Consider the following 57,671-nt stretch of genomic DNA (forward strand, 5'->3'; position numbering starts at 1 on the left):
TAGTTTCTTAACCGGACTGAGTTCCCGTCGTTTTTCTTTTCGTACCTGGACATCTTCTTCAAGTTGGATACCATTCGTTTCCTTTTCAACTTTTTCCACTAATGCTTTTTCTATTTGAGTTAGTTTTTCCTCTGCCGTTAATGAGGAGGTTTCATCTTGAGTAGACAGTTCAAGACCCTCTTCATTTGCAATGGTCTGAATCTGTTGGTACGTTTCTTCGATTTTTTCTTGCAGCTTCGCCTCAAATTTGGTCGTCGCCTTTTTCCACACAAATGAATACTTGTTTGCGCTTGCTTCAATCTTTGTTCCGTCTAGAAAATAGTTCTCCATTGTGACGTGCTTTTCTTCTATTAGTTGATGGATCATTTCTTCAAATAGCTTCGGAAGGAGCTTATCCATTTGTTGTGTGCGAAATCGATTAATCGTTCGATAATCCGGTTTTTGCAAGGCAGCCAGCCACATTGTTGGGATATTTTCTTTAACCAGTTTGGCGATTTCACGACAGGAATAGACTTTTTGAGAATAGGCATACAAAATGACTTTCGTCATCATTTTAGGATGGTAAGAGCTACGTCCGCCACCATTATAGTGCTCAAAAAAGACATTATCTTCTACTGATTCAATCATTTGATCAATCACACGCGCCACGTGGTGAACCGGAATGAGATCCTGAATGTCAAAAATAACAGTGGTTTGTTGGTTATCATAGGGAATAAAAGTAGGTGTAGAATTTCGTTTTTGAGGAACGGTAGTTTCCTCTTGAATGGTGAGTGGTAGTATAGTTTGTTCCATGTTATAATTTTCTGTAGTGATCTTTGGATTGCTCATAAAAAATCGTCCTTTCGTAAATGGTGTGTGGTAACTTCATTTTACTAAAAAGGGCGATTTTTTTGTGCATAAATTTCATAAAAAAAGGGTTGCCCTAAAAGTCATTTTCCTGACTTTTGGGACAGCCCCTTCTTTTATTTCCTAATCCTACCATTCATAAAAAATGGGATAAACAAGAAGATAATAATAGAACGTTAAATTAGGATGTGATTCTATGTTCAGAAAACGGAGAATTTTATATGTTAGCTGGATGTCTCTAGCAGTCATTATGCTCCTATTAACTGGCTGCAGCAGTAAAGATGATGGGAAAACAGAAGGATTGGCTTTAATCAAGCGAACGAATCCGGAACCGATGGATATCATTCACGGAGAAGATGAAGAAGATGAAAAAGGACTCATTACGAAAGTTAAGGAGATGGTAAGTGATGAAGACGAAATTTATGATGTGATCGTTGTCAAAAATGGTAAGAAAATCCTCGTGGCTTATAAAGTAAAGCATCTACAGCGTTTTCATATGAAAAAAATCGATAAAAACGTGACAAAAAAATTGGAAGACAAGTATCCAAAGTATAAATTTATCATTTCCAGCGATTATAAAATCTTTTTGGAGTCAGTAAGGTTGGATGAATTGCTTAAGGAAAAAGATGTACCAGAAAAGAAAGCGAAAAAGAAATTCAAAGAAATAGTTGAGCTTCATAAGGAATTAATATAAGAAGGCGAGGTTTCAAAGTATGAGCGGAAAGGAAAAGACGACCCCACAGCAAGATGAATATAAACAGCTTCAAGGCAAGCACGAGATTAAAAGGCCTGTCTTGACCAATTGTCTAAAAGCTTTTTTGGTAGGCGGTATTTTCTGCATAGTGGGACAAGCCATTTCTTATTTCTATATTTACTTCTTTAATTTCACGGAGCAGACGGCCGGGAGCCCAACCACTGCAACCATGGTATTTCTTGCTCTTTTAATGACGGGCTTCGGATTTTATGACCGGATTGGGCAATTTGCTGGAGCTGGTAGTGCCGTACCTGTTACTGGCTTCGGTAACGCGGTCATCTCAGCGGCCATCGAGCATCGTACGGAAGGATTCGTCCTTGGTGTGGGTTCCAATATGTTTAAATTGGCGGGATCGGTCATTCTATTTGGTGTATTTTCCGCTTTCGTCGTGGCTTTAATCAAAACGATTATTCAGATGATAGGGGGTTAATCGATGCTAAAGGGGAGACAAACTTGGACGTTCGCTAATAAACCAATCATTTTAAGTACGGGTGTAACGGGCGGACCTTTTGAAGCAAATGGTGAAATTCCGGGTGACTTTGACATTCTGTACAGCGACCTGTGGATGGAGCAGGATTCGTATGAAAAGGCCCATCGTCATTTGATGGAAAAATCAGTGGAGATTGCCCTGCAAAAAGGGGGAATTGAAAAGGAACAAGTGCAATTTTTTCTGGCAGGGGATTTAATCAACCAGATTACACCCACCAGTCTGACAGCTAGAACCAATGGGATTCCGTACTTCGGTTTGTTCGGTGCTTGTTCTACATCGATGGAAGGTCTTGCCCTGGCAGCCTTCATCACCAATTACGGTGGGGCTAACTATGTGCTGACAGGGGCGTCTAGTCATAATGCAGCCGTCGAAAAACAATTCCGTTATCCAACAGAGTATGGGGGACAGAAACCACCTACTGCTCAGTGGACGATAACCGGTGCGGGGGTAGCTTTGGTGACTCCAAATGGTACGAGGCAGGAGGCATACCCTCATGTTGTTTCCGCTACCATTGGAAGAGTCATTGACATGGGGTTGAAGGATCCTTTCAATATGGGGGGGGCAATGGCACCCGCTGCCGTAGATACGATTATCGCTCATTTCAGAGACACGGGTCTTACCCCTGACCATTATGACTTGATTGTCACTGGTGATTTAGGGCAGATAGGAAGGTCCACGGCGTTGGATCTTTTGAAGGAAAAAGGATGTAGGATCAACCAGGAAAAATTCAAAGACTGTGGATTGATCATTTATAAAAAGGATCAGCCTGTTTTAGCTGGTGGAAGTGGTGCCGGTTGTTCCGCAGCCGTGTTATACGGTCATTTATTAAATGAAATGAGTCAGGGGAAATATAAACGGATATTATTGATTGCAACAGGGGCATTATTGTCACCGTTAACGTATCAGCAAAAAGAATCGATTCCGTGTATTGCCCATGCGGTGGCCATTGAGTATGGGACAAATACATGAAAAAGGAGAGATCAGGATGTTAGCAATGTTTTTTTGGGCCTTTGTCATCGGAGGCTTGATTTGTGTAATCGGCCAGCTTTTATTCGACTTGGCTAAGCTAACCCCGGCACATACACTAAGCTTATTCGTTGTAATAGGAGCCATACTGGGAGGCTTCGAATTATATGAACCGCTTATAGACTTTGCAGGAGCAGGAGCAACCATTCCCATTGTTTCCTTTGGGAATTCCTTGGTGAACGGAGCCATGTTAGAAGCAGAAAAGCATGGGATTGTCGGCGTCCTTACCGGCATGTTTGAAATCACGAGTTCAGGAATCTCTGCAGCTATCATCTTTGGATTTATCGGAGCTTTGGTCTTCAGACCGAAAGGATGATCCATACATAGCGGAAATGGGCATGATGTTTAGGGCATGGCCTATACATATTGTCCCACCCTACATATATTATCAGTGAGCTCAATTTGAGAGCGAGGTGATTGTAATATGTTTGGTTATGGTGGCTACGGATGTGGCGGTTGCAATGAAGGCTATGGCTATGGATATGGAGGCGAAGCATACGGTGGCGGCGGATTTGGCGCTGGATCCACGTTCGTCTTGATCGTAGTATTGTTTATCCTATTAGTTATTGTCGGGGCTTCTTTCTGTTAGTGTAATTGGAATAGGCTGTATTTGCCTATTCCTTTTTTTATTGATTTTTATGGACCTTGCACATATCCCTCATCCTTCCATAAGATAGATACAGAAAAGGAGGGGCTTAGGCATGGATAATAATTTGTTTAAAAACATAGAAGGAAAAACGGGTGTAAACATGAAGGATGTTATGGAATTGGCAAACTCACTACAGGGTGCCAATTTTAAAGATGAAACGACTGTCAGGAATGTAATTAAAAGGGTATCTCAAATAGCCAATAAACCAGTCAACAAGGAAATGGAAGACAAAATCGTACATTCTATCGTTGCTGAGGGAAATAAACTGGATTTCGGGACAATTTCCAATATGATGAATAAAAAATAGTAAGCGAAACAGGAGCCTGCAGTATTGCAGGCTCCTGTCTGTTTCCCTGGATATCTTTAAAGATTCAAGAACCTGGATGGGTGGGCCGTCCTTCCACGTCTCGTTTGCGGGACAGAGATATAAAGATTCTTTTTGGCCCGGGTCGCCGCCACATAAAGCAATCTCCTTTCCTCTTCAAGAGGACCAAGTTCACCCTTACGATACGAATCCAATGCAAAGTCATGGGGAAGGCTGCCATCAACCGCAGCCAGAATATAAACAGATTGATATTCAAGGCCTTTAGAGCGGTGAATCGTCGTGAGCTGAATGGCATCTTTAAAGTGCTTGGATAGCTGTTTCACTTCCTGAACCATGGCAGTCATATGATCGACATGGTCGAGGAAGGAAGCGACTGTGGGAAACCGATTAGCAGCCACTTTCAAATCACGAATATCATCCGAACCTTTTTCCAAGTGGGCTTCATTTCCCCTTTTCTTTACATACTCCTGATAGCCCAAATCCTTCTCGATGACTTCTAAAGCCACGAGCGGGGACATGGTCTTTATAGAACGGATTTGTGCCGGTATTGCTTTTAACTTACGTTCTTGAAAGGCATGTCCCGTTTTTACAAAAGCAAAAGCATCGATAAAGTCACAATCTTGCAAGATCGTCTGGGCTTTTAGCTCCTGTAGGACACTCTGCTTTAAAAACAAGGAAGAAAGGACGTCAGAAGCGGCCTTGCTATCCTGAGGGTGCAGGCTTAAGCGCATGAATGCAAGCATGCCATGGATGACCCGCCGTTGATAAAAAGAATCCGCATCCTTTTCGATCACGAAGGGAAGGTTGGAAGATGCCAGTCTTTCAAAAATGGCACGCGACATCGTATGGGTCCTGTAAAGGATGGCGAAGTCACCAGGATTGGCACCTTTGGATATCTTTTCTTGTATGTCGGTCACGATCATCGTCGCTTCGAGCTCTTCATCATGCGGATAGAATAACACAGCTGGATTCCCTTGATTATGTTGTGCCCGCATCGTTTTATCCATCCGATGCTGATTTCGTTTTATCATTCTATTTGCCGTAGCAACAATCTCATGGGAAGAACGGTAATTTTCGGTCAACTTCACGACTTGGGAACCAGGGAAATCATGGTTGAAATTCAGGATATATTTTGGATCACTCCCACGGAATGAATAGATGGCTTGATCGTCATCACCAACTGCACAAACATTTTTTGTTTCCGCTGAAAGGAGTTTTATCAACTCATATTGAACTTTATTAATATCCTGAAACTCGTCCACTAAAAAATAGCGGAACCGTTGTTGATATTTCAATAACAATTCAGGATGGCTTTTCAAAAATACGTAGCAACCTACCAGCATATCATCGAAATCATATTTACTTGTTTGTTCTTTATACGCTTCATACTTTTTATATAGGAATAGACAGGATTTCTCCCAATCATCATTCGGTTTGACATCGTCAGGAAAAATCAACGAGTTTTTCCAGAGGCCGATTTGCTGAAGTGCCTGATCATAGGCAAATTCCTTTTCATCAAGCTCCAACTCCCGACCGGCCTGCTTCAATATTTTTTCTTTTTCCCAATTCCACTTCAACAGGAAGTCCCGTTGCCATTTTGCAGGCTCATGAAAGATCAAGATTTTATAAAAGATGCTGTGGAAGGTGCCACTAACAATTTGAGAGACGAGGGAAGGGGACATATAAGGGTAGCTGATTAGCCGCTGCTGCATCTCCTTTGCAGATTTCGCTGTAAAGGTTACAAGCATAATGCTTTTAGGATTTATTTTTTCTACAGTTAGCATATAGGCAGTCCTTACCGTCAATACTCTGGTTTTACCGCTTCCAGCCCCGGATAAAACAAGGACGGGACCTTCTATCGTTTTTACTGCTTTTAACTGTTCGGCATCAAGCATGATCCCTTTTTCAGATAGTTCCTGAAAGTAAGGATCCAAAAGTTCAGTGCGGACGGATGGTTTATCCAAATAGGGAGGATTGCCTGTAATGGTCCGACTTTTCAAAAACGGTTCGATAACAGTCTTCGTTTCAGTAATGGTGCGTGATTTAGGAATTCTGAATCCGTTTTGTTCCATGTATTCTAAAGGTTTAGTTTCAGGTTTTGATATAGGATTTGGCATTTCACAAGCAGGTCGTGAAGGGTCACTGTGATAAAAATAAGGTGTTTCATGAATGCCAATGAATAATTTCACTGGCTTATCACATATGACACAAGAGAGCTGATCACGTTTTCCTTTTTCAAAGAGTGTCTGCAGCTCACTAGCCGAAACAGTAAGTAGATGTATGATTTCATTTCCCGATTTTGCTTGATTCATATAAATGGATACCTCAAATCTATTAAAAATATCGGCAATCTCCATTTTACCAGAGAAATAGAAAAAAAGAATCCGGAAAAGATGTTTCGTTTCATTCTGGAGTGGGTATGTAAATGACAAGAGAACCTATATAGTGAGGAGGGTTAATGATGGGATACATAGCGCCAGTAACGCAATTCGAATACATTCAATACGCAAACCGGACAGTAGAAGCGGAGAGAAAGCCAAGAATCGTTGATGGAACGACACCCATTCAGCCAATTCGTTTTGACCAAGTGTTGGAAGACGAAACGAAGCGGTCGGAAAAATTTGACCATGTCACGAATATGAATCAGGACAGATCACCTGGAGCAGGTGCGTATAAGAACCATTTACTAATGAGGGCTCAAGAGGAAATCACGGCTGAAATGACAGGAAAAGGAGGATATGTAAACGAAATGGTTTGAAACTTCGATAGAAATACAAAAGGACACATTTATGTGTCCTTTTTGTGTTCACTCTTAAAGAACGTCTAATTCTACAATTAGAGCTAACAATAATTGTAGTAACAATTGAATGTTAACGGCGATTTGAGCATCGGTTGTAGTGATTTCGATATCACGGCTGTTTTCAACAATTGTTTTTTGACGTGTAATTTGTTTAACATTAGAAGATTGAATCAATTCTTGAGTAATGCGGTCCGCTTGGTCAGTGTCTGCAATGGAAATGCTGACGATGACAGCGATGGCTGCTTGGATTGCCGTCTGTAAAGAAAGGGCCGCTTTAACATCTGTAGAGATTACTCTTACATTACAAGAATCTTTAATGTAAACAAGCTCTTCAGATAGTTGGAGTTGCGAATTATCCTGTTTAGCTTCTTGTTCAATTTCGTTTGCGGATTCTTCACAGAATGATGTTAGGGGATGGTTGGTGTTATTGTCTAGAGCCGACCATGATCTTTCAGAATGTTTTGTTGTATTGCAATTGTTGCTATGATATACATTTTGGTTCATGTCGTTTTTTCCTCCTTAGGGTTTAATTCCCTATTAAAATATGCTATGCATGTAAATTTGGTTGGACGAATAAATCAATTCATTCGTTTATTTTCAAATATTTTTTTGAAGAGTTTGTGCGAACGGATGAAGCATCATGGAATGAAGTGTTCAGAATGAATGGTAAAGAAGCAAGGTCCAGTCTGCGCTTCATACCGAAAAGAGCGTAATTGAATAGGAGGAATGTTAGTTATTTGTCTTTGGTATCGGAATAACTAGTGTGGTGAGAATTTGTGACGGGATTCACATCATTTTCTGTAATGCTTTTCTCTTGATTGATAAGCATTTCAGATTGTTTCTGTAAAAACTGTATGGTCTCTTTTAAGTGACTTCTTTCTTTATCACTCAAATCAACTTTATCCTTTTTGACACCATGCTTTCTCAAAGTCCTTGAAACGAGTAGTTCCATTAACCTTTTTTGAGATTCATCCATGTTGAATCCATTGTTACTCATAAAATTTCCCTCCTTCTTGCTTTCTATATATAGACTATGTTTATTTGTGAATATTGACATAGAATGGGAAGGGATTTTTACGAGAATGGTATATATAAAAAAACGCTGTCCCCTGTGGAAATTCCAAGGGAACAGCGTTTTTATTAGGAAATCTTTTTTTTCATCGTTTTATGGGGAATCCCTGCATCCATAAATTCCTCGGAAATGATTTCATACCCTAATTTCGAGTAAAAGGGGATGGCATGTAATTGAGCATCGAGCTTCAATTGAGAGATGTCATGAGAAATCGCAAATTCTTCAATGGCATTCATGATCAGGGCACCAGCCCCAGTTTTACGGGAGTTAGAGAGTACACAGATGCGCTGGACCTTACCAATCCCGTCAATGATTCGAAATCTCCCCGCACCAATAGGCTGCTCTTCCTCGTTATATAAAACGAAGTGGGTGGAGTCTTCTTCATATTGGTCAATCTCTTCTTCAAGTGGGACATGTTGTTCCTCTACAAACACTCTTTTTCTTATGGTGTAAGCATATCCACGTTCTTGCTCGTTTTCAACAATTTTTACAAACACGAAATTATTCAGCTCCTAAACGAAATGTTTCATATACAGTCCATGTTCCATCTTCCAATTGATACAATAAATGAATTCTTTTGACATCTTCTTCATGGCTTACATCAAGCATGCTTAATTGACCTAAAACATCCGAATGTTCGTTATCAGATAGATCTTGTGCAATCGTTATATGTGGAACGAAAGCATGTTCTGTTTCATTTTTGAAGAAATTCTCATCATGAAGCATTTCGTGTAAGTCTTCAAGTTCCTTTGACAGCTCCACTTTAAAATAAATGGTGTTGCTGACGGGTTGGAAGGATTTCGCTTTCGTCACATTTAAGGAGAAAGGCTGGAACTTCCGTGCAATGTCTTTCAAGCGTTCTGCGATTGCTGAAATTTCCGTTTCAGTCGCTTCAAACGGTTGTTTAAGTGTGAGATGTGGTGGAATGAATGCGTACTTTGTGTCATACCGTTTCCGGTAGGAGTTTGCTAAATCTTGAAGTTTTTTTGAAGGGAAAATTGCAACACCATATTTCATATTGTTACCTCCTAAGATTATAATTTAATTTTTCGAAAACTCTAGTCCAAATGCATTTTTTTACCATTCTAACCGAGGTTAAAACATTTCTAGAAGGGCCCTTTTTAAATCTGCCTGCCAAAACTTCCACGTATGATTCCCTTCAAATTCTTCATAGAAGCAAGGGAATCCTTTTTGTTTTAACAATTGATGCAGTTCCCGGTTGGGTTCTATGAAATTTGCCCGGTTCCCATCTGTAGTGGGAACGTCAGTCTCTTCGGTTCCAATCACATGATACAGTTCGAGGAGATGAGGATTCTCAAAACTACGGACAGCATTCATCACTTCTTCATTGGCAAGCGGAGACTGCATGATGCATTTACCGAATGTATGTGGATATTTAAGTGCAGCGAGCAGGGAAACCGTGCCACCAAGAGAATCCCCCATTAATGCCCGGCCATGTCCCATTTGATAGGTTGGGAATTCCTCATCTAAAAATGGAACAAGTTCATGGGCCAGAAATCGTATGTAGGCTTCGTGCTGTTCACCATCAGGATGATATTTCCGTCTACGGTCAAACCGATCTTTATAGGGAATGCCGACGATTATAATATTCTCAATCTCGCCATTTCCTAAAAGTTCATCAGTCACACGACCTATTCGACCCATTTGAAAATAATCTCGACCATCTTGAGCTATGACAAGCGTATATTTATAAAGTGGTGAAAAATTAGCCGGTAAATATACAAGTAGCTCTAATTCCTCAGATAACGCCTCACTTCTAAACATATATTCTTTTATCGTGCCTTTGCGTAAACTCATTTACCGCACCTCTATGAATTTATAATGAAAATAATGTTCTTAGTTATTTTAGCATAGCCATCCTTCTTTTTCCTGTCTGAAGGATATAGAAAAGTGATTTTTCTTTTATTTTCCAAATATTTAGAATATTTAATGGTATAATGGAAAGATATCAAAAAAAGGGGAGGCAGATAAAATGGCAGATGTACGCGTCCATAGCAGGGAAGTTACAAGAGCGGCTAAACAAACATTACTAGATCGTGGTGTAAGTGTGGAGGCTATTGCAGAGATTGTCTTTGAACTACAATTCCCTTATAAAGCTGATTTGAAATTAGAGGAATGTATTAGAAGTGTTGAAAGGGTGCTTTTAAAGAGAGAAATTCAACATGCCATTTTAGTTGGTGTTGAACTTGATCGACTGGCAGAACAAAAGAAGCTATCGGAACCGCTTCAATCCATTGTCGAATCGGATGAAGGTCTGTTTGGAGTGGATGAAACGATTGCCTTTGGTGCCGTACTTGGTTATGGAAGCATTGCCGTGACAACCTTTGGACATTTGGATAAGAATAAAATAGGCGTCATTCACGAATTGGATAAGAAGCAAGAGGGAGTCGTGCATACCTTCCTCGATGATATTGTTGCAAGCATTGCAGCAAGCGCTGCCTCAAGATTGGCACACCGTCTAAGAGATGATGAAGAATCTTTAACTGAACAAGAAAAGGATATACAGGAAGAAGAGGAATTAATCGGATAAGTTTGGAACAATCAATGATGCGTTAGGTAGTAATCGGGATTATCCTGACCTATCATACCTGGACTTAATAAGGCGGGCAGAGAGGATGTTTTCTATTTTAAACGTTCGTTTTGTCCGCCGAAGAAAGCAAAAGGCACGGATATAACCTGAATATACTTCAAGAACTTCAATTCTGCGCTGTGTAATCTTTCCATTTTCAGATAGGTAAATGATTTCTAAAGGAACCTTTTCATCCATATGTTTCCGAATGATATATTTCATTCCGCTGGCCTCCGTTTCTATCTTTCTTGTTTATATTATATGCGAACATACGTTTGTTATGCAAGGAAATAAAGAACATTTGTTCTTGTCTTGTTCCATATCTTTTATTTAAAGGCAAACGCTAAACTTTTTTTAAATAATTCGTTGACTTTTGTCGAAAAGAACTTATAATAAATTATGTACTTAAGTAACAGAGCAAGCCAACTATTACATACGACTTGTTAGCTCAGTGGGAGAGCACTTCCTTGACAGGGAAGGGGTCGTGGGTTCGAATCCCTCACAGGTCATCCAACGGCGTAAGCATTGTACAATCAATGTTTTCGCCGTTTTTTATTATGGTTTTACTGGATGATCCTGAGAAACATATAGGATTCTTTTTAGAGTTCTACTGGTGGGGATGAGCTCCTCTTTCCTTCATTAATGGTGAACCGGGGAATGTAGCCATAACTAAATATTGAAAAGTGTGGTTATTGGAATAAATGGCAGGTTATAAATAAGTGTAAATCGTTGTTTTTCGCTTATATGAAGCATAGAATGAAATATCTAACGATTAATGTGTACAAAAAGAAATGAAATGTTTGTTCTTTTTTCTAAAATTTTTAATGGGAGTTTGTATAAATGAGTAAACAAATTTTTTTAGATCTTCAGGGAATTGTACATCCAAGTAATGTGAGAATGAATGAACCGCTACATCAATATACGTTTACAAAAACAGGTGGCAAGGCAGATTTCTTCGTAATGCCTACAAACTATCAAGAAGTCCAAGCGATATATGTTTATGCGCTTAACAACCATTTACCCTTAACCATCGTGGGGAATGGTTCTAATATGATTATTAAAGATGGGGGCATACGAGGTATCGTCATGACCCTTATTGATATAGCAAGCATGGAATTGGAGGGTAATAAGCTCACCGTTCAAAGTGGTGCTGCTATCATTCAAGCCTCTCGATACGCGTTACAAAATAGTCTAACTGGTTTAGAGTTTGCTTGCGGGATCCCCGGTTCTGTTGGAGGGGCTTTATATATGAATGCAGGGGCATATGGTGGAGAAGTTTCAGATGTACTACAGGAAGCCCTGGTCATCACCCGTTCTGGAGATTTGCAGACTTTGAAAAAGGATGAATTAGAACTGGGCTATCGTTCTAGCCGCTTTTCAAAAGAAAAACTACTGGTATTAGAAGCTACCTTCTTATTAAGAAAGGGAGAATACGAAGACATTAAAAGTAAAATGGATGATTTTACTTTCCAGAGGGAATCTAAACAACCGCTTGAATTTCCGTCTTGTGGAAGTGTCTTCAAACGTCCGCCTGGACACTTTGCAGGTAAATTAATCCAGGATAGCGGTTTGCAAGGAAAGCAAATCGGTGGAGCTCAAGTTTCCACTAAACATGCTGGATTTATCGTAAATGTTGGTTCCGCAACAGCCACCGATTATTTGGAACTCATTCAATATGTTCAAGACACCGTTAAAAGGAAATTCGACGTGGAGCTTGAAACCGAAGTGAAAATAATTGGAGAAGACTAATATCCTAAAAAAGACTTTCGTTCATTAGAAAGTCTTTTTTTCTTTTTATCAGATCCCAGGATGAAATTTAAAAAGGCACTTAAAGATAAAAGTGTACGAGTTACCAAAAGGGGGAAGTATACCTTTAAGTTAAGGGGAACAAGTTATAGAAGGAGAGGGATATATGCGCTTAGAAGGAAAGAAAGTAATCAGTCTTGTGCATCATGATTTCGAGGATTTGGAGCTTTGGTATCCGATTTTAAGATTGAGGGAAGAAGGGGCCATCGTCCATCTTGCCAGAGAAAAGGCAAATGAGACGTATATTGGTAAATATGGTGTGCCAGCCGATTCAGATTTTGATTATGGCAGCATCAAAGCGGAAGACTATGATGCGATTCTTGTTCCAGGAGGCTGGGCACCTGATAAGATTCGTCGGTTTCCTGAAGTAATTTCTCTGATTCAGAGTATGGAAGAAAGCAAGAAGCCGATTGGCCAAATATGCCATGCGGGTTGGGTCTTGGTTTCGGCAGGAATTTTGCAAGGGAAGAAGGTGACAAGTACGCCCGGAATCAAAGATGATATGGAGAATGCCGGGGCACATTGGATGGACGAACCTGTTGTGGTGGACGGAAACCTGGTATCGAGCAGACGTCCACCGGATCTTCCCGATTATTTACGGGAATTGATTCGGGTAATTGAAGAGAAATGAAACAAAAAAGTGGTTTTTCCTGAGGGAGAAATCACTTTTTGTTTCATATAAACTTATTAATTTATGTGATTCAAATTTGTTTTCAAGAAATTTTCGATTACATGGGCCGATACCCCTAATGAAGGGGAATAGGAAGATAAATCAGAAAAGCTGATATGCAATTTTTCTTGATTGAACTGGAGGGCATGGCTTTCAACTACCTTCACTATGGAATCCCTTAACCAGTCCTTGGCCATAGCTAGGCGGTTTCCGATAATAATCTGCTGAGGGTTGAAGGTATTGGAAATATTGCTAATGCCAATCCCAAGATATTGTCCAATTTCTTTGAAAAGGTCACGGATTCCTTCATTATGGCTTGCCTGATCAACCAATGATTCAAGCGTGGTTTCTTCCAACTGGAAAAGTGATGATGCCCGTTCAATCAATGCTTTTTCGGATGCGTATAATTCCCAGCAACCCTTGCTTCCACATTTGCAGGGCTTTCCATGAACGTCAATGATCATGTGGCCCATTTCTCCGGAAAATCCATTCGCTCCGCGGTACAGTTCATTTTGGAGGATAATGCCGACCCCAATGCCCATACCCGCGCTTACGTAAACAAGATGTTCATGGCCTTTGCCGGCGCCAAATTTCTTTTCTCCATAGGCCCCGGCATTTGCTTCGTTTTCTATGATGACAGGGAGACCAAACTCTTCTTCCATGTCTTTTTTTAGGTCAACATTCTTCCAACCTAAGTTCGGAGCAAGTAAAATTTCCCCTTTGTTATTAACGATTCCAGGAATACCAATTCCGATTCCTACCACTCCGTAATAGCTTTCGGGGGCAGTTTTTATTAAAGATTGAATCATTTCTTTCATACGATCAAAAGTTTCTTGGTAGTTTGCATTATTCGTATTCCTACTAATTTCCCCTATAATGTCACCATTGAGATCAGTAAGTATACCTAACATATAATTTACTCCAAGATCTATTCCAATCGAGTAGCCGGCCTTTTCTTGAAACAACAACAGGACTGGACGTCTTCCACCGCTAGACTCTCCTGGCCCTGATTCAATGCAAAGATTAGCTTCCAATAATTCATTGACGAGAGAAGAAACAGTCCCCTTCGTGAGTCCGAGATGCTGAGAGATATCTGCCCGAGATATCGGTGCACGTTTCAGGATAGTTTCTAAAATGGCCTGCTTGTTATTCACTTTCATTAGTTGTTGGCTCCAGGTCATCTTTCTACCTCCTCTAATAATAATTCATTTTAGGTAAGTTTTATTATAACAAAAAAAAGTCAAAACACTTAGTATATTCATTAGACAAACTAAGTTATTGCTGGTATTATATTTTTATAAATAATGGAAGCGATTCCAATTCGATTCTATTTAAGGAGGAAATACAACTATGGGTTATTTTGAAACAATCAGTCAAGTAAAGTTCGAAGGTTCAGAATCTTCAAATCAATTTGCCTTTAAATATTACAACCCGGAAGAAATGATTAACGGAAAGACGATGGAAGAGTTTTTACGCTTTGCCGTTTCGTACTGGCATACATTCACTGCAGATGGTACAGATCCATTTGGACAACCAACAATGCTCCGTCCATATAATAAATTTACGGGAATGGACCTAGCAAAGGCACGTGTGGAAGCTTCCTTTGAATTTTTTGAAAAAATGGACGTTCCATTCTTCTGTTTCCATGATGTCGACGTCGCTCCTGAAGGAGACACATTGAGGGAGACAAATAAGAACATGGATGAAATTGTGGCCATGATCAAGGAATACTTGAAGACTAGCAAGACGAAATTACTTTGGAATACGGCGAATATGTTCTCTAATCCTCGCTGGGTTCACGGTGCAGCAACTTCGCCGAATGCGGATGTATTTGCCTATGCGGCTGCGAAAGTGAAGAAAGGATTGGAAGTAGGGAAGGAGTTAGGTTCAGAAAATTATGTATTCTGGGGCGGACGTGAAGGCTACGATACGCTTCTTAATACGAATATGAAGTTAGAACTGGATAACTTGGCCCGCTTCTTCCATATGGCCCTGGATTACTCCAAAGAGATTGGTTTCGATGCCCAGTTCTTGATTGAACCAAAACCAAAGGAACCGACGAAGCACCAATATGACTTCGATGTCGCAACGGGTCTTGCTTTTCTACAGACGTATGGCTTGAAGGATCATTTCAAATTTAATATCGAGGCAAACCATGCAATATTGGCAGGCCATACATTCGAACATGAATTGCATGTTGCCCGTACTCACGGGATGCTTGGTTCCGTCGATGCAAACCAAGGGGATACGTTGCTTGGATGGGATACGGATGAATTCCCGACTGACTTGTATTCAACGACGTTGGCGATGTACGAAATCCTTAAAAACGAGGGTCTTGGAACAGGCGGTCTGAATTTTGATGCGAAAGTAAGACGGGGATCTTTCGATTACGAAGATTTATTCCATGCGCATATTGCTGGAATGGATAGCTTTGCGATTGGTACTAAGGTTGCGAAAAAGTTACTTGAAGACAAAGTGTTGGAAGATTTCATTGCGGATCGTTACAGCAGTTACACCGCCGGAATCGGCTTGGAAATTGTTGAAGGGAAAACAGATTTTCGTAAATTGGAAGACTATGCACTTGGTCTTGATGAAATCCAAAATAAATCGGGCAGACAAGAATACTTAAAAGGCATATTGAACAAATACATTCTTAAAGCAATTGCAGAATAAAAGGTGAATGGAGGGAGGAACTAGCATACGATTTATGATTGGATTCATGTATAGTCATATCTTCTAATTCAAGTAGAGGGGGTTATGGAGAAGGAGTTTAATTGGTGAAAGAAAAGAAACTGCTGGAATTACCTTGGCTTTTTTCTTTTACGGGTTTATTCTAACTCTATGAAACTATGAAAAAAAATCGTAACTCACTTTATATTTTTTCACTTACACTAGTAGCGGCACTTGGTGGATTGCTATTTGGATATGATACGGCTGTAATATCCGGGGCGGAAAAATCCCTAGAAGCCTACTTCATTACGAGTTTAGGTCTCGGGTCTTTAGCCCACGGGGCAACGACCTCAAGTGCATTGATTGGGTGTATCATCGGAGGTTTGCTGTCCGGGATGATCTCAAGTAGACTCGGGCGTAAGAATTCATTAATCCTAGCTTCTCTGTTATTCTTTTTTTCTGCTTTAGGGTCCGCTTATCCGGAGTTTTTATTTTTCACAAAAGGCGAACCGACGCTAGCGTTATTGCTCACGTTTAACGTATATCGGATTATAGGCGGCATTGGAGTGGGTTTGGCTTCAGCAATCGTCCCTATGTATATAGGGGAGATTGCTCCTGCTGATATCCGAGGTAAATTGGTATCCTTTAATCAATTTGCCATCATTCTTGGGATGTTAGTCGTGTACTTCGTTAACTGGGCCATCGCTAATGGGCAATCAGTAGAATGGATCAATGACATCGGTTGGAGATACATGTTCGCTTCGGAAGCAATTCCGGCTCTATTGTTTGGTCTGCTCCTGATATTCGTTCCAGAAACACCACGATATCTAGCGTTGAAACATCAAAATGATAAAGCACTGGCAATATTAACAAAGATTAATGGAGCTGTTGAGGCAAAGTCCATTTTTAATGATATTAAACAAACGGTGAATGTATCCAGTGGGAAATTATTATCTTACGGTAAACTAGTAATCGTCATAGGCATTCTCCTATCTGTTTTTCAACAATTTGTCGGCATTAATGTTGCTTTGTATTATGCTCCGCGCATTTTTGAAAGCATGGGAGTAGGAAAAGATGCTTCGATGATGCAAACCATCATTATGGGAATTGTAAACGTTATCTTTACTGTTATTGCCATCATGAACGTGGATAAATGGGGACGAAAACCATTACTCGTAGTCGGTTCCATAGGAATGGCCATAGGAATGTTTGGAGTAGCAGGAATGGCGTACGCCAATGTGATTGGGATTAGCACGTTAGTATTCATTATTGTATATACGGCTTCATTCATGATGTCGTGGGGACCTATTTGCTGGGTATTGATTTCAGAAATATTCCCGAACAAAATTCGAGGCCAGGCTGTTGCCATCGCTGTTGCAGCCCAATGGATCGCTAATTACTTAATATCTGCCACATATCCTATGATGATGGAGTACAGTGGTGCTTTAACATATGGGTTCTATGGTTTAATGAGTGTTCTTTCGGCCATTTTCGTATGGAAGTTCATACCGGAAACGAAAGGAAAGACGTTGGAGGATATGGAAAATATCTGGACGAAATCGGCTTGACAATAAAGAATACGTTTCATTATGATGTGCTGGGTCCCAAAAGGATTTCCAGCACATTTTTCTAAATTGAATAGAGGATGGTGGAACATGAAATATGTCATCGGCGTGGATTTAGGGACGAGTGCGGTAAAGGTTTTATTGATGAATCAACAAGGAAAGGTGTGCGACGAGATTTCAAAGTCATACCCCCTCATACAGGTACAACCAGGGTTCAATGAACAAGATCCCAAGGGATGGATTGATAAGACGACAGAAGCGCTCAGAGAGTTAGTCAGGAAATTCGATGGGGACACAAATGACATTGAAGGAATTAGTTTTTCCGGGCAAATGCACGGTCTTGTTTTATTGGACCAAGAAGGGAATGTCCTTCGAAATGCGATTCTATGGAATGATACAAGAACAACGGAACAATGCCGTCAAACTTATGAATGTATTGGCGAGAAAAGGCTATTGGAAATCACAAAAAATCAGGCGCTTGAAGGATTTACCCTACCGAAATTGCTTTGGGTCAAGCAATATGAACCGGAAATCTATCATCAAGCAGATGTCTTCCTGCTGCCAAAAGACTATGTTCGTTATGCGATGACAGGAAAAATACATAGTGAATATTCCGATGCTGCCGGAACTCTTCTAATGGATGTGGCAAAAAAACAATGGAGCGGTGAAATGTGTGAACTTGTCGGTGTCGACGTAACACTATGTCCGCCTTTGGTAGAATCGAGTGAGTGTGTCGGAGAAATCACAGCAGACTTTTCAGTCCAAACGGGTTTGGCGAAAAAAACAAAAGTGTTTGCCGGAGGGGCCGACAATGCATGTGGTGCAATCGGGTCGGGCATCCTTTCCGAGGGGAAAACGCTTTGCAGTATCGGTACTTCTGGTGTGGTTCTCTCCTATGAAGAAAAGAATGACCGTGATTTTGGAGGAAAAGTTCATTATTTTAATCATGGTGAAGAAAATACTTTTTACACAATGGGTGTGACCTTATCTGCAGGGCATAGCTTAAGCTGGTTTAAGGATACTTTTGCAAGTGGGGAAGAATTCGATACGGTTCTGAAGGGTGTTGCTAACGTTCCAATAGGGGCAAATGGTCTATTATTTACCCCATATATATCTGGCGAGAGGACACCATATCCCGATGCGACCATTCGTGGAAGCTTTATTGGCATGGATTCTTCTCATAAGCGAATTGATTTTGCTAGGGCTGTCCTTGAAGGCATTACTTTCTCTTTGAATGAATCCATCGACATATTCAGAAAAAACGGGAAGTTGATCGATACGGTCATATCCATTGGTGGAGGAGCAAAAAATGAAACGTGGCTACAAATGCAGGCTGATGTTTTCAATGCGACGATCGTTAAATTATCAAGTGAACAGGGCCCGGCAGTTGGTGCTGCAATGCTTGCTGCATATGGTAGCGGCTGGTATGATTCGTTGCAAGCATGTGCAGAGGTATTCATTTCAGAAGAAAAGTCCTATAAGCCGATAACGGCTAATGTCGAAAAGTATGCCTTGCTATTTGATGTGTACAAAAAGGTATATAATCAGACAAAGGAACTGAATGAAGAGCTGAAGATTTTCCGCAATCATTAGTCTAGAATGAGCGAACGAGGTTAATTCTTCCAGGAAGAGGTATTCTTTCGCTTTATATAGAAGAAAAAATGAATAATCCTGAAAGAAGTAGCTGTCATTTGATAGCTACTTCTTTTTATGTGAAAGGATGGATATGTTTACATGGTATTGAAGCATCTTCCTACCCCCATACTACTATGGAAAATGAATACCGGAGGTCTGTCTTGAGAAAGATTTGGGGAATTTTCATAGATGATATAAAAAGTATTTATAAAAATTTATTTGTGTGTATCGTTATCATTTTTCTTATGTTGATTCCTTCCATTTACGCTTGGTTTAATATTGTTGCTTCTTGGGACCCATACGCAAATACGGGAGGAATCCTCGTAGGGGTTGCCAATAACGATAGGGGAGCGGAGTTGAATGGTGAATCGATAAATATAGGAGAAGAAGTGGTGCAAGGGTTAAAGGGAAATTCAGACCTTGGCTGGAGATTCACGACGGAGGAGGAAGTAATTTCAAAAGTGAAGAATGGGGATTACTACGCATCTATCATCATTCCAGAAAACTTCTCTGAGCATATAGCGACCATCATGACGGAGGATCCCATCAAGGCCGAAATCGATTATTACGTAAACGAAAAAATCAATAGCATCGCACCGAAAATGACGGCGGCAGGAGCCAATAGCATTGTGGACAATGTCAGCAAAAGCTTCGTTAAAACGGCCAGTGGAAGTATACTCTCCATTTTTAATGAACTGGGGATCACGTTGCAAAACGAGCTTCCGACGATCCAAAAAATGAAGAATATGGTGTACGTTTTAGAAGGGGAGTTGCCCGAGCTTGAACAAAGTATTAACACAGTCCATAAGCATGTGACTAAAGCTGAGGACATAATTGTAAAGGTCAACGATAGTCTGAAAACGGTAGAAAATATTACATCACAAAAAGAACAAATGGTATCCAATGTTTCCGTTTATGTTGATTCAGCTCAAGCGGCTTTTCATGCCATTAATCCACTCCTAGAAGATGACCTTGCAATAGTAAGGAGTGATAATGAATCGGTTATAGGAATAGCCGACCGATTGAAGGAGCAAGGTTTAACCGACGATGAAGTATATGAACTGACAGAAGAAGGAAGAAGTAGACTGAAAAAGGATAGGTACTTATTAGAAAGTATCTATAATCTATTGGTGAGGGTCAATCAGTTCAATGGGAAAAACGTGTTACAACCAGAGATATATTCCGTAAATGAGTTGCGCGAAAATACGTCAAACCAACTGCAGGCATTGAATGAACAAGCCTTTGATTCACTTACTGGTCATGGGGAAAGCAACCTTAGTGTATTGAACGAACTGCAAACCGATTATCAAGACGATACAGGGGTGAAATTTGAAAAGCTAGGGAATGAAGCACATGCACTTTTAGAAAAAGTGGAAATGACACTGGAGGAAGGGGGACAAGCCCTTCCTGAGGTTAAAGCACTATTGGGAGAGAGCAATCAAACCTTATTATCACGGACAGAGGAAATCGATAGGTTACAGAATAACTTTCCAGAGGTTGAGAACAAAATCCGAGGGCTTGCTAATAAAATGAGAGAGATAGACAAGAGTTATAATATCGAGGATGTCATTCGTTTTTTGCGAAATGATATTGAGAAAGAAAGTGACTTTTTTTCTGAACCCGTCCTTCTTAATCAACATAGTCTTTTCCCAATTCCTAACTACGGTTCGGCGATGTCGCCATTCTTCACAGCTCTTTCGCTTTGGGTAGGGGGGACAGTATTAATCTCGATACTGAGCGTGGATATTTCTCAACAAGTGTATAGTCCATATCAGATATATATAGGAAGGTACCTAATTTTCTTAATTATTGGATGCATGCAGGCATTAATCGTATCCATAGGGAATCTTCTTCTTCTCGAGGTATATGTTGCAGATAAATGGGAGTATGTCTTGTTTTCTGTATTGATTAGTGCAGTATTTACACTACTTGTATACACATTTGTATCCGTTCTTGGAAATGTAGGCAAAGGGATCAGCGTGATTTTGATGGTCCTTCAAATTTCAAGTTCCGGTGGGACCTTCCCCATTCAAGTGACACCGCCTTTTTTTCAACATATCAATCCTTTCTTGCCATTTACCTATGCCGTTAGCTTACTTCGTGAAGCTGTCGGTGGAATCACTTGGACTACTGCTACAAAAGATATTCTGGTGTTGTTACTCTTTATCTTGGTCACCCTTTTATTGGGTGTGATCCTGAAGAAGCCTTTTCACCGTCGAACACAAAAAATGAAAGATAAATTATATCGAAGCAGACTTTTTTAAATCATCCTTTGCATATGAAATAAAGAAAAGGTTTCTGGACGCAGGAACCTTTTTTTGTATACATAGGCAGTGGATTATTATTTTAAAATAGTCGATTTACCTATAGGGGAAGTTGTTTTTCCTTGTTCATCATATGAAAAAATAGATTTTACTAAAATATGTAGTATTGTAGTATATCTCCATAATTTGGTGAGTGGCAACAAAATACAAAAAAGTTAGAATTCTTGCATTTTTATAGTTGACAAAAACGATTGGATTAATCATTATTAAGGAATAATGTCTAGTCAATTAGTGTGATTTAAAAGTGGGGTGTCTCAGTGTATTTAACAGTAGACGGAATTGAAAAAAGCTTTATGAATGAAAAGAAAGAAAGTATAAAGGTACTCGATGATATCAATATAGAGGTTGAAAAGGGAAGCTTTGTTTCAATCGTTGGGCCGTCAGGTTGTGGCAAATCGACCCTTCTTTATTTAATAGCCGGTCTCGATAAAGCAGATTCAGGCGACATCCGGGTGGCTGGAAAAAAGGTTTCGAAGCCGGGACCCGAACGAGTGGTTGTATTTCAAGAAGCAGGGTTATTTCCCTGGTTGACGGTGCTTGAAAATGTCACGTACGGGTTGAAGTTGAAGAAAATGCCTAAAGAAAAAGCGAAAGAAAAGGCGTTGGATATTTTAAAAATGGTTCATCTTAGTCGCTATGTAGACTCCTATCCACATCAGCTTTCAGGTGGAATGAAGCAGAGAGTCGCCATCGCCAGAGCACTTGTGATGGAACCGGATATTCTATTGATGGATGAGCCATTTTCTGCACTTGATGAGCAGACGAGAATGGTATTGCATAAAGAGTTACTTGAAATCTGGAGAAAAACAAAAGTGACGATCTTTTTTGTCACGCATAATATTCGTGAAGCAGTTCAGCTTTCGGAGAAAATCGTAGTTTTTGCAACCCGACCGGGAAAAATCAAAGAGACGATTTCCGTTCCTTCCATGAAAGATGGGGTCATGCCGGATAGTGTGACGTTGAACACCGAACAAAGGGTATTATCGATTTTACAGGAGGAAATTGAAAAAGTGCTGAAGGAGGAAATGGGGAATGATTACAGCTTTAAGACGAATCATATTCATCGCGATGATAGCGGGGATATGGGAAGTCACATCTAGATTATCAAGCCTTCCGGATTTCATGTTTCCTAGCCTGACTCAGGTCCTTGAAACCCTGTTTAATGGAATAGTGAGTGGACAAATCACCGAAGCTGTCGGAAAGAGCATGGGACGCATCTTGATTGGGTTCACCATCGCCATCATTATCGGTCTTATTTTAGGATACTTCATTTGGCGTTATAAGCTTGTAGAAGATACGCTTGGTTTTGTTGTAACAGCCTTACAATCGATACCAAGTATCGTATGGTTCCCGTTAGCGATCATCTGGTTTGGCTTGAATGATTTTTCCATCCTTTTTATCGTTACCATCGGCGCGACCTGGACGATGACAGTCAATGCAACAAGCGGGTTCAAAAATGTGCCCCAGCTATATCAAAGAGTGGCTAAAACTTATGGTTCAAGCGGATTTCATTTCTTGAGAACCGTGATTCTGCCCGCATCTGTCCCACAAATCATTTCTGGTCTTCGAATCGCTTGGGCATTCTCTTGGCGTGCATTAATGGCGGGTGAGTTACTCGGAGGAGGCGGAGGTCTCGGGCAGCTTCTGGAAATGGGAAGATCGCTCGGTCAAATGGACCTGGTTATTTCCGTCATGATCATCATTGCGATTATTGGAACCATTGTAGATAATGTTGTTTTCTCCCGCTTGGAACGTAATGTTCAAGTTAAATGGGGAGTAAATCAAAGGTAGGTTAATAAAATAATAGGATAAGAGGAGAGAGACAGATGCTGAAAAAAACATTATTTACTCTTATTATGTCCGTATTGTTAATTGGAATAGTAAGTGGTTGCACAGAATCTTCGAATAACGAAGAAGGTAAAGATTCAGAAAAACAAACCGTGAATATCGGGTATTTCCCTAATCTGACTCATAGTGCAACAATCATTGCGCTTGAAAAGGGCTACTTTAAAGAAGAATTCGGTGAAGACGTAACCATTAAAACGAAAACAGTGGCCAACGGTGGGCTATTTATGGAAGCGATGGCTACGAAGGCTATCGATGTCGGAACAACCGGTCCTGGTCCGTTACTTAACTTTTACGTGAAAAATCCGGAATACCACTTAATTTCCGGGGCTGTAAACGGTGGAGCAGTTCTTGTGTCAGGTGAAAGCAGTAAAATTTCGGATTTAAAAGATTTGGACGGTAAAAAAGTTGCGATCCCTGTCATCGGAAGCACTCAGGACGTCATGCTTAGAAAGGCCCTTAAAGATGTTGGCCTTAAACCGACTACAAATGGTGGTACAGTGGAGTTATTTGCATCAGCACCTGCTGACACAGCAGCACTTTTTGTCCAAAAAACAGTGGATGCAGCTGCTACTCAGGAACCTTGGGGATACGTTTTGGAAAATCAAGCAAACGGGAAGCTATTGCTTAACTGGGATGAATTTGCTTGGGGCAAAGATTCACCAAACACAGTGGTGGCTGCAAGCCAGAAGTTCTTAGATAAAAAAGGTCTTTCCACTGCCTATTTGAAAGCCCACAAAAAAGCGGTTGATTTCATCCAAAACAATCCGGAAGAAAGCCAAGAGCTAGTCATTAAGCATCTTAAGGACTTGACTGGAAAAGAATTAAGCAAGGAAGAGGTGGCCGCTGCCTTTTCACGCTTGGAAGTGACAACGAATGTTAATGAGGACGTCATTCAGGAAATGGCTGATATTAGTAAAGAGGCTGGATACATTCCTAGCGCCGATATTAAAGGGATGATCGATTTATCGACTCTTGAAGAAGTATCGAAATAAAAACATAACGCCCGGGCCATATGGCTCGGGCGTTTCTCTTACGCTTCTTTCACCAACCAACTCAGGGACAAACTTGGTTCAAAGCGTGTATGACCTGATCAACTGCCTCCCAAGTAGGGATGTTCGCTCCGGACGCAAAGGGATGCCCTCCCCCATTAAACATGCGTGCAACTGAATCAATCGGGGTGTTTCGTGAACGGATCCTGACCCGGATTTCTTCGGGATATTCTATGAAGAACACCCAAATCCTCACTCCTTTTAACCCGGAAAGAGTATTAATTAAATTCGAGGCTTCGGTCCGGTCTATATCATACTTGCTTAACATCTCCTCAGTCATGACGAAGTAGGCTACCCCTTTATCGGTCCTCTTATAGCTCATCATAATATCCCTTTGAAGATGGGAAGAATGCTTGGTTTTTATATTCAAGAAGTTGTGGATTCTTTCTGGCTGAAAATTATACGACCGTAATATCGATGCGATTTCTAAAGTCCCGGGAGATATTTTGCCTTTTTGAAAATTACCGGTATCACCAATGATGCCGGTATAAAAGGCACGGGCAGCTTCTTTGTTTAATTTAAGGTCATCAGGGAAACCCAAACATAGGTCAACAAGCATCTCACTTGCTGAGCTGAAAGAAGGATCCACCCACGAAGGATCGCCGAAGGACTCTTGATCGGGATGATGATCGATCTTAATCAACCTTTTCCCCATTTTGTATCGTGAATCACTAATGCGTGAAAGATTAGCGGTATCGCACACAACCACTAATGCATCTCTATAAACATCATCGGGGATAACATCCATCCTTCCAATGAATTGGAGCCGACCTACTTCTTCTCCCACTGCATGAACAACCTTGGATGGATATGAGTGCTTTATCACGTGTAGAAGTCCGATTTGAGACCCCAGTGCATCCGGGTCTGGATTAAGATGGCGGTGAATGATGATCGTTGAATATTGCTTGATGGCTTCAACGATTTCTTTCTTTATATCGTCCACTGTTAAATCCCCCTTACCATTAATGGACTTGTCGAACTAAGCGTTTATATCTTTAAATTTTATAGACAGAAGGGGAAAGAAGCAAGGCCAGAGCTTCATTCTCCATACCTTTAGTGTAAAGGGGGAGGAGAACAACGATCATGATAAATTTGCGAACGATCAATATCCATAATCTGAATATAATTATTGCAAAATTCAAACAACTATCTTATACTTAATTTACCAAACCGATGACAGTGACTTACCTTGCTGCATGGCCGGCTTGTTTTAAAAGAGTATTTATAAAATTGACTTTGTTCACTTGATCTTCCTTTGTCGGAAGACAAGCCATGGATAAGAGTCAGTGAAACGTACAATGTAATCACATTGTTTGTTTTACTGGCTCTTTTTGTATATATCAACAATCGGAAAGGGGTGAGGTGATGAAAGGGGCCTTGGAAGGAATAAGGATCATTGACGTCTCTCGTGTATTGGCGGGACCGTTCTGCTCGATGATTCTTGGTGATTTGGGAGCGGAAGTTATCAAAGTGGAACATCATGAATCAGGAGATGAAACGAGAGGATGGGGTCCACCTTTCGCCGGGGGAGAAAGCGCTTACTATTTATGTGCCAATCGCAACAAAGAAAGTATGACATTGAATTTAAAGTCTGAACAGGGGAAAGAAATATTTCGTAAGCTAGTATCGACAGGGGATATTGTCGTTCAAAACTTCAAGGCAGGCACACTGGAAAAAATGGGTGTGGGATATGAACAATTAAAAGAAGTAAATCCTCATTTGATTATGGCGTCAATCACAGGATTCGGATTAACCGGTCCTTATAAAGATTTACCAGGCTATGATTATATCATTCAAGCGATGAGCGGCCTGATGAGCATCACGGGCGAGAGTGATGGAAGCCCCATGAAAGTGGGGGTGGCGATAGCTGATGTCCTGACAGGGTTATATACCTGTATTGGAATTTTATCAGCCTTGCATCATCGGAACAATACGGGGGAAGGTCAGGAGATCGACATTGCATTGATGGATTGTCAAGTAGCTTCCTTAGTGAATGTCGCCAGCAATTATTTGTTCAATGATATATCTCCTAAGCGAATGGGAAATCAACATCCCAATATCGTCCCTTATCAAGTTTTCCACGCAAGTGATGGGGAACTAGTCGTCGCTGTTGGGAATGATGAGCAATTTAAGAGATTCACGACGGTTTTAGGAAGGCCGGAATTGGCGGATCATGAGCCTTTTATGCACAATAAAGATCGTTTGCAGAATAAAGAGGAATTAATACCGATTATAGAAGCTTTATTAAAAAGCAAGACGAAGAAAGAGTGGAAAACGCAATTGGATATAGCCGGGATTCCTAATGGTCCTATTCAAACCATTGCCGAAATGTTCGAGGATCCCCAAATACAGGCAAGGGAAATGTTAGTGGAGATGGACCATCCAAAGGTTGGCAACCTAAGAGTGACTGGGTCGCCTTTAAAACTTTCAAAAACTCCGGTTATGATGAGAAAGCATCCACCGCTGTATGGGGAGCATACAGAATCCATTTTAGAAGAATTGGGGTATAGCCCGGAAGACATAACCAAATTCAAACAAAATAAAATTATTTAGGAGGAATTTAGATGATGAATTTCGAATTAACAGAAGAACAGAAAAGTGTAAAAAAAGTGGTAAGGAAATTTGTTGATAAGGAAATCATTCCATATATTCAAGAATGGGACCGACAAGGAGAGTTTCAGCCACATATTTTAAAGAGATTGGCTGAATTGCAATTGATGGGTGTGTGCATTCCTGAAGAATATGGCGGAGTCGGCATGGATTATAATACACTCGCCATCGTGTGTGAGGAATTGGAGCGTGGCGACACGGCTTACCGGACTGCGGTGTCCGTACATACCGGGTTAAATAGCATGACACTGTTGCAGTGGGGAACCGAAGAACAAAAACAGAAGTATTTAGTGCCACAAGCAAAAGGCACGAAGATTGGTGCTTTCGGCCTCACTGAGCCTAATGCTGGGTCAGACGTTGCAGCCATGAAATCAACGGCTAAACGAGATGGTGATTATTACATTTTAAATGGATCAAAAACATGGATTTCTCTTTGCGATTATGCGGACCATTTCCTCATTTTTGCGAAAACGGATCATGACCTAGGCTCCAAAGGAATTACGGCATTTATCGTTGAGCGTACGTTTGATGGCGTTGAATCGAAAGCAATCAAAGGAAAGCTAGGGATTCGTGCCGGTAATACAGGTGAAGTCTTTTTAACGGATGTTAAAGTTCCGGTTGCCAATAGATTGGGCGAAGAAGGGGAAGGGTTTAAAATTTCCATGTCTGCCTTGGACAATGGACGGTTTACGGTAGCTGCCGGCGCAGTAGGCCTGATTGGCGCAAGTCTGGAAGCGAGCTTAAAGTATTGCCATGAGCGCAGTACATTTGGTAAAGAGATCGGCAGGCATCAGCTTGTACAACAGATGATAGCCAAAATGTCAGCGAATTTAGAAATTGCTAGATTATTGGTCTTTAAAGCAGGGACTTTAAAAAATCAAGGAAAGCGAAATACACAAGAAACGTCACTTGCTAAATGGATTTCATGTGATGCAGCAAATGAAGCGGCGAATGATGCGGTGCAGATCCATGGAGCCTATGGTTATTCAGATGAATATCCAGTGGAACGGTTCCTAAGGAATTCAAAAGCTCCGGTCATTTATGAAGGAACACGAGAAATCCATACGGTCATGCAAGGAGAATATGCATTGGGATACAGACAGGATAAAGAACTTCGCAAGCAATTGCCTGCATGGCCATTTGAGCAGGTTTCTGTCCATTAATTACAAATAAGGAGATCAGATGATGAACACATATTTTATTGCAGGGCATGCTAAACTCCCACAAGGTATGGCGGCAAGAAATCTCTATGACTCCATCACGATTACGGTAGAACTGGACCTTAAATATGGCGTAATTGTCGATGCCTCCTGTACGCTTGCTACAGAACATGGCAGGGAATTCATCCGCCAGTTACTTCGTGGTTATTGTTTAAATGATGGAATTGATGAATTGATTGAACGCGTGCAATTGTATTATCGGGGGAAGGCAGGTCAAGCCATTCAAGCAGGTCTGAAAGATGTTTATGTTCAGTTCGAATTGATCTCCGTTAAATAAGGAATGAGATGGGTTTTCCAGGTTAGTAATCTGGTGAATCCATCTTTTTTAATGTAAGGGTATGGCACATTCAATGTTTAGGTTCATGCTTTCACTCAGCTACATATAAAACATTCATGGAGCTGTATGACTATGTAAAAAGAGGTGATAAAAAATCTATCACCTTTCAAAAATGGGTCTCAATGATCTATATTACTTCTGATTAATTGCCTGTAATCAGAATTTCCATTTCCAGTTCTTGTGGAAATCGAAAGAACCTTTGCCATGGAATCTGCGGTTCCTAGTGGAACGACGATTTCTGCTAGAACGACGGTTAGAGCGGCAAGTAGAACGGTTCCGGCTAGAACGACGTGTAGAGCGGCAAGTAGAACGGTTCCGGCTAGAACGACGGTTAGAGCGGCAAGTAGAACGATTTCTGCTAGAACGACGTGTAGAGCGGCAAGTAGAACGATTCCGGCTAGTGCGACGTTGAGTGCTGCAAGTAGAGCGATTCCGGCTAGTGCGACGTTGAGTGCTGCAAGTAGAGCGATTCCGGCTAGTGCGACGTTGAGTGCTGCAAGTAGAGCGATTCCGGCTAGTACGACGACGAGTACCACAAGTAGAGCGGTTCCGGCTAGTGCGGCGTTGGGTACCACGTGTTGAACGTCTAGTACTACGCTTTTTATTATTTTTCTTGTTTTTCTTATTCTTCTTCCGTGATGACCGGTTTTTTGAACGTGGGTCTTGGAATAGGAATTCATCTAACCCAAACGAATTCACCATTTCCACCGCTTTTTGAATTTCTTTAAATTTAGTTGACATACATTCATTCCCCCTTTTCACTAGCTAAAATATGCGGCTTGTACGAAAAGTGCTTATGGTAAACACACATATTTCCAAAATAAATTGATGGCTTTAGTGGCATCCTTCGTTTTTTTTCATAAAGTAAAATGAAAATGAAAGGGAAGGTTTTAATGAATACTGACAAGAATCTACCGGTTTACCATCTTTTTATTCCCCCTGTAAACTTAATCGAGCTTCGTAGGGATATTTGGAGTAATGACCCCGTCCCTGCAAAATTATCGATAGAAAAGAAAAAATTGGATATCGATATCGTTTATCGTGGCTCCCACATCCGGGGTTTCCGGAAGAAGTCCTATCATGTGGCTTTTTATAAACCGAGTATGTACCGAAAGGCTAAAGAAGTTCATCTGAATGCTGAATATAAGGATAAATCTCTGCTGAGGAATAAACTATCTTTAGATTTTTTCGCAGATATCGGAACTTTATCACCGAGGTCCCAATTCGTTTTCCTTAATCTTAATGGAAAGGATGAAGGGATTTATTTAGAATTGGAATCTGTGGATGAACATTACTTGAGGAATAGCCATTTGCCTGAAGGATCCATTTTTTATGCAGTGGATGGCGATGCTAATTTCTCATTGATGAGTGATTTGGATAAGGAAGTTAAGAAATCCCTGGAAATCGGGTATGAAAGAAAATGTGGGACAGCTCAGGATGATTTGTACTTACACGAGCTAATCATAAAAATCAATACGATACCAAGAGCGGACTTTGAGAAGGAAATTGGAAAGTACGTCAATGTAGAAAAGTATCTCCGCTGGTTGGCAGGTGTCGTTTTTACACAGAATTACGATGGATTTGTCCATAATTATGCTTTATACCGGAATGGAGAAACGGGACTTTTCGAAATCATCCCTTGGGATTACGATGCGACATGGGGCAGGGATGTAAATGGTAAAGTGATGGAAGAAGATTATGTTGGAATCAGAGGCTTCAATACATTGACCGCAAGAATTCTTGATATAGCTGCATTCCGTAAACGGTATCAAAGTCTTCTAAAAGAGATTATGAATAACCAGTTTAACGTGAGGTATATGGAACCCATCATTCATGAAATGCATAGCCTGATCAAACCATATATGCCAAGAGATAGATATGTCCGGGACAATATCGAGGCATTTGAGAATGAACCTAATTTTATTTTAAAATATATAGAGGCTCGGGCAAAATATATTCGTAGTCAATTGCATAAGTTAGATTAAATGAATAGTGTGAATTCGTTGGGGTTAGGCAAGGTTATTTTCCACCTTCCATTCTTACAGCAAGTGGAATGGTAACGTATTTATTAAAATAGCAGGAACACTGAAAAATCAGTATTCCTGCTATTTTTTTCATTTGCATTTCTATCCACTTACGGCTATGTTTGATAGAAAGATATAATCTTAAGTGATGAAGGATGGGAATAGTTTGAACAATGAAAGCCGTATACCGGCGTATATATATACTTTTACGTGCACTCCAGACGAACGTTCATTATGTAATATGGAAACGCGTTCGCTCTTTGGTTGTAAGACCGAAGTCAATATTTTAAAAAGTGACATCAAAATTGATCCGAGCAGAAGTCCTTTTATCAAGGGACGTGTCGATATTATGTACGAAGGGGAAAGCATATCTGAAATCGTTGAACAGGTAAAGCAACTTCCAATTACCGATTCAACATTTAAAGTCCTATTTATTAAAATAAATGATTTGAATATAGAAGACAAAATTGATTATGATGGACAACGTGCCATTGAGAGGGAAATTGGCTGGCATATCCAGAGTAAGGCAGATGTGCGCAATCCAGATCAAACTTATGGGATTGTGCCATTCGAAGGACGTTGGTACTTTGGGGAATTCGTCAAACCCGAACCGGTTTGGTTACATCATTTGAAGAAACCCCGTGAGTATTCAACGGCACTTAGTACCCGGGTCGCAAGAGCGATTGCCAATATTGCCGTACCACATCCAGAGGGGGTAAAAGCCATTGATCCATGTTGCGGAATAGGGACGGTATTGGTGGAAGCATTATCCATGGGAATCGATATTGTTGGTCGTGACATCAACCCTCTAGTTACGGATGGGTCTAGGGAAAATATTGCTTACTTCGGGCTGGAAGGCGATGTAACAACAGGACCGATTTCAGAGGTTACGGAACACTATGACGCAGCCATCATAGATATGCCGTATAATCTTTATACACATGCTACGCCGGAAGACCAACTTTCGATTCTTAAACATGCTCGTCGTTTTGCGGACAAGGTGGTTGTAGTAACCATCGATACGATGGATGATATGATTCATGAAGCGGGCTTTGAAATTGCGGATCGTTGTCTAGCGAAAAAAGGTGTATTTTCTAGGCAAATTGTGGTGTGTGTATAAAAGCCTCGTTGGATATGTAGAAGTATCCCTAATCAAGTTGTCTATTAAAGTTAATAGATAAGAAAGGAAGAGTGGTGCATACTCTTCCTTTTTTATATGTCTGTTATTCCTTAGCCATCAATCGAAAACGACCGAAATCATCGTGCTTATCGGCTGTTTTGTGTGAAGCAAATCCTTGCGTTCGATGGCATAGCCTCTAGGTTGCCAAGACCGGATGACCAGGATATTACCCTTATCTAGCGGTATAGTGAATCACATTTCCACTAGAGTATTTGTCGATTTTTCCTTGGTACTCCAAGTAATCTAAATGTCCGATGATCTCCGACATGACAAGTGGGAACTCTTTTAAATATTTTTCTTTGTAATAGTTTTTTGCTAACTCATTCCCTGTTGTTATTCCAGCTTCAATTAAAGCGAGGATTTTCTTGGATTTTGTTTCAATGTTACGGAGCCTTTTTTCTATTAATGGACCTGCTTGATAGATGATGTTTCCGTGTCCAGGGTAAAGGATATCCACCCCTAATGCCAAACAGCGCTCCAACGATTCAATATGGTCTACTAGAGTCCGCATCCTTTGGCCGTTTTCATCGGGCTCCACCAATGCATTACTAGAGATATGTTCAATTAATAAGTCTCCAGCAAGAAGTCGGTTCTCGCTTTTATCAAGAAAGGCAATTTGGTCTGGTGCATGACCGGGAAAATGAATCACTTCAAAATTTAATAATTGGTTTTCCTTAATCTCGATGATTTCACTATTGATTTTTTGATCTTTGTTATTATTGACGGCATTGAATAAATAGGCCACTTGTTTATCTCCAAGTTCCCCACAGCCCATCTGAACGTAAAGTCGTTTATAGAACTCAATCCTCATGCTAAGAAAATCCGGATCTCGCTTTAACCTTGGTATGGATTTAGAGTGAGCATAAACAGGAATCGGGTGAGGCTCAGTGATACGGTTAACGAGTCCCACGTGATCCCCGTGATGATGGGTCAGGAGAATCTCTGTAATATCTTCAAGCTTTAGGCTATTTTCCTCTAATGTGTGTTGTAAAGCGTCCCAACAAACATCATCATTCATGCCAGCATCCACCAGCGTAAGGGACTCATTCTGTTCCACTAAATAAAAGTTTATACTTTTCAATGCGAGTGCACTTGGCGCTATAACTGGGTGAATCTTAAGTGTTGACCGGTTTTTCATGAGCATCCCTTGTTCCCCCTGAAATGAATGAACTTTTGGAAGGAAGGTTTATTCATTTATGCTGTATCAATGAATCACTCAAGCTTATAAATGAATGAACGATCCTTAAAGTTCAATTTATTAATAAACGATAGTTATACCTTTAGCTTACTATTTGTTTTATTTAAAGTAAATTCTGAAAAATGAAACATTTATATTGTAATAGCAAGATAATTTTCCTGAATCGCTTATCGTACTGGTGGATTTTTTTCTATAACTAAATTTACCTTTTTTATATTTTTATGTAAATTAATCTTCTCGCCATGCAAGTTTTAGTATATGGTTAATTTAACAGATTGGATGGGCATTATTCCATGTAAACTAAAAGGTGATAATCGGAATGACAGAAGAAATGAGGGCATGTATGGATCAAGATAAACAAAGGCTCAGTATTGCGGCTGCAAGACTATACTATGAATCGGATTATAGTCAACAAGAGATTTGTGCACGCCTTGGCGTGTCGCGACCAACGGTTTCTAGGTTGTTGCAATATGCGAAGGAGCAGGGCTACGTAAGTATACACATTAAAGACCCGTTAGAAGATGTGGACGAACTCTCAAAACAGTTAAAGGAACGGTATGGATTGGATCATGTAAGCGTTTCATATTCCCCACTTAATGAGTATGAGGAGATAACTAAGCATATCGGGCGGACTGCCGCCGAATTTTTACACAAAATCGTAAAAGACGGAGATATCATCGGCATTACCTGGGGTACCACATTGTTTTCAGTGGCCTCACAACTTAAAAGCAAGCGAGTGAAAGGTGTAGAAGTAGTTCAGCTAAAAGGCGGTGTAAGCCATTCGTATAGCCTTACTTACGCCGCTGAAGTTGCCAATCTATTTGCCGAAGCTTATTATACGGTCACCCGCTATTTACCTTTACCTGTTATTTTCGATAAGCCAGAACTTAAGCAGATGGTTGAGGAAGATCGGCATATAGAACGGATCATCGAAATGGGTAGACAAGCGAATATTGCATTATTTACGGTCGGTACGGTCAGAGATGATGCTTTACTTTTTAAACTTGGTTATTTAAGTGAAGGGGAGAAAGCGGATCTCCAACGTACGGCCGTAGGTGATATTTGTTCTCGTTTTTTTGATGAAGAGGGGAACATCTGTAATGAAGTTATTAATAGCCGCACAGTGGGCATTGATTTAGAAGAATTGCAAAAGAAAGAAAGAAGCATTTTAGTTGCTGGAGGCGAAGATAAGATCAAAGCCATCCAGGCAGCATTAATCGGAAAATATGCTAATACCCTCATTACAGATCAATTCACGGCTAAAGCTCTATTAGAGTGTTAAAAGATAGAATATATGGTTGGCGCCTAAAAAGCGCTGACCTTATTTTTTTATGTCTATAAACATTTAGTTGAATAAGTTGTAAAAATATTTGAACAAAATTTCAAATTAAAATTTACATATGTTCCACATCGTGGTATTATTTGGTTGTGAAAGCGCTTTTTTATTGAAAAATCAAAAAAGATAAAAAATTATAGTGAAAAATAATAGGATAAGGGGCCGTTAAAAATGAATAAGGCTAAATTAATTGACCATACACTACTGAAAGCTGACGCAACTGAAAAGGAGATTGTTAGATTAGCAGAAGAAGCCAAGGAATACGGTTTTGCTTCCGTTTGCGTGAATCCACAATGGGTGTCACTTGCAGCGAAAGAATTAAAGGGAAGTGACGTAAAAGTTTGTACAGTCATTGGATTTCCTTTAGGCGCGTCTACTACAGCAGTAAAAGTATTCGAAACGCAAGACGCTATTTCAAACGGCGCAGAAGAAGTAGATATGGTAATCAACATTGGCCTCTTGAAAGCTGGCAATGATAATGCAGTTGAAGCTGATATGAAAGCGGTTGCTAATGCTGTACATGGAAAAGCTCTTCTGAAAGTGATTATTGAAACATGCTTATTGACAGAAGAGGAAAAGGTCCGTGCATGTCAGCTGGTCGTTAATGCTGGAGCTGATTATGTTAAAACATCCACCGGATTTTCTACGGGAGGTGCCAATGTCGAAGATGTAATGTTAATGAGAAAGGTCGTTGGACCGAATTTAGGTGTAAAGGCATCTGGAGGAATTCGGGATAAAAACGATTTAGAAAAGATGGCTAAGGCGGGAGCTACTCGTATTGGCGCGAGCTCAGGTGTCAAAATCATGCAGGGGGAAGCCGTTAATGGAGGCTATTAATTTAGATAGCTAGTCCCTCGTTTGAAAACCGAATGCAATTGGACTCATTAGTGGGTAAATATCAGTAGGGGTTCTTACTTGAATAAGGAGATTACAAAAATGGCAAAGACAAAAATAATTCAACTGTCGGATGGATACCTTAATCGGACTCCTATTCTACAATTCATTCTCTTATCCACATTATTTTCCATGTGGGCAGTGGCAGCTAGTTTGAATGATATATTAATTACTCAGTTCAAAAGTGTGTTCGAATTAAGTGATTTCGCTAGTGCTTTAGTACAGAGTGCTTTTTATGGAGGCTATTTCTTGGTAGCCATTCCAGCTTCGATGGTTATTAAGAAGACGAACTATAAGTTTGCCATCATAACAGGATTATGCTTCTATATCATTGGATGTTCTTTATTCTTCCCAGCGTCACACTTGGCGACATATACTATGTTCTTGTTTGCACTTTTTGCTATTGCAATCGGTTTAGGTTTCCTTGAAACGGCAGCCAATACCTATAGTTCCATGATAGGTCCCAAGCAATATGCGACGCTCCGCCTGAATATTAGCCAAACGTTTTATCCCGTTGGATCTATTTTAGGGATTTTGCTAGGAAAATATCTAGTTTTCCAGGAAGGCGAAAGTCTTCATGTTCAAATGTCCAAAATGTCTCCTGCAGAAGCACAGGCTTTTGGAATCGAGATGTTACAGCATACACTAGAACCATATAAATATATGATTTTCATACTAATCGGAGTGCTGGTGATATTCCTCTTCACTAAATTTCCAACATGCAAACCGGAAAAAGTCGAACAAAATGGCACTAAACCGGCTCCAAATATCCTAAAAGCGTTGAAGCACCTGGCTGGAAATAAACGATTCCGAAATGGAATCATCGCAGAATTTTTATATGTGGGAATGCAAACCACGGTTTGGGCTTTCACGATCAGGTTAGCCTTACATCTAAATCCACATATCAATGAAAGAACTGCTTCAAACTTTATGATTTATAGTTTTATAGGATTTTTCATTGGGAAATTCATTGCAAACTTTTTGATTGCTAGATTTTCGTCTTCTAAAATCTTGGTCATTTATGCAGTTTTCGGATCAGCTTTATTGGCTTACGTGGCAGTCGTGCCGAATATGACTGCTGTATATGCGGCAATCGTTGTTAGTATGCTTTTTGGGCCATGTTGGGCCACGATTTATGCAGAAACTCTAGCTGTAGTTGATAAGCAATATACTGAAGTGGCGGGTGCCATCTTAGTAATGTCCATTGTAGGGGGAGCCGTTATACCGGCTCTTCAAGGGTTAGTGTCAGACACTTTGGGATCAATGCAATATGCGTTTGTCGTATCCATGCTATGTTTTGTGTATATAGGCATTTACTTTTATCGAGAAATGAAAAGGTCTGCAAACATGAAAAAGGATGCAGAACAAACAAGCGAATTAATTTCTTGAAAATTAGGTTCGAGCTTTGCTTATGTCCTCAATTATATCGGCAATCATTTTTGACAAACTCAGTAAGCATAATAAGAAAAGAGGCAGGGGGCCCTTAAATGAACTCTGGATGTAACAGGGTTTCCTAAGGGGACCCTGTTAGCTGTTATTCGAAGGAAGGAAGGAAGGATAAGTATGGTAGGAACGATTGAACTACAAAGAGGATTCTTCAAAGAAAACCCTACAGTATTTTTTAGAAGTACCGAGTTTACTGTTACTTTATTTCGTTATCCATCTGGAGTTGAAGCGATAGAAGTGACAAATTCCCGTGGGAAAATGGTGGTTCTTCCTTATTTAGGTCAAATTGTTTGGGACTTAGTTTTTGATGGAATTGAACTGAAGATGAAAAATATGTTCACTCAACCGAAACAAGTAGATGAAATTGTCGATACATATGGATGTTTTGCTTTTCATTCCGGTTTGATTAGCAATGGCTGTCCAGGACCTGAGGATGATCATGTCTTACATGGTGAGATGGCCTGCGCGAATATGGACCATGCCTGGCTGGAGGTTACGGAAAATAGTGTGAAAATTGGTGGATCGACAGAATACATAAAAGGGTTTGGCCATCATTATATCGCTAAGCCAAGCGTCAAGATGATTGCTGGGGAAGCCAACATCGAAATGGGCATGTACGTGAAAAACTTATCTGGCACAGACATGCCTCTACAATACATGTGCCATACCAACTACGCCTACCTGGATCATGCAGTAATGAAGCAAAACATTCCTAATAGTGCGTTTGAGTTACGTGCCTCCATCCCTGACCATGTGAAACCTACTGAAAAGTGGTTGGACTTTAATAAAGAAATCCGTGTAGGCAAGGAACCTATATCGATTTTGGACCGTCCAGATATGTATGACCCGGAAATTGTTTTCTTTATGGATGGATTGAGTAAGCATCAGAAAGAAGCAAGTTTTGAAATGACTTCGCCGGAAGGAACTACTTTTTTCACCACGTTCTCTACGGATGAATTTAATTATGCGACAAGATGGTTACTGTTTAATGAGGACCAGCAGGTTGGAGCATTTGTATTGCCCGCTACATGCCGGCCTGAAGGGTTTTTGGCAGCCCAAGATTCAGGAAGCTTAATTAAGTTGGCCTCAGGTGAGGAAAGATCATTTACAATTGTAACTGGAAAGAAATAAGGAGGAAATAGAATATGGATATAGCAGTTATCGGATCCAATATGGTGGATTTAATTTCATACATTGACCAAATGCCAAAAGAAGGGGAAACCCTCGAGGCACCAAGTTTCGAAATTGGGTGTGGTGGAAAAGGAGCCAACCAGGCAGTGGCCGCAGCCAAAATGGGCTCTAAGGTCATGATGCTTACTAAAGTCGGAGATGATCTATTTGCAGATAATACGATTAGCAATCTAGAACGTTATGGAATAGATACTGAATTTACAAGTAAGGTCCCGGGAACATCAAGTGGTGTGGCACCGATATTTGTGGACCCACAATCGAGGAACCGGATATTAATCATCAAAGGAGCAAATGAATATCTTGTACCCGAGGATATCGACAACGCGGGGGAAAAGCTGAAAAAGTGTTCCTTAATCATTCTTCAATTGGAGATCCCCTTACCAGCTGTTTATCGTGCCATTGACTTCGGTAAGGAGAATAATATACCGGTTATATTGAATCCTGCTCCTGCCTCAAAAGAGTTGAATTTTGATTACGTTTGCAAGTGCGATTTCTTCATTCCTAATGAAACGGAACTGGAGATTTTAACCCAGATGCCAGTAGAAACGGATCAACAAGTGCAGGAGGCAGCTTTAACCCTTATCGAGCAAGGGGTGAAAAATGTTATTGTGACACTTGGAAGCCGTGGGGTGATGTGGGTTACAAAAGAAAAAGTGGAACGGATCGATGCATATGAAGTCGCCGCCATTGACACTACTGGAGCCGGAGATTCATTCATCGGATGCTTCGCCCACTTCTTTGTCAAAAATGGAGATATCCTTCACGCCATCAAGATGGCCACTGGATTTTCTGCCTTGAGCGTAACAAAACGCGGAACGCAATCCTCTTATCCAGATCAAGACCAGTTAAAGGGATTTTTTGAGAAACAGGTTTGAATATCATAGTATTAGGGGTGCTTCCACAATTGTTGGAACACCCCTTTTTACGTTCGTGTGGAACGAGATGGGTAGAGATAAGATAAGTATAAATGAATAGGTAGAGAAGGAGATTAATGTTCAATTATCGAAATTGTAGATATGTACGTAAAAAGTACATAACTATCAATCTGTAAGTAGGAGGGCTATTTATGAAACCTAAAGTGTATATAACGAGAAAAATGCCAGACCAAATCGTGAATGGCCTAAGTGAAAAGTTTGAGGTAACGATGTGGCAAGATGAAACGACTCCGGTTCCTAGGGAGGTCCTGGAAAAAGAGATAGTGGAGGTTGACGGTCTATTTTGCTTGTTGACGGAACAAATCGATGAATCCTTGATGGAGAAGGCGACTAACCTAAAAATCATTGCGAACATGGCTGTGGGGTATAACAATATTGATTTACAAAGCGCGACAGATAAAGGAATCATGGTGACGAATACACCGGGGGTTCTGACGGAAACGACAGCGGACTTAACTTTTGCCTTGCTGCTTGCAACGGCCAGAAGATTGGTAGAGGCGACAGGTTATCTCAAAAGTGATCAATGGAAAACATGGTCCCCGATGCAGTTGACTGGACAGGATGTACATGGCGCAACGATAGGAATCATCGGATTGGGAAGGATCGGTAAAGCCCTGGCGAAAAGGGCAAAAGGATTTGATATGAATCTTGTATACTATAATCGTAGCCGTAAACTTGAAGAAGAAAAAGAGTTGGGAATCGAGTTTGTATCACTTGAAGAGCTCCTTAAGATTTCGGATTTTGTCTGTGTCATGGTGCCACTCACTTCCCAAACTAGCTATATGATCGGTGCCGAGCAATTAGCCTTAATGAAAAAGACGGCCGTACTCATCAACACGGCAAGGGGCGATATCGTCGATGAAAGGGCATTGTACCAGGCTTTGGTAAACCAAGAAATTTGGGCTGCCGGCTTGGATGTATTTGAAGAAGAACCGGTTCCTTTAGATCACCCTCTCTTGACCCTACCTAATGTGGTGACACTCCCACATATCGGCAGCGCCAGCATCGCCACGAGAATGAAAATGGCAAGCCTTGCTGCAGAAAACTTGATGGCAGGCCTGACGGGCGCCCTTCCTGGCAATCTAGTGAATCCAGAACTAACAAGTGTGCAAAAAGGGAGAGGACATTCATAATGGAATTGAAAGAAACCATATATACTAGCAATAAAATGCCGACAACAAAAAAACTATGGATGGCACTTATGCTCGGTTCTTTTGCGGCAATCGGGCCTCTGTCACTTGATATGTATTTGCCTGGTCTACCAACACTTGCAGATGATCTGCAAAGCAGTACGTCTTTGGCTCAGCTCAGTTTGACCGCTTGTTTACTAGGATTGGCATTAGGACAAATATATTTAGGCCCCCTGAGTGATGCGAAGGGGAGACGGACCCCGTTAATCATCTCTTTGTCGATTTATAGTGTGTCTTCTCTGCTATGCGCCTTTGCTCCCTCCATTGAAATGCTTTTATTATTACGGTTCATCCAGGGAGCTGCAGGTGCTGGGGGAATTGTCATTTCCCGGGCCATTGTCCGCGATCTTTTTTCTGGTACGGATTTGACCAAATTCTTTTCCATGTTAATGCTTGTGAATGGGGCGGCACCGATTTTGGCACCGGTTTTAGGAGGGCAACTGCTACAATTTACATCTTGGCGGGGAGTTTTCATCGTCATTTTTGCTCTAAGTGTTATTATGGTTGCCGCTGCTTTTTGGGGGATAGAGGAAACACTCACACCAGACCTACGAAGTACAGGGGGCATAACCAATACAATACGTACATTCGGTGATTTACTGAAAAATCGTGTGTTTATGGGATATGCACTTTCTCAAGGGTTTGTAACGGCGGCTATGTTTGCTTATATCTCAGGTTCACCTTTTGTACTTCAAAATATCTATGGTATTTCTCCGCAAACATTCAGCCTGATCTTTGCGATGAATGGGATAGGGATCATTATTGCATCCCAGACAACTGGCAGACTGGCTGGGAAGATAAAAGAAGAAAAACTCCTACAAATAGGGTTGGGCCTTGCGTTATTTGGCGGGATTATTCTGCTCATGTCCATCATTCTGGGAGTTGGAATTGCGGGAATTTTAATTGCTTTATTTCTATCTGTCTCGAGTGTCGGGATCGTGGGAACGACAAGTTTCGCATTAGCTATGCAGGACCAGGGGAAAACGGCAGGGAGTGCCTCGGCTTTAATCGGTCTTCTGCCTTTCGTACTAGGTTCGCTCATGGCCCCTTTGGTGGGGATTGGTGGAGGTGATTCACCTCTGCCTATGGGAATCGTGATGGTAAGCTGTCATGTTATTGCCATGTCCTCTTATCTATTTATCGCCCGAGGCAGTTTGAGAAAAGCTGTTGCATAAGGAAAGTGGCCAACCCTCTATTTGAAAAGTTCGAAGTAAGAGGGATGGCTCTTTAAGAAAACATGAAAAGCAATCCCGGACTCCCTTATGTAAAATTTCTATTGGCAGGGAACAAAAAAGTTCAACTGAAAACTTTGCCCAATCCTTTTTTTATTTGGTAAGAAGAGGCAGAAGTGTGGTCAAATCATACACTTCTGCCTCTTCTCAAGTCTTTAGATTCTTATAAGAGCGATTCAGCTCCGTCAATATACACTTCAGTCCCGGTAACGTGGGAGGACATGTCCGATGCAAGGAACAAAACAAGGTCTCCTGCTTGTTCAATCGTTCCGGCTTTCTTTGCAAGTGGTTGAGAACCTTCGGGATACTCAATCGGTATTTTGATTTTTTCCAAGTTTTCATCTTCAGGATAGGTATTGTCGTCGATGTTGGTGTCTATGGAGCCTGGGCAGATGATATTCACGCGTATTTTGTACTTGGCCAATTCAAGTGCAGCCATCTTGCCGAAAGCGACCTGACCGGCTTTTGATGAGCTGTATGCGGAAAAACCAAAGTTCTTGAAAAAACGGTTTCCGTTAATGGAACTGTTAATGGTGATGCTGCCGCCTGTTTCCTTCATATAGGGAATGGCGTATTTTATGGTTAGGAAGGTTCCTTTCAAGTTGATGTTGAGTGTTTGGTCCCAATCTTCCGGCTTAATATCTTCAATGGGGGCAATTACCCCGTTAATACCAGCATTGGCAAACACAAAATCAATTTTTCCAAAATGCTCGAAGGCGGCCTGGAAAGCCTTCTCAACCTGTTCGGGTTGGGAAACATCCGTTTTGATGATTAAAGCTTCTCGTCCGAGGTTTTCGACTTCTTCCTTGACCTTTTCGGCATTTTCAACTGTGCGGTCAAAAAAAACGATGTTTGCACCGTTTTCCGCAAGTTTAATGGCGGCACCCCGGCCAATTCCGGATCCTCCGCCGGTAATGATGGCGACTTTATTCTTCATCAATTCTGTCATTGATTTCACACGCTCCTTTTTAATGTACTTCCCATGAGGGAGTATGTAGAAACATCAAGTCAGTAGTAATAGGAAAAGTATAAAGGAAAATAGATTGAAAAATCCAATATAAACCAAATTTTTTAGCGTTTTTCTTTATTTTTTTGCAAAGTCTGGTTATATTGAGGACAAAGTCTGTTAATTAAAAGGAGAATCTAACGAATGATACGTTATGGGATTATTGGTACAAATTGGATTACAGAGCGTTTTTTGAATGCGGCAAAACACGTGGAAGGCTTTTCATTAAATGCGGTCTATTCGCGCACAGAAGAAAAGGCCAGGGATTTTGCAGATAAGTATGGAGTTAAACATACATTTACAGACTTGGAGGAGATGGCGAGCAGTTCCGAGATTGATGCGGTCTATATAGCCAGTCCCAATTCTCACCATAGTCGCCAGGCAGTCATGTTTTTACAGCAAAAGAAACATGTCTTATGTGAAAAACCATTGGCTTCGAACGCCGAAGAAGTGAGGGAAATGATACAGGCGGCACAGCAAAACGAAGTGCTGCTCATGGAAGCGATGAAATCAACGATCATGCCAAGTTTTGAAAGCCTAAAGGAAAACATCCATAAAATTGGTGAGGTTCGCCGTTACCAAGGAAGTTACTGTCAATATTCTTCCCGGTACGATTCGTATAAATCAGGTACCATATTGAATGCATTCAACCCTGAGTTTTCAAGCGGCTCTTTAATGGATTTAGGTATTTATGCCGTTTATCCGCTTGTCGTTCTATTCGGTAAACCGAATAAGATCCAGGCATCTGGAACACTACTAGAGTCAGGAGTTGACGGTCAGGGTACCATCCTCCTTTCATATAATGACATGGAAGCCATCGTGATGTTTTCCAAGATCACTGAATCGACTCAACCTTCAGAAATACAGGGAGAAGCAGGTACCATCCTCATCGACAAAATTTCCAGTCCGAACGAAGTGGATATTTGCTACCGTGATGGAACAAGGGAGAGTCTTTCGGTTAAACAAGAGTTTCCTCCGATGTATTATGAAGCGAAGGAGTTTGTAAAATTGATCCAGCAGGGGAAAACGGAATCGGATAAGAATACATTTGCCCATTCATTATGGTCGATGGAAATCATGGATGAAGCTAGAAAACAGATAGGTGTCGTTTTTCCCGCAGACCGAAGATAAGCATTTTATTAGACATGATTCGGCAAAAAGCGTATAAATGGATGTTACAGAATGCCTATTTTTGGGTAGATTTTTAGTACATAGAAATTTCAGATGTTGGAGGAATTAATATGAAATGCAAGATTAATCGAAATGCAGCAAAGGTATTACAAAAGATGTTGAGTAGCGAAGAAGCGGAAGGGAAAATGATTCGGGTGTATATCACGCATATGCACGGCGATCATGCCCACTATGAGATGAAGCTTGATGTTCCGACGGAGCATGATGAAATTGTCAAGACGGATAAGGATATCGATATACTGCTGGATTCACGTGAAGAATTCTTGGACGGAGTATGGATTAAATATTTTTATGTGCCAGAAGAAGGTTTCGAAATAACCAATCCTTCGAAAGAGCCTCACGGCCATCACCATCATTAAAAATTAGGGGGAATTAGGCATGACAGAATTATACGAAAAGCTTTTTCAACCATATAAATTCTCTTCTGGGGTCGAAGTGAAAAACCGTATCATGTTGGCACCGATGACGCATTATTCTTCAGATGACCAAGGATACGTGACGGAAGAGGAATTAGCTTATTATGCAGAGCGTTCGGCAGGAGTGGGTACGGTAATCACAGCGTGTGCCTATGTAATTGCAGGTGGAAAAGGATTCCCTGGCCAATTCAGTGCTGATGATGATGCATTCATTCCATCACTCCGAAAAGTGGCAGAAACCATTCAAGGCAAAGGGGCCAAAGCCATTTTACAAATTTATCATGGAGGTCGCCAAAGTCCGCCGGATTTATTACCAGATAATCAACCTGTTTCTGCAAGCAGCGTTGCTTCAAGCGAGGGTGCACCTGTTCCTCGTGAAATGACGGAAGATGAAATTCAAGAAGTGATTAAAGCGTTTGGAGAGGCAACGAGAAGAGCCATCGAAGCAGGATTTGATGGTGTCGAGATTCATGGGGCGAATACATATTTACTTCAGCAGTTCTTCTCTCCTCATTCCAACCGTCGCACAGATAAATGGGGGGGAACGCTTGGAAAACGTATGATTTTCCCACTTTCCATTGTTAATGAAGTAGAAAAGACTGTGGAAGAGCATGCGAAAAATCCGTTTGTCATCGGCTACCGCATTTCTCCGGAAGAGGGTAGCGAGCCTGGCATCACTTTGGATGATACGCTTCAATTCGTAGACCGGCTTGCGAATCAAAACCTGGACTACATCCATGTATCGGTAGGCCATTTCTGGAACGGCTCATTCCGTGAGAGTGATAGAACGGAATCGAGAATCGTTAAAATATATGAAAAAGTGGGCAATCGAATTCCAGTAATCGGAGTAGGGGCCCTTCATACACCTGAAGAAGTGGCAGAGGCCATGGAAACGGGCGTTCCTTTTATTGCACTTGGCAGGGAGCTGCTTATGGAACCGTACTGGATTGAAAAAATCAAGGCCGGTAAAGAAAAGGAAATACGCACGACACTTTCGAAGAAGGATCAAGATGAATTGGTCATTCCAGATCCCCTTTGGGAAAAATTAATCAATGTAAAAGGCTGGCTTCCAGTCGTGGATTGAGTATGAATAATAAATGATCCCGTCCTTTGTTAAGGACGGGTATTTTTTTGGATGAAATTTATCTATCGATTGTAACCGATGAATGAGAATGAGAGCTTCTCTTCTTTTTTCTAAACATAAGCAAACCAATGATATAAATGATGAGAAAAGCTATTAAAATAATATCCGTCATTCGTATCGTGGCAACATCTGAAACAATTCGACCGGTATATTGCAAAAGGTTATGGAGGAAGTGAAAGATGATCGGAATGATGACCGATTGAGTTTGAATGACGAGTAAAGCTAAGACGAGACCTATTAGTAATGCATAGAACACTTGTATGAAAATAGAAAAGGATGGATTTTGAAATGCCTGGGCAAAGTGCCCAATCCCGAAGAATAAGCTTGAAATGATGATGGCCTTGATCTCTCCCTTTGGTAGGAGGATCTTCAGCATCAAGCCACGAAATACGGATTCTTCGACAAAGGCATTTGTCATAATCCCCAAACTTAATAAGACTAGATAAGAAAAGGATTGAATGGACACTCCTTCGTTGAAGATGACAAGAAGGATTAAAAAGAAGAGCAAGGGCGTATATAAAACCCATTCCCGGACGGATAGCTTCCGGATTGAATGAAAATAAAAGGTGCCCCATCGATTCTTTATAGTAAAATAAAAAATCAAGAGGAGTGCTAGCGGAATGAAGCCCATAAAAGGCGCAATGGGGTTACTCATCTTTGTTATTTCAGTGATGGCAGCCCCTGTTGAAACGAAAAGCAAAGTGATGATTTCAAGTCCGATAAGAGTTAAATAAGGTCGTTTGAACGTCATTTCATTTTTCATTATATAAGTCATCATCTCCCCTGGTTTGTGTTAAATATTCGTTGCTCGATTGGATTAATCCTGCTACCTTTCAGGCTGAAGATTAACATACAAGGCGCAGAAAGAAATCAGCTTATTTCTTTTGCGCCTCTTTTATTCGCATCTCTACCATCGTTACTCAATACGAAGACGACAAGCCCTTTCATTTGTCCAATTTTTGTTTCAGGTATATGGACTCGCATTCTATGTTCCTAAAACTCATTAATAGGTCGGGCACCTAATTTACTAGTGTAGAGGGATGGTCCTATTTTGTAATCAAAACGTAATGAATTGTAAATAATTGTTTACAATGTAAGTAATGTACAGTTTTACGTTTTACTATATAATATGGGAACATGGTTCGAAACCATGAATAAACCCGACAAAGGAGATTACATATGAGAGTTACTTCTTACAATCTATCAAATCCTCAAAGGTTTACCGTGAAAAGAAAACTCCCCTTACACTTTTTCTTTTTCTAAGATGTAAGGCGACTACGTCGCTACCCCAAAATATGTACACCTACTTTTTTTCAATAACCGTTTTCAATAGAGTGGACTAAAAAAATGAAGGATGTGAGGGTGAATTTATGATGAAGGATAGTAGATTCCAAGGATACAACATGAAAGGATTTCAAAAAGACCTGACGGCAGGCCTGGTAGTGGGAGTGGTAGCCATTCCCCTTGGACTAGCTTTTTCCATTGCATCCGGAGTGGAACCCATATATGGCTTGTATACGACGATCATTGCAGGAATTCTCATTTCGCTTTTGGGTGGGTCTAAGTACCAAATTGGTGGGCCGACTGGAGCCTTTGTTCCATTACTATTTGGAATCGTCATGCAATACGGTTACGAAAGTCTTCTCATTGCCGGGTTTTTAGCCGGGATTATGTTGGTGGTGATGGGACTGCTTAAATTAGGGAATATGATGAAATTCATTCCCCGCCCCGTTATCATTGGTTTTACGACAGGCATTGCGATCATCATCTTTTCCGGCCAAATTGCTAACTTCTTAGGCATGAAGGTGGAAAAGCATGAAACGTTTTTAGCTAATATGAAAGAATTGGTGGTTAAAGCAGATACGATAAATGTCTATAGCATAGGTGTGGCGCTAATATGCTTTATTGTGATCCTGTTAGCACCGAAAGTACTTCCACGAGTACCAGGACCTCTTCTTGGATTACTTGTTTCCACAGTGGTAGCCTTCTATTTCTTCCCTAGTAAGGTGGCTACGATTGGATCTACATATGGAGCGATTCCAAGAGGTTTCCCTGAATTTAAAGTGCCAGAGCTTTCGGTGGAAATCATTATCAACCTTCTCCCAGTGGCGATTACAATCGCATTATTAGGAGGAATTGAATCATTGTTATCGGCAACCGTGGCAGATAACATGGGTGGATCAAAACACGATAGCAATAAGGAATTAGTCGGTCAAGGCATAGCCAACATCGCTACACCATTCTTTGGCGGAATCCCGGCTACAGGTGCTATTGCCAGAACGGCCACGAATATTAAGACTGGGGCCGTTTCACCAATGTCAGGGATTATCCATGGAATCGTGGTCTTGATGGTCCTGCTCGTCTTATCTCCTTATGCCACACATATTCCTTTAGCCAGCATGGCGCCAATCCTCATGTTTGTCGCTTGGAACATGAGTGAACGGAAGGAATTTGCCCATGTCTTAAAAACAAGGTCGGCTGATTCTGTTGTACTGTTTGTGACATTTCTTGTCACTGTTTTAACGGATTTAATCATGGGTGTCGGTATCGGTTTATTGATTGCCTTCATCACCTTTATCATTAAGATGAGCCACTCATTAAAGATCAGGGAAAGAAGTCACGAAGTTTATCCGGAAATTATTCCAACGACTGCAAGCTCGGATTCAAGAATCGATGTTTACAATTTGGAAGGTCCCTTATTCTTTGGATCCATTGATGTACTGGAATCTAATATTTTGGAAAATTTGGATAATAAGACGGGCGTTTTAGTATTGAGCATGCGAAGGGTATCCTATATGGATACGTCAGCCGAGGCCGCTCTGCTGGCCATTGTCAATCGAATAAGGAAATATAAAGGGAAATTAGTCATCTCCGGAATTCAGCAACAACCTAAGGAGTTGCTAATAAGTACCGGGTTATATCATAAAATAGAAAAACAGCATTTCTTTAAATCCAAGGAAGAAGCTTTATATTTTGCCAAGCAATATGTAAATGTCAAATCAGATCAAGTAGTCTTATAGATGTAACCCTAAAGTCATCCTTTCGGCTTTTTATGGTATAGTTACCGTAATGAGAGATTATAAAAGAAGGTGACTGTCTGGATGGATTTATATCGGATTGGCCAGCTTGCTGAACTAGCTAATGTATCAAGGAGAACCATAGACTATTATACACAATTGGGATTGCTCACCTATGAGAAGACTGGATCGAGGTATCGATATTATACGAAGGATGCGCTCAATCGACTTAGTATGATTGATCGATATAAAGAGCAAAACATGCCGTTGACCGAAATCAAGGAGCGGCTGCAGATCTGGTCTGACAAACCTGTGGATTCGGGAGAGGTACTAGCAAAAGTCGATAAGATTTCTTTAAACCTGAAAGAACTGGAGCGGGAAGTTCTTGAATTAAAGCCACTCTTGGAACAGCTGGATGAACAGCAACTGAAGTTTGCTGTTCATCAGCTCTCCCTAAGAGGCGGATCTTTGATTAGTATCATGAACGCGCTTACATGAACAAGAGTTTTTCCTCATTCAAAAAAGACCACTTTGGTCTTTTTTTTATTTTTTCCGTAGCTTGTAAGAGTAATAAAAACTTTTTTTCGGCAAAGGGGAAGGAGATAGGGGAATGGGAAAAGAAGAACTATAATATATAGATTCAGAAAGGGTGAGTGGATGATTGGTTCAATTGTAACGACGGCAAAAGGGCATCTTCAAGGAACCGTAGAAAATGGTGTAGGCGTTTGGAAAGGCGTCAGGTATGCGAGAGCTCCAATCGACGAATTGCGTTTTCGCTCCCCGGAGCCTGTTGAAAGATGGAACGGTGTCCTGGATGCAGTCAATTTCGGCGCTGTGCCACCACAACCTTTGGAAAGGGCAGCCAGGATGGGGATGACAGGCAGTGAAGAAATGGATGAGGATTGTTTATTCCTGAATATCTGGTCTCCTAATGCTGATGATCGGAAGCGCCCGGTCATGGTTTGGATTCCAGGTGGAGCATATATTACGGGATCGGGTTCGATTGATATGTACAACGGTCATGTGTTAGCCAAAACAGGAGATGTAGTGGTTGTAAGCATCAATTATCGGTTAGGTGCTTTAGGATATTTGGATTTTACGGAGTGGAATCATGAGGAGGAACTCTTTGATTCCAACCTAGGTTTACGTGACCAAGTCGCTGCGTTGAAATGGATAAAAGAGAATATTGTAGCATTTGGAGGAGACCCGGAGAATGTTACGGTATTTGGTGAATCAGCTGGTGGAAATGCCGTTACGACTTTACTCACAGTACCTTCTGCAAGAGGGCTTTTTAAACAGGCCATTGCCCAAAGTCCTGCTCCTACTTCAGTTTACGGAAAAGGTTTTGCACGACAGTTCAGTAAGAAATTTCTCGATATTCTCGGGATTGAAGAGAATGAAGTCGATGTGTTAAAAACACTTCCCGTCCAGAAAATCGTTACAGCTTCATATGAATTATTACAGCAAAACTCTCAAGATCTCCCTGGTTCGCTTTCTTTTGGTCCAGTCGTTGATGGTGACTTTTTACCTGACTATCCATTGGAAGCCATTCGTTCAGGAGCCACTGCTGGAATTCCCCTTCTTATTGGTACAAATAAAGATGAAGCGACTTTATTTGACCAAATGGATCCCCCGTTAATTCCGACAACCGAAGAAATGATTCATAAGATGTTCGAAAATACAGATCCTGAAGCGGAGGAGCGAATCACCAAGGCTTACCTAACCTTCCCTAATAAAGAGGCTACCCTAGGCTTGGGGCGTGATGCGACTTTTCATATGCCTTCGGTTTGGTATGCAGAGGCATACAGCCGTCAGGAGAAAACATGGATGTACCGCTTCGATTACCAAACCCCCTCTTTAAAGTTTAGCAAACTAGGGGCGACGCATGGGATGGAGATTTTATATGTTTTCCAGACTTTCGATTCTATAGTTGGAAAACGGATTACTGCCTTTGGCGCTAAGCGTGCTGCCTTGAAATTATCTCGACGGATGCAAGGTCACTGGATTAACTTTGCGAAATATGGGAATCCCAATCCGCCGGAAGGAGAAGTCTGGCCGAAGTATGACGAAACGAATCACTATACGATGATTTTTGATAAAAGGGATTATATAGAAAAGGATCCCAATAGGGTTCACCGGTTGGTTTGGGAGGGTGTAAGAATATATAAATGAAAGAAAAACAGCATGGAAGAAACGGAGGAAAATAAACATGGATACATATCATTTTCAGCCAACGAAAGAGTTTGCAGGAAAATTGGACCAATGTGATGCCTTAGCCATTTATCGGAAGGAATTTTACTTGACTCCCGGGACCATCTATATGGACGGAAATTCATTGGGACTATTATCGAAGCGGGCGGAAAAAAGTCTTTTGAATTCATTGGAAGACTGGAAGAGATATGGAATCGAGGGATGGACGGAAGGTGATAACCCTTGGTTTTATTTCTCTGAGAGATTGGGAGAGTTGAGTGCCCCTTTGGTGGGGGCGTCAGGTGATGAAGTAATTATGAGTGGCTCGACGACAGCGAACCTTCATCAGCTGGTGGCAACTTTCTTTGAACCGAAGGAAGGACGGAACAAGATATTGGCCGATGAGCTGACGTTTCCGAGTGATATTTATGCGCTTCAAAGCCAGCTTTTGCTACACGGGCTTGATCCGGAAACACATTTAGTGCAGGTGAAAAGCCGTGATGGTAAACTTCTTATGGAAGACGATATCATTGCCGCGATGTCAGAGGAAGTAGCCTTGGTCGTGTTGCCAACGGTTTTGTACCGCAGCGGACAGATTCTGGATATGAAACGATTAACAAAGGAAGCGCACACTAGAGGAATCATCATTGGGTTTGATGGGTGTCATTCAGTGGGTGCTGTTCCACACCAATTTGACGAGTGGGAGGTCGACTTTGCATTTTGGTGTAATTATAAACATTTGAATGGAGGACCGGGAAGTGTTGCAGGCTTATATGTCAATCGAAAACATTTCGATAAAAGGCCAGGGTTGACTGGATGGTTCGGGTCAAAAAAGGATGAACAGTTCGACATGAAACACTCATTCTCCAAGTCTGATTCAGCAGGGGCCTTTCAGATCGGAACGCCACATATATTAAGTATGGCTCCACTAGTCGGTTCGCTTGAAATGTTTGCCGAAGTGGGTATCGAACAGATTCGTACAAAATCTTTGCTTTTGACACAATATTTTATGGAATTGATTGACTCTGAACTTATGGAGTATGGGTTTTCATTCGGGAACCCTCGAGATGATTTTCGAAGGGGGGCTCATATTATCCTTGAGCACCGAGAAGCAGCACGGATATGTAAAGCGTTGAAGAATGAGGGCGTCATTCCGGATTACCGCGAACCGGATATGATCCGGCTTGCACCTGTCTCCCTCTATACCTCCTATCAGGAAGTATGGGAAACGGTCCAGGCACTAAAAAAAATCATGCAAGGGAAGTTATATGAGAGTTATGAAAATATACGGGGAATCATTGCCTAGTTTGGAAAAGAAACATGGAAAATAATAAATTGAAAAGAGAGTTATCAACCAATCAAATCACGATGATCGCAATGGGATGTGCGATTGGGACTGGCTTGTTTTTAGGGAGCGGTCTAGCGATATCGATAGCCGGTCCAAGCGTATTGATTAGCTATGCTGTCGGTGCGTTCGTTGTTTTGTTATTAATGGGATGCTTGGCGGAAATAACGGTCGCTTATCCAACTTCCGGATCCTTTGGGACGATTGCCGAGAAGTACATCAGTCCACTTGCAGGCTTTCTTGTCCGATATTCCTACTGGATAGCCAATGTCCTTGCCATTGGGGTCGAAGTCAGTGCAATCGCTGTTTATATGAAATACTGGTTTCCTGATGTACCAGGGAGTGTGTGGATTTTTCTTTTTGCCGCCTTACTCATCTATGTAAATGCAACCAGTGTCAATACTTTCGGGAATTTTGAATATGTATTTTCCTTGATTAAAGTCAGCGCCATCGTCATTTTCATCTTACTGGGAGCTTATGTTTTGATTGGTGCCGAACCAGCCTCGGGAATGGGGATGGAGAACTATGTGAATGCAGGGGGGTTCATGCCTTTTGGTTTTTGGGGATTATGGGTGGCTGTTTTCATTTCTCTCTTCAGTTTTTTAGGGACAGAAATGATTGCAGTGACTGCAGGAGAAGCCAAAGATCCTGATATCGCTGTGCCACGAGCCTTGAAGGCAACCGTTTTCAGGCTGTCGACTTTTTACGTACTGACAATCGGCATCATGTTGATGATCGTTCCATGGCAGGAAGCGGGCGTTGAAGTGAGCCCATTCGTGAAGGTCATGGAAATATTAAATATCCCGGGAGCCTCCGGAATCATGAATTTTATCATTTTGACGGCAGCTTTATCAGCAATGAATAGTCAGCTGTATGCTTCCACAAGAATGATCTTTTCACTATCCGAACAAAGGCAGGCACCGCCTTTCTTTAAGAAAGTGAGTCGAAAAGGAGTACCGGTCCGCGCCTTGCTCATCTCCACATTGGGTATTTTTCTGGCTGCGGGGATAAAGGTCATTCTTCCCGATACATCTTATGCATTCATGATGGGGATATCGATGTTCGGGGCCATTTTCACTTGGTTCATGGTGTTCATCTCCCATCTGTTTTTCAGGCGAAACTGGGAAAGAACAGGGGGGCGGAAATTACCTGTCAAAATGTACGGTTATCCTTATTTAACGATACTTGGAGCGGTTTTTCTATTGGCCTTAACGGTAACAACCTGGTTTACCGAACCCTTTAAAATCGTTTTGCAGTTCGGTATTCCTTGGTTGATCTTTCTATGGCTCACATACATGTTGATGATGAGAGTAAAAAGAAGATAAAGGGAGTGACGCATGCATGGATAAGGAATCAATCGAAGAAAGTCGCTTGGAAGAAGGAATGGTAACGAATTTTGAAAAAGAGATGTCCTACGGTGACTATCTGAATTTGGACCAAGTATTATCGAGTCAGAGGTTGCTTTCCGGTCATCATGACGAAATGCTGTTTATCGTTATCCATCAAACCAGCGAGTTATGGATGAAATTGATTCTTCATGAATTGACTGCGGCTACGGAGCATATCACGGAAGGAAGATTGGAACCTTCCTTCAAGATGCTATCACGGATTTCGAGAATTCAACAGCAGCTCGTTCAGTCATGGAATGTGCTCTCGACCTTGACCCCATCCGACTATATGGAGTTCCGGGATAAACTCGGAAACTCATCGGGCTTCCAATCCTTTCAAAACCGAATGATTGAAAGTGCAATGGGACAAAAAAACAAGCCAATCTTGGCCGTGTTTCGTCATCAGCCTGACCTTTATGAATCCCTGGTGTCGGAGTTGAATAAGCCCAGTATTTACGATGCGGCAATTGGAGCCTTGGCCGCGAGGGGGTTTTCTATTGAAGAATCGATGTTGAACAGAGATTGGTCAGAACCTTATGTGGAAAACGAGAGTGTCGAGAAAGCCTGGCTCGCGGTGTACAGGGATGTACAGCAATATTGGGATCTATATGAATTGGCTGAAAAACTGGTGGATATCGGCAGTCAACAGCAGTTCTGGAGATTCAATCATATGAGCACGGTGGAGCGGATTATAGGACAGAGAATGGGAACTGGAGGTTCTACTGGCGTGAACTATTTAAAGAAGGTAGTGAATCAGCCATTTTTCCCCGAACTTTGGACACTTCGGACAAAATTGTGAACGGAATGATTGGAGAGGTAACGATGCATAAATGGAAAGATATTTCTCAGCCGCTTAAAGAAAATACGCCATATTGGCCAGGAGATACACCATATTCCTATCGCTTGAATGCTGAGATAGCCAGGGGATCTTCCGTAAATGTTGGCGAAATTCGCATGAGCACACATTTAGGTACACATATTGACGCACCTTTTCATTTTGATGAAGAAGGAAAGAAAATCCTGGAGCTGGACTTGGATTTATATATCGGGGAAGCACTTGTCGTCCAGGTCGATGTCGATAGAAGTATTGGGATAGAAGCTTTAGTTGACAACGAATTGAATGGGATCGAGAGATTATTGCTGGCAACGGGGAAGTGGAAGGACCTCAGCCAATTCCCTGATGCAATTCCGGCAATCGAACCGGACTTAGCCTCCTTCTTAGCTGAAAAAGGGGTGAAATTGCTCGGATTGGATTTGCCTTCCGTCGATTATCTAGACAGTAAAGAATTACCTGCTCACCATGCCCTGGCAAGTTGCGGGATTCACATTCTTGAAGGCCTTGTTCTTCAAGGCGTAGAACCGGGTCTGTATGATTTGGCCGCACTGCCACTCGCTTTGGAGAAGGGGGATGGCAGTCCGGTCAGAGCGGTGTTGAAACGAAAGGATTAGGTGAGGAGAGATAAGGATGAGCAAAATCGGTATTTATGGATCTTCCTTCGATCCTATTACGAATGTACACTTATGGACGGCATCGACCATTGCGCATCGAGCCAAGCTTGATAAAGTCATTTTTTTACCATGTGCCAATAATCGGATTGATAAACAGATGAAAACAAGCAATGAGCACCGCTGGAATATGCTAAGTCTCGCCATCAAGGAAAATCCGTTATTTGAAGTGAGTGATTATGAAATATATGAACGAGCAGGAATCAGCAAACAGTATACATGGTATACGATGGAGTACTTTAAAGCGCAGTATCCGAAGGATGAGGTATATTTCATCATGGGGGCCGATTTGCTTCAAGATATGGATAATCAGGAATTACCGGTGCATCTTCGCTGGAAATTCAGAGAAAAATTGATTGCGAATCATAAATTCATTATCATGGCCCGAGAAGGAATAGATATGCTCAAGGTCATCTCCAAAAGCCCTTTACTGAGAAATTATGATAATGGCAATACATTTCACCTAATTGATAAAGGTCTTTCCATGGAAATCAGTTCAACATATATAAGAGACGAGTTCAGCATGGGCGGAGAGCCAAGATATTTACTGCCAGATGTTTGTTATCAGTATATTGTAGATCATGGACTCTATAAAACAACTCAAAATGTTTAAGGAAGGGGCCCAATCACTTAGGTGATGTGGGCTCTTTCCTTTTTTATTTAACTCGTGTGATTTAGATTGAAAATGAAATTTAATCAGAATATTATAAAAAGTTGAAGCGGTGCTAAACGTAATAGTATAGGGCATTTGGAAGGGAGCATTCTTAACGGGAATGCTTAAAACGGTCTGGAAGACAAAAAACACAGTTGACAACTTGGGATACTTTGCTTTAAGGTAGGGATACGTAAAAAAGAAAACAGAATATTTGCTGATCAGAAAACTGAAGGCATACTATTTCCTAACTTTAAATGAGGAAGTAGTATGCCTATTTTGTTTAAAGAAAGTTAAAAATAGGGGGAAAGATTATGAAAAGGTTATTGGCGTTTTCAAGTTTGGTTTTAGCATTTGGGGTGCTAGCTGGTTGTAGTTCCGAAAAGACTGAAGGAAAAGAAGGAAAGCCTAAATCCGTAGAATTACTGAACGTGTCCTATGACCCGACCCGTGAGTTGTACCAAGAATATAATAAAGCCTTCGCGAAACATTGGAAGGAAGAAACAGGTCAAGATGTTACGATTCAGCAATCGCACGGAGGCTCTGGTAAGCAAGGAAGAGCGGTCATTGACGGATTGGAAGCGGATGTCGTGACGCTTGCATTGGCTTATGACATCGATGCCATCAATGAAGCGAGTAACCTTTTGGAAAAAGATTGGCAAACGCGCCTGCCGGAAAATTCAACACCTTACACGTCGACCATTGTATTCCTAGTAAAAAAGGATAATCCGAAAGGCATCAAAGATTGGGATGACTTAATCAAAAAGGATGTTTCCGTCATTACTCCAAACCCAAAAACAAGCGGGGGGGCAAGGTGGAATTATTTGGCCGCATGGGCATTTGCCGAGAAGAAGTTCAATGATGATGAAGCAAAAGTAAAAGAGTTCATGAAAAAACTTTATCAAAATGTGGAAGTGTTGGACTCCGGTGCTAGGGGTGCCACGACTACATTTGTGGAAAGAGAAATCGGTGACGTACTAATTGCTTGGGAAAACGAAGCGTATTTAACGCTTGAGGAATTCGGCGATGATAAATATGAAATCGTCAATCCTTCCATAAGTATTTTAGCCGAACCTCCAGTGGCGGTAGTCGACAAAGTGGTTGAGAAAAAGGGAACGAAGGAAGTGGCGGAAGCATATCTAGAGTATTTGTATACGGATGAGGGGCAAGAAATTGCGGCTAAGAACTTCTATCGACCAAGGGATGAAAAGGTTCTGGCAAACCATAAAGAACAGTTTGCCGACATTGACATGGTAACGGTTGATGAGAAATTCGGCGGCTGGAATGAAGCCCAGAAGACCCACTTCAATGATGGTGGTACATTCGACGAAATATATCAACCAAAATAAGTGTTAGAGGGGAAGAGGGATGTTTGATTCTTCTTCTCCTTCACTAATTAAGTAGAAAGAGCTGGGGAGATACCATGAATATTGTGACTGAAGTCAAGCGGAAGAGAAAAAGGACGATACCTGGTTTTGGGTTGGCGATGGGATTGACATTACTGTATTTATCCATCATCGTCTTGATTCCCCTATCCATGGTTTTTTTAAATACATTTTCAATGGGAATGAAGGATTTTTGGGAGACCATCACTGAACCAAGAGTTGTTGCTTCCTATAGATTAAGTTTTCTGACGGCTTTAACTGCGGCATTTGTGAACGCAGTTTTTGGCGTTTTAATTGCCTGGGTTCTGACACGTTATGAGTTTCCAGGGAAACGGATCATCGATGGCCTGGTCGACTTGCCTTTTGCCCTTCCAACGGCAGTTGCCGGCATTACGTTAACCACTTTATACTCACCGAACGGGTGGATTGGACAGTTTTTTGGATTCAAGATTGCCTTTACCCCTATCGGGATTATCATTGCCCTCATTTTTATTGGTCTTCCCTTCGTTGTACGAATGGTTCAACCCGTGCTTGAAAATATAGAAAAGGGGATGGAAGAAGCATCTGCTTCACTAGGGGCAAACCGAATGCAGACATTTATTAAAATTATTTTTCCAGAATTGATTCCCGCAATCTTGACGGGGTTTGCCCTATCATTTGCGAGGGCACTTGGCGAATACGGATCCGTCGTGTTCATTGCCGGCAATATGCCTTTTAAGACAGAAATTTCCCCTCTTATCATCATGACGAAGCTTGAACAGTATGATTACCAAGGGGCAACTGCCGTGGCGACGGTTATGCTTGTCATTACATTTCTGATTTTGCTCACCATTAATATCTTGCAATGGTGGACTAGTAGAAGATATTCCGCAAAATAGGAGGGGACCTTGTTGGCCAATCATCATCCTGTGGCTACAGAGCCAAATAAACCAGTCATCTTAACAAGAAACGCTACGAAGGAGCCAAAACTTATCCAATGGACCCTTATTTCCATTGTATTGCTATTCTTGACGCTTTTTTTGGTCGTTCCGTTGATTGCTATCTTTGTAAAAGCCTTTGAAAAGGGAGCGGAAGCGTATGTTGCTGCGATTGCTCACCCAGATTCTTTGGCTGCCATTAAATTAACGTTGATCGTTGTCCTGATCACTCTACCTTTGAATGCCATATTCGGGGTAGTGGCGGCATGGACGATTACAAAATATGAATTTAAAGGGAAGAACTTTTTAGTTACGTTGATCGATCTTCCATTTTCCGTGTCACCGGTCATTGCCGGTTTGATATTCGTCCTATTATTTGGTCTGAATGGAGCGCTTGGTCCATTTTTACAGGCGTACGATATAAAAGTGATATTTTCCATACCGGGCATTGTCATTGCTTCCCTATTCATTACATTCCCTTTTATAGCACGGGAATTGATTCCACTTATGCAAAGCCAGGGAACCTCTGAAGAAGAAGCCTCCCTTACCCTTGGTGCTGGCGGGTTCAAGACTTTTTGGTATGTAACGTTGCCCAATATTAA

General features: G+C 41.2%; 57 protein-coding genes, 1 tRNA gene and 1 pseudogene (1 of these 59 running past the window's edge). 44 read left to right on the plus strand and 15 right to left on the minus strand.

Annotated elements, in window-relative coordinates:
• Positions 1–828, minus strand: an 828-nt coding sequence (locus ACQKIC_RS08220) for a transposase (RefSeq protein WP_427591502.1), incomplete at its 3' end; no start/stop codon positions are given.
• 214 nt (positions 829–1,042) lie between these two features.
• Here ACQKIC_RS08220 and ACQKIC_RS08225 point away from each other — a divergent pair.
• From ACQKIC_RS08225 to ACQKIC_RS08250, 6 genes are all read left to right on the plus strand, one after another.
• Positions 1,043–1,540 (plus strand): YhcN/YlaJ family sporulation lipoprotein, encoded by a 498-nt coding sequence (locus tag ACQKIC_RS08225; protein WP_402867812.1) that lies wholly within the window; start codon positions 1,043–1,045, stop codon positions 1,538–1,540.
• Between the two features lie 19 nt (positions 1,541–1,559).
• A complete protein-coding gene (spoVAC, locus tag ACQKIC_RS08230; RefSeq protein ID WP_402867813.1) occupies positions 1,560–2,030 on the plus strand; it encodes a stage V sporulation protein AC in 471 nt (156 codons plus the stop codon).
• A 3-nt stretch (positions 2,031–2,033) separates the two neighbouring features.
• Complete coding sequence (gene spoVAD, locus ACQKIC_RS08235; RefSeq protein ID WP_403123624.1) at positions 2,034–3,059, plus strand: stage V sporulation protein AD; 1,026 nt, start codon at positions 2,034–2,036, stop codon at positions 3,057–3,059.
• A 16-nt stretch (positions 3,060–3,075) separates the two neighbouring features.
• Positions 3,076–3,432, plus strand: coding sequence for a stage V sporulation protein AE (spoVAE, locus tag ACQKIC_RS08240; protein ID WP_402987473.1), 357 nt, complete (start codon positions 3,076–3,078; stop codon positions 3,430–3,432).
• A gap of 108 nt (positions 3,433–3,540) precedes the next feature.
• The gene (locus tag ACQKIC_RS08245) at positions 3,541–3,705 is read left to right on the plus strand and encodes a YjcZ family sporulation protein (protein ID WP_402867816.1); all 165 of its coding nucleotides are present in this window, start codon (positions 3,541–3,543) and stop codon (positions 3,703–3,705) included.
• A gap of 112 nt (positions 3,706–3,817) precedes the next feature.
• Positions 3,818–4,072: a stage VI sporulation protein F gene (locus tag ACQKIC_RS08250; protein WP_402867817.1), complete on the plus strand. Its 255-nt coding sequence runs from the start codon at positions 3,818–3,820 to the stop codon at positions 4,070–4,072.
• A 56-nt stretch (positions 4,073–4,128) separates the two neighbouring features.
• On the opposite strand, the gene ACQKIC_RS08255 is transcribed toward ACQKIC_RS08250, so the two are convergent.
• A complete protein-coding gene (locus ACQKIC_RS08255) occupies positions 4,129–6,402 on the minus strand; it encodes an ATP-dependent helicase (protein ID WP_402987479.1) in 2,274 nt (757 codons plus the stop codon).
• 149 nt (positions 6,403–6,551) lie between these two features.
• Here ACQKIC_RS08255 and ACQKIC_RS08260 point away from each other — a divergent pair, with 149 nt between their 5' ends.
• Positions 6,552–6,848, plus strand: coding sequence for a hypothetical protein (locus ACQKIC_RS08260; RefSeq protein ID WP_402955906.1), 297 nt, complete (start codon positions 6,552–6,554; stop codon positions 6,846–6,848).
• A 54-nt stretch (positions 6,849–6,902) separates the two neighbouring features.
• On the opposite strand, the gene ACQKIC_RS08265 is transcribed toward ACQKIC_RS08260, so the two are convergent.
• The 5 genes from ACQKIC_RS08265 to ACQKIC_RS08285 all read right to left on the minus strand — a co-directional run bounded on the left by ACQKIC_RS08265 (position 6,903) and on the right by ACQKIC_RS08285 (position 9,780).
• Complete coding sequence (locus tag ACQKIC_RS08265) at positions 6,903–7,394, minus strand: spore coat protein (protein ID WP_402867820.1); 492 nt, start codon at positions 7,392–7,394, stop codon at positions 6,903–6,905.
• 229 nt (positions 7,395–7,623) lie between these two features.
• Positions 7,624–7,887, minus strand: a complete 264-nt coding sequence (locus ACQKIC_RS08270; RefSeq protein ID WP_402987482.1) for a hypothetical protein — start codon at positions 7,885–7,887, stop codon at positions 7,624–7,626.
• A 143-nt stretch (positions 7,888–8,030) separates the two neighbouring features.
• Positions 8,031–8,459, minus strand: coding sequence for a GNAT family N-acetyltransferase (locus ACQKIC_RS08275; protein ID WP_402987485.1), 429 nt, complete (start codon positions 8,457–8,459; stop codon positions 8,031–8,033).
• A 4-nt stretch (positions 8,460–8,463) separates the two neighbouring features.
• Positions 8,464–8,979, minus strand: a complete 516-nt coding sequence (locus tag ACQKIC_RS08280) for a YjcG family protein (RefSeq protein WP_402867823.1) — start codon at positions 8,977–8,979, stop codon at positions 8,464–8,466.
• A 78-nt stretch (positions 8,980–9,057) separates the two neighbouring features.
• A complete protein-coding gene (locus ACQKIC_RS08285) occupies positions 9,058–9,780 on the minus strand; it encodes an alpha/beta hydrolase (protein WP_402867824.1) in 723 nt (240 codons plus the stop codon).
• A 175-nt stretch (positions 9,781–9,955) separates the two neighbouring features.
• Between ACQKIC_RS08285 and ACQKIC_RS08290 the strand changes: the two genes are divergently transcribed.
• Positions 9,956–10,513 carry a phosphatidylglycerophosphatase A family protein gene (locus ACQKIC_RS08290; protein ID WP_402867825.1) on the plus strand — a complete coding sequence of 186 codons (558 nt, stop codon included), beginning with the start codon at positions 9,956–9,958 and terminating at the stop codon, positions 10,511–10,513.
• A gap of 39 nt (positions 10,514–10,552) precedes the next feature.
• On the opposite strand, the gene ACQKIC_RS08295 is transcribed toward ACQKIC_RS08290, so the two are convergent.
• The gene (locus tag ACQKIC_RS08295; RefSeq protein ID WP_402867826.1) at positions 10,553–10,774 is read right to left on the minus strand and encodes a hypothetical protein; all 222 of its coding nucleotides are present in this window, start codon (positions 10,772–10,774) and stop codon (positions 10,553–10,555) included.
• A gap of 215 nt (positions 10,775–10,989) precedes the next feature.
• On the opposite strand from ACQKIC_RS08295, the gene ACQKIC_RS08300 reads away from it, so the two are divergent.
• From ACQKIC_RS08300 to ACQKIC_RS08310, 3 genes are all read left to right on the plus strand, one after another.
• Positions 10,990–11,061, plus strand: a tRNA-Val gene (locus tag ACQKIC_RS08300).
• Between the two features lie 331 nt (positions 11,062–11,392).
• On the plus strand, positions 11,393–12,301 hold the full coding sequence (murB, locus tag ACQKIC_RS08305) for a UDP-N-acetylmuramate dehydrogenase (RefSeq protein ID WP_402867827.1): 909 nt from the start codon (positions 11,393–11,395) through the stop codon (positions 12,299–12,301).
• A 163-nt stretch (positions 12,302–12,464) separates the two neighbouring features.
• Positions 12,465–12,989, plus strand: a complete 525-nt coding sequence (locus ACQKIC_RS08310; RefSeq protein WP_427590997.1) for a type 1 glutamine amidotransferase domain-containing protein — start codon at positions 12,465–12,467, stop codon at positions 12,987–12,989.
• A gap of 56 nt (positions 12,990–13,045) precedes the next feature.
• On the opposite strand, the gene ACQKIC_RS08315 is transcribed toward ACQKIC_RS08310, so the two are convergent.
• Complete coding sequence (locus tag ACQKIC_RS08315) at positions 13,046–14,209, minus strand: ROK family protein (RefSeq protein WP_427590998.1); 1,164 nt, start codon at positions 14,207–14,209, stop codon at positions 13,046–13,048.
• A 169-nt stretch (positions 14,210–14,378) separates the two neighbouring features.
• Between ACQKIC_RS08315 and xylA the strand changes: the two genes are divergently transcribed.
• The 7 genes from xylA to ACQKIC_RS08350 all read left to right on the plus strand — a co-directional run bounded on the left by xylA (position 14,379) and on the right by ACQKIC_RS08350 (position 24,062).
• Entirely contained in the window at positions 14,379–15,701 is a 1,323-nt protein-coding gene (xylA, locus tag ACQKIC_RS08320; RefSeq protein ID WP_402867830.1) for a xylose isomerase, read from the plus strand.
• Positions 15,702–15,877: 176 nt separating this feature from the next.
• On the plus strand, positions 15,878–17,266 hold the full coding sequence (xylE, locus tag ACQKIC_RS08325; protein ID WP_427590999.1) for a D-xylose transporter XylE: 1,389 nt from the start codon (positions 15,878–15,880) through the stop codon (positions 17,264–17,266).
• A gap of 87 nt (positions 17,267–17,353) precedes the next feature.
• Complete coding sequence (xylB, locus tag ACQKIC_RS08330) at positions 17,354–18,856, plus strand: xylulokinase (protein ID WP_427591000.1); 1,503 nt, start codon at positions 17,354–17,356, stop codon at positions 18,854–18,856.
• 203 nt (positions 18,857–19,059) lie between these two features.
• A complete protein-coding gene (locus tag ACQKIC_RS08335) occupies positions 19,060–21,162 on the plus strand; it encodes a YhgE/Pip family protein (protein WP_427591001.1) in 2,103 nt (700 codons plus the stop codon).
• A gap of 317 nt (positions 21,163–21,479) precedes the next feature.
• Positions 21,480–22,322 carry an ABC transporter ATP-binding protein gene (locus ACQKIC_RS08340; RefSeq protein WP_402955924.1) on the plus strand — a complete coding sequence of 281 codons (843 nt, stop codon included), beginning with the start codon at positions 21,480–21,482 and terminating at the stop codon, positions 22,320–22,322.
• Positions 22,255–23,013, plus strand: a complete 759-nt coding sequence (locus tag ACQKIC_RS08345; protein WP_402867835.1) for an ABC transporter permease — start codon at positions 22,255–22,257, stop codon at positions 23,011–23,013. Before ACQKIC_RS08340 ends, ACQKIC_RS08345 begins: the two co-directional genes overlap by 68 nt.
• Positions 23,014–23,048: 35 nt before the next feature.
• Complete coding sequence (locus ACQKIC_RS08350) at positions 23,049–24,062, plus strand: aliphatic sulfonate ABC transporter substrate-binding protein (protein WP_427591002.1); 1,014 nt, start codon at positions 23,049–23,051, stop codon at positions 24,060–24,062.
• Positions 24,063–24,123: 61 nt separating this feature from the next.
• Here ACQKIC_RS08350 and ACQKIC_RS08355 read toward each other — a convergent pair whose 3' ends face one another.
• Positions 24,124–25,062 carry a DHH family phosphoesterase gene (locus ACQKIC_RS08355; protein ID WP_402867837.1) on the minus strand — a complete coding sequence of 313 codons (939 nt, stop codon included), beginning with the start codon at positions 25,060–25,062 and terminating at the stop codon, positions 24,124–24,126.
• A 422-nt stretch (positions 25,063–25,484) separates the two neighbouring features.
• On the opposite strand from ACQKIC_RS08355, the gene ACQKIC_RS08360 reads away from it, so the two are divergent.
• The 3 genes from ACQKIC_RS08360 to ACQKIC_RS08370 are packed head-to-tail and all read left to right on the plus strand — an operon-like array spanning position 25,485 to position 28,226.
• Positions 25,485–26,672, plus strand: a complete 1,188-nt coding sequence (locus tag ACQKIC_RS08360) for a CaiB/BaiF CoA transferase family protein (RefSeq protein ID WP_427591003.1) — start codon at positions 25,485–25,487, stop codon at positions 26,670–26,672.
• Between the two features lie 14 nt (positions 26,673–26,686).
• A complete protein-coding gene (locus ACQKIC_RS08365) occupies positions 26,687–27,892 on the plus strand; it encodes an acyl-CoA dehydrogenase family protein (protein WP_407406997.1) in 1,206 nt (401 codons plus the stop codon).
• A 22-nt stretch (positions 27,893–27,914) separates the two neighbouring features.
• Positions 27,915–28,226: a DUF3870 domain-containing protein gene (locus ACQKIC_RS08370; RefSeq protein WP_402987507.1), complete on the plus strand. Its 312-nt coding sequence runs from the start codon at positions 27,915–27,917 to the stop codon at positions 28,224–28,226.
• A gap of 179 nt (positions 28,227–28,405) precedes the next feature.
• Here ACQKIC_RS08370 and ACQKIC_RS08375 read toward each other — a convergent pair whose 3' ends face one another.
• Positions 28,406–28,966, minus strand: coding sequence for a hypothetical protein (locus ACQKIC_RS08375; RefSeq protein WP_427668620.1), 561 nt, complete (start codon positions 28,964–28,966; stop codon positions 28,406–28,408).
• Between the two features lie 7 nt (positions 28,967–28,973).
• Positions 28,974–29,027 (minus strand): annotated as a pseudogene (locus tag ACQKIC_RS08380) (hypothetical protein); the annotation flags it as partial.
• Positions 29,028–29,179: 152 nt separating this feature from the next.
• On the opposite strand from ACQKIC_RS08380, the gene ACQKIC_RS08385 reads away from it, so the two are divergent.
• Positions 29,180–30,271, plus strand: a complete 1,092-nt coding sequence (locus ACQKIC_RS08385) for a CotH kinase family protein (RefSeq protein ID WP_427591004.1) — start codon at positions 29,180–29,182, stop codon at positions 30,269–30,271.
• A gap of 187 nt (positions 30,272–30,458) precedes the next feature.
• A complete protein-coding gene (locus ACQKIC_RS08390) occupies positions 30,459–31,430 on the plus strand; it encodes a TRM11 family SAM-dependent methyltransferase (RefSeq protein WP_402867854.1) in 972 nt (323 codons plus the stop codon).
• A gap of 232 nt (positions 31,431–31,662) precedes the next feature.
• Here the strand turns inward: ACQKIC_RS08390 and ACQKIC_RS08395 are convergent, their stop codons facing one another.
• A complete protein-coding gene (locus tag ACQKIC_RS08395; RefSeq protein WP_402987515.1) occupies positions 31,663–32,634 on the minus strand; it encodes an MBL fold metallo-hydrolase in 972 nt (323 codons plus the stop codon).
• Between the two features lie 397 nt (positions 32,635–33,031).
• Here ACQKIC_RS08395 and ACQKIC_RS08400 point away from each other — a divergent pair, with 397 nt between their 5' ends.
• The 7 genes from ACQKIC_RS08400 to ACQKIC_RS08430 all read left to right on the plus strand — a co-directional run bounded on the left by ACQKIC_RS08400 (position 33,032) and on the right by ACQKIC_RS08430 (position 40,855).
• Positions 33,032–33,970, plus strand: a complete 939-nt coding sequence (locus ACQKIC_RS08400) for a sugar-binding transcriptional regulator (RefSeq protein ID WP_403123819.1) — start codon at positions 33,032–33,034, stop codon at positions 33,968–33,970.
• A gap of 225 nt (positions 33,971–34,195) precedes the next feature.
• A complete protein-coding gene (gene deoC, locus ACQKIC_RS08405; RefSeq protein ID WP_427591005.1) occupies positions 34,196–34,861 on the plus strand; it encodes a deoxyribose-phosphate aldolase in 666 nt (221 codons plus the stop codon).
• 99 nt (positions 34,862–34,960) lie between these two features.
• Positions 34,961–36,307, plus strand: coding sequence for an L-fucose:H+ symporter permease (fucP, locus tag ACQKIC_RS08410; RefSeq protein ID WP_402867857.1), 1,347 nt, complete (start codon positions 34,961–34,963; stop codon positions 36,305–36,307).
• A 174-nt stretch (positions 36,308–36,481) separates the two neighbouring features.
• On the plus strand, positions 36,482–37,495 hold the full coding sequence (locus ACQKIC_RS08415) for an aldose 1-epimerase family protein (protein WP_402867858.1): 1,014 nt from the start codon (positions 36,482–36,484) through the stop codon (positions 37,493–37,495).
• A 14-nt stretch (positions 37,496–37,509) separates the two neighbouring features.
• Positions 37,510–38,430 carry a ribokinase gene (rbsK, locus tag ACQKIC_RS08420; protein WP_402867859.1) on the plus strand — a complete coding sequence of 307 codons (921 nt, stop codon included), beginning with the start codon at positions 37,510–37,512 and terminating at the stop codon, positions 38,428–38,430.
• Between the two features lie 191 nt (positions 38,431–38,621).
• Positions 38,622–39,623 (plus strand): 2-hydroxyacid dehydrogenase, encoded by a 1,002-nt coding sequence (locus ACQKIC_RS08425; protein WP_427591006.1) that lies wholly within the window; start codon positions 38,622–38,624, stop codon positions 39,621–39,623.
• The gene (locus ACQKIC_RS08430) at positions 39,623–40,855 is read left to right on the plus strand and encodes a multidrug effflux MFS transporter (protein ID WP_427591007.1); all 1,233 of its coding nucleotides are present in this window, start codon (positions 39,623–39,625) and stop codon (positions 40,853–40,855) included. Before ACQKIC_RS08425 ends, ACQKIC_RS08430 begins: the two co-directional genes overlap by 1 nt.
• Positions 40,856–41,075: 220 nt before the next feature.
• On the opposite strand, the gene ACQKIC_RS08435 is transcribed toward ACQKIC_RS08430, so the two are convergent.
• On the minus strand, positions 41,076–41,861 hold the full coding sequence (locus ACQKIC_RS08435; protein ID WP_402867862.1) for an SDR family oxidoreductase: 786 nt from the start codon (positions 41,859–41,861) through the stop codon (positions 41,076–41,078).
• Between the two features lie 201 nt (positions 41,862–42,062).
• On the opposite strand from ACQKIC_RS08435, the gene ACQKIC_RS08440 reads away from it, so the two are divergent.
• The 3 genes from ACQKIC_RS08440 to ACQKIC_RS08450 all read left to right on the plus strand — a co-directional run bounded on the left by ACQKIC_RS08440 (position 42,063) and on the right by ACQKIC_RS08450 (position 44,609).
• Complete coding sequence (locus ACQKIC_RS08440) at positions 42,063–43,049, plus strand: Gfo/Idh/MocA family protein (protein WP_402987529.1); 987 nt, start codon at positions 42,063–42,065, stop codon at positions 43,047–43,049.
• Positions 43,050–43,159: 110 nt separating this feature from the next.
• Positions 43,160–43,468, plus strand: coding sequence for an iron-sulfur cluster assembly accessory protein (locus ACQKIC_RS08445; protein WP_402867864.1), 309 nt, complete (start codon positions 43,160–43,162; stop codon positions 43,466–43,468).
• 19 nt (positions 43,469–43,487) lie between these two features.
• Positions 43,488–44,609 (plus strand): NADH-dependent flavin oxidoreductase, encoded by a 1,122-nt coding sequence (locus ACQKIC_RS08450; RefSeq protein ID WP_403123671.1) that lies wholly within the window; start codon positions 43,488–43,490, stop codon positions 44,607–44,609.
• A gap of 58 nt (positions 44,610–44,667) precedes the next feature.
• On the opposite strand, the gene ACQKIC_RS08455 is transcribed toward ACQKIC_RS08450, so the two are convergent.
• Positions 44,668–45,432, minus strand: coding sequence for a CPBP family intramembrane glutamic endopeptidase (locus ACQKIC_RS08455; RefSeq protein WP_427668599.1), 765 nt, complete (start codon positions 45,430–45,432; stop codon positions 44,668–44,670).
• A 607-nt stretch (positions 45,433–46,039) separates the two neighbouring features.
• Between ACQKIC_RS08455 and ACQKIC_RS08460 the strand changes: the two genes are divergently transcribed.
• The 11 genes from ACQKIC_RS08460 to cysW form a co-directional block, all read left to right on the plus strand.
• Complete coding sequence (locus ACQKIC_RS08460; protein WP_402955938.1) at positions 46,040–47,689, plus strand: SulP family inorganic anion transporter; 1,650 nt, start codon at positions 46,040–46,042, stop codon at positions 47,687–47,689.
• Between the two features lie 81 nt (positions 47,690–47,770).
• A complete protein-coding gene (locus tag ACQKIC_RS08465) occupies positions 47,771–48,184 on the plus strand; it encodes a MerR family transcriptional regulator (RefSeq protein WP_402987537.1) in 414 nt (137 codons plus the stop codon).
• 159 nt (positions 48,185–48,343) lie between these two features.
• Entirely contained in the window at positions 48,344–49,858 is a 1,515-nt protein-coding gene (locus ACQKIC_RS08470; RefSeq protein WP_427591009.1) for a carboxylesterase/lipase family protein, read from the plus strand.
• A 37-nt stretch (positions 49,859–49,895) separates the two neighbouring features.
• A complete protein-coding gene (gene kynU, locus ACQKIC_RS08475) occupies positions 49,896–51,182 on the plus strand; it encodes a kynureninase (protein ID WP_427591010.1) in 1,287 nt (428 codons plus the stop codon).
• Positions 51,183–51,196: 14 nt separating this feature from the next.
• The gene (locus ACQKIC_RS08480; RefSeq protein ID WP_402867871.1) at positions 51,197–52,546 is read left to right on the plus strand and encodes an amino acid permease; all 1,350 of its coding nucleotides are present in this window, start codon (positions 51,197–51,199) and stop codon (positions 52,544–52,546) included.
• A gap of 16 nt (positions 52,547–52,562) precedes the next feature.
• Positions 52,563–53,408 (plus strand): tryptophan 2,3-dioxygenase, encoded by an 846-nt coding sequence (gene kynA, locus ACQKIC_RS08485; RefSeq protein ID WP_407407141.1) that lies wholly within the window; start codon positions 52,563–52,565, stop codon positions 53,406–53,408.
• 23 nt (positions 53,409–53,431) lie between these two features.
• A complete protein-coding gene (gene kynB, locus ACQKIC_RS08490; protein ID WP_427591011.1) occupies positions 53,432–54,058 on the plus strand; it encodes an arylformamidase in 627 nt (208 codons plus the stop codon).
• Positions 54,059–54,074: 16 nt separating this feature from the next.
• Positions 54,075–54,728 carry a nicotinate (nicotinamide) nucleotide adenylyltransferase gene (nadD, locus tag ACQKIC_RS08495; RefSeq protein WP_402867874.1) on the plus strand — a complete coding sequence of 218 codons (654 nt, stop codon included), beginning with the start codon at positions 54,075–54,077 and terminating at the stop codon, positions 54,726–54,728.
• A 353-nt stretch (positions 54,729–55,081) separates the two neighbouring features.
• Complete coding sequence (locus ACQKIC_RS08500) at positions 55,082–56,116, plus strand: sulfate ABC transporter substrate-binding protein (RefSeq protein WP_427591012.1); 1,035 nt, start codon at positions 55,082–55,084, stop codon at positions 56,114–56,116.
• Between the two features lie 74 nt (positions 56,117–56,190).
• Positions 56,191–57,030 carry a sulfate ABC transporter permease subunit CysT gene (gene cysT, locus ACQKIC_RS08505; RefSeq protein WP_402867876.1) on the plus strand — a complete coding sequence of 280 codons (840 nt, stop codon included), beginning with the start codon at positions 56,191–56,193 and terminating at the stop codon, positions 57,028–57,030.
• Between the two features lie 57 nt (positions 57,031–57,087).
• A protein-coding gene (gene cysW, locus ACQKIC_RS08510) for a sulfate ABC transporter permease subunit CysW (protein WP_402868547.1) crosses the window boundary here: on the plus strand, positions 57,088–57,671 show its 5' portion. The gene runs 256 nt beyond the window's last position; only the first 584 of its 840 coding nucleotides appear in the window; it begins with the start codon at positions 57,088–57,090; the stop codon falls past the right edge of the window.

The sequence above is a fragment of the Peribacillus sp. NPDC046944 genome (assembly GCF_050272735.1).
GTDB lineage: Bacteria > Bacillota > Bacilli > Bacillales > DSM-1321 > Peribacillus.

What these genes read in the sequence shown, in the direction of transcription:
- ACQKIC_RS08255 (WP_402987479.1), bottom strand. Translation starts at nt 6,402, where the DNA reads ATGAATCAAGCAAAATCGGGAAATGAAATCATACATCTACTTACTGTT.
- ACQKIC_RS08360 (WP_427591003.1), top strand. Translation starts at nt 25,485, where the DNA reads ATGAAAGGGGCCTTGGAAGGAATAAGGATCATTGACGTCTCTCGTGTA.
- ACQKIC_RS08285 (WP_402867824.1), bottom strand. Translation starts at nt 9,780, where the DNA reads ATGAGTTTACGCAAAGGCACGATAAAAGAATATATGTTTAGAAGTGAG.
- ACQKIC_RS08270 (WP_402987482.1), bottom strand. Translation starts at nt 7,887, where the DNA reads ATGAGTAACAATGGATTCAACATGGATGAATCTCAAAAAAGGTTAATG.
- xylB (WP_427591000.1), top strand. Translation starts at nt 17,354, where the DNA reads ATGAAATATGTCATCGGCGTGGATTTAGGGACGAGTGCGGTAAAGGTT.
- ACQKIC_RS08500 (WP_427591012.1), top strand. Translation starts at nt 55,082, where the DNA reads ATGAAAAGGTTATTGGCGTTTTCAAGTTTGGTTTTAGCATTTGGGGTG.
- ACQKIC_RS08435 (WP_402867862.1), bottom strand. Translation starts at nt 41,861, where the DNA reads ATGACAGAATTGATGAAGAATAAAGTCGCCATCATTACCGGCGGAGGA.
- ACQKIC_RS08430 (WP_427591007.1), top strand. Translation starts at nt 39,623, where the DNA reads ATGGAATTGAAAGAAACCATATATACTAGCAATAAAATGCCGACAACA.
- spoVAE (WP_402987473.1), top strand. Translation starts at nt 3,076, where the DNA reads ATGTTAGCAATGTTTTTTTGGGCCTTTGTCATCGGAGGCTTGATTTGT.
- ACQKIC_RS08415 (WP_402867858.1), top strand. Translation starts at nt 36,482, where the DNA reads ATGGTAGGAACGATTGAACTACAAAGAGGATTCTTCAAAGAAAACCCT.
- ACQKIC_RS08480 (WP_402867871.1), top strand. Translation starts at nt 51,197, where the DNA reads ATGGAAAATAATAAATTGAAAAGAGAGTTATCAACCAATCAAATCACG.
- spoVAC (WP_402867813.1), top strand. Translation starts at nt 1,560, where the DNA reads ATGAGCGGAAAGGAAAAGACGACCCCACAGCAAGATGAATATAAACAG.
- ACQKIC_RS08260 (WP_402955906.1), top strand. Translation starts at nt 6,552, where the DNA reads ATGGGATACATAGCGCCAGTAACGCAATTCGAATACATTCAATACGCA.
- ACQKIC_RS08450 (WP_403123671.1), top strand. Translation starts at nt 43,488, where the DNA reads ATGACAGAATTATACGAAAAGCTTTTTCAACCATATAAATTCTCTTCT.
- ACQKIC_RS08290 (WP_402867825.1), top strand. Translation starts at nt 9,956, where the DNA reads ATGGCAGATGTACGCGTCCATAGCAGGGAAGTTACAAGAGCGGCTAAA.
- ACQKIC_RS08470 (WP_427591009.1), top strand. Translation starts at nt 48,344, where the DNA reads ATGATTGGTTCAATTGTAACGACGGCAAAAGGGCATCTTCAAGGAACC.
- ACQKIC_RS08310 (WP_427590997.1), top strand. Translation starts at nt 12,465, where the DNA reads ATGCGCTTAGAAGGAAAGAAAGTAATCAGTCTTGTGCATCATGATTTC.
- rbsK (WP_402867859.1), top strand. Translation starts at nt 37,510, where the DNA reads ATGGATATAGCAGTTATCGGATCCAATATGGTGGATTTAATTTCATAC.
- ACQKIC_RS08400 (WP_403123819.1), top strand. Translation starts at nt 33,032, where the DNA reads ATGGATCAAGATAAACAAAGGCTCAGTATTGCGGCTGCAAGACTATAC.
- kynA (WP_407407141.1), top strand. Translation starts at nt 52,563, where the DNA reads ATGGATAAGGAATCAATCGAAGAAAGTCGCTTGGAAGAAGGAATGGTA.
- ACQKIC_RS08280 (WP_402867823.1), bottom strand. Translation starts at nt 8,979, where the DNA reads ATGAAATATGGTGTTGCAATTTTCCCTTCAAAAAAACTTCAAGATTTA.
- ACQKIC_RS08375 (WP_427668620.1), bottom strand. Translation starts at nt 28,966, where the DNA reads ATGAATTCCTATTCCAAGACCCACGTTCAAAAAACCGGTCATCACGGA.
- deoC (WP_427591005.1), top strand. Translation starts at nt 34,196, where the DNA reads ATGAATAAGGCTAAATTAATTGACCATACACTACTGAAAGCTGACGCA.
- ACQKIC_RS08245 (WP_402867816.1), top strand. Translation starts at nt 3,541, where the DNA reads ATGTTTGGTTATGGTGGCTACGGATGTGGCGGTTGCAATGAAGGCTAT.
- ACQKIC_RS08440 (WP_402987529.1), top strand. Translation starts at nt 42,063, where the DNA reads ATGATACGTTATGGGATTATTGGTACAAATTGGATTACAGAGCGTTTT.
- ACQKIC_RS08295 (WP_402867826.1), bottom strand. Translation starts at nt 10,774, where the DNA reads ATGAAATATATCATTCGGAAACATATGGATGAAAAGGTTCCTTTAGAA.
- ACQKIC_RS08460 (WP_402955938.1), top strand. Translation starts at nt 46,040, where the DNA reads ATGATGAAGGATAGTAGATTCCAAGGATACAACATGAAAGGATTTCAA.
- ACQKIC_RS08425 (WP_427591006.1), top strand. Translation starts at nt 38,622, where the DNA reads ATGAAACCTAAAGTGTATATAACGAGAAAAATGCCAGACCAAATCGTG.
- ACQKIC_RS08315 (WP_427590998.1), bottom strand. Translation starts at nt 14,209, where the DNA reads ATGACCTGGAGCCAACAACTAATGAAAGTGAATAACAAGCAGGCCATT.
- xylE (WP_427590999.1), top strand. Translation starts at nt 15,878, where the DNA reads ATGAAAAAAAATCGTAACTCACTTTATATTTTTTCACTTACACTAGTA.
- ACQKIC_RS08445 (WP_402867864.1), top strand. Translation starts at nt 43,160, where the DNA reads ATGAAATGCAAGATTAATCGAAATGCAGCAAAGGTATTACAAAAGATG.
- ACQKIC_RS08225 (WP_402867812.1), top strand. Translation starts at nt 1,043, where the DNA reads ATGTTCAGAAAACGGAGAATTTTATATGTTAGCTGGATGTCTCTAGCA.
- ACQKIC_RS08265 (WP_402867820.1), bottom strand. Translation starts at nt 7,394, where the DNA reads ATGAACCAAAATGTATATCATAGCAACAATTGCAATACAACAAAACAT.
- ACQKIC_RS08455 (WP_427668599.1), bottom strand. Translation starts at nt 45,432, where the DNA reads ATGAAAAATGAAATGACGTTCAAACGACCTTATTTAACTCTTATCGGA.
- ACQKIC_RS08390 (WP_402867854.1), top strand. Translation starts at nt 30,459, where the DNA reads ATGAAGGATGGGAATAGTTTGAACAATGAAAGCCGTATACCGGCGTAT.
- murB (WP_402867827.1), top strand. Translation starts at nt 11,393, where the DNA reads ATGAGTAAACAAATTTTTTTAGATCTTCAGGGAATTGTACATCCAAGT.
- ACQKIC_RS08395 (WP_402987515.1), bottom strand. Translation starts at nt 32,634, where the DNA reads ATGCTCATGAAAAACCGGTCAACACTTAAGATTCACCCAGTTATAGCG.
- ACQKIC_RS08345 (WP_402867835.1), top strand. Translation starts at nt 22,255, where the DNA reads ATGATTACAGCTTTAAGACGAATCATATTCATCGCGATGATAGCGGGG.
- ACQKIC_RS08365 (WP_407406997.1), top strand. Translation starts at nt 26,687, where the DNA reads ATGAATTTCGAATTAACAGAAGAACAGAAAAGTGTAAAAAAAGTGGTA.
- fucP (WP_402867857.1), top strand. Translation starts at nt 34,961, where the DNA reads ATGGCAAAGACAAAAATAATTCAACTGTCGGATGGATACCTTAATCGG.
- cysT (WP_402867876.1), top strand. Translation starts at nt 56,191, where the DNA reads ATGAATATTGTGACTGAAGTCAAGCGGAAGAGAAAAAGGACGATACCT.
- ACQKIC_RS08350 (WP_427591002.1), top strand. Translation starts at nt 23,049, where the DNA reads ATGCTGAAAAAAACATTATTTACTCTTATTATGTCCGTATTGTTAATT.
- ACQKIC_RS08385 (WP_427591004.1), top strand. Translation starts at nt 29,180, where the DNA reads ATGAATACTGACAAGAATCTACCGGTTTACCATCTTTTTATTCCCCCT.
- xylA (WP_402867830.1), top strand. Translation starts at nt 14,379, where the DNA reads ATGGGTTATTTTGAAACAATCAGTCAAGTAAAGTTCGAAGGTTCAGAA.
- kynU (WP_427591010.1), top strand. Translation starts at nt 49,896, where the DNA reads ATGGATACATATCATTTTCAGCCAACGAAAGAGTTTGCAGGAAAATTG.
- ACQKIC_RS08250 (WP_402867817.1), top strand. Translation starts at nt 3,818, where the DNA reads ATGGATAATAATTTGTTTAAAAACATAGAAGGAAAAACGGGTGTAAAC.
- kynB (WP_427591011.1), top strand. Translation starts at nt 53,432, where the DNA reads ATGCATAAATGGAAAGATATTTCTCAGCCGCTTAAAGAAAATACGCCA.
- spoVAD (WP_403123624.1), top strand. Translation starts at nt 2,034, where the DNA reads ATGCTAAAGGGGAGACAAACTTGGACGTTCGCTAATAAACCAATCATT.
- ACQKIC_RS08370 (WP_402987507.1), top strand. Translation starts at nt 27,915, where the DNA reads ATGAACACATATTTTATTGCAGGGCATGCTAAACTCCCACAAGGTATG.
- nadD (WP_402867874.1), top strand. Translation starts at nt 54,075, where the DNA reads ATGAGCAAAATCGGTATTTATGGATCTTCCTTCGATCCTATTACGAAT.
- ACQKIC_RS08465 (WP_402987537.1), top strand. Translation starts at nt 47,771, where the DNA reads ATGGATTTATATCGGATTGGCCAGCTTGCTGAACTAGCTAATGTATCA.